Source organism: Serratia sp. CY47280, assembly GCF_052168655.1.
Lineage (GTDB): Bacteria > Pseudomonadota > Gammaproteobacteria > Enterobacterales > Enterobacteriaceae > Serratia > Serratia bockelmannii.
In genome coordinates, this window is sequence record NZ_JBJNMG010000009.1 from 113,601 (window position 1) to 171,271 (window position 57,671).

Consider the following 57,671-nt stretch of genomic DNA (forward strand, 5'->3'; position numbering starts at 1 on the left):
ATCTGATCTCCGAGAACGTCAACTCCTACCTGCTCTGCAAAATCAAAGAGTTGACCAACTCCCGCTACCTGTTTGTGCGCGTGATCACCAGTACCGTAGTGGCGTCGGCCATCGACAGCGTGGTGTTCTGTACGCTGGCGTTCTACAACGTGCTGAGCTGGGACATCATCAAAACCATGATCCTGTCGCAGTTCCTGATCAAGGTGGTTTACGCCCTGCTGGGCGTCGGGCCGATCTACGCCACCCGCAGTCTGTTTAACCGCTACATCAATACCGAACAAGCAAAGGGCAATGAATATGCATATCCAAAAGCAAGATAAGATCACCCATCTTGGCGCGAACTCCGATTATCCGGATCAATATGCTCCCGCATTGCTCGAAGCCCTGCCGCGCGCGCGCGGCCGCGATCTGATCGGCGTGGACGAGCAGCAGCTGCCATTCAGCGGCTTCGATCTGTGGACCGCCTTCGAGTTGTCGTGGCTCAACGGCAAGGGCAAACCGGTGGTGGGCATCGGCGAATTTACCTTCCCGCACTCTTCTTCCAACCTGATCGAATCCAAATCGTTCAAGCTGTATCTCAACAGCTTCAACCAAACGCGCTTCGACAGCGTGGAACAGGTGAGCGCCGCCATGCAGAAGGATCTGTCGCAGGCGGCCAATGGCCAGGTCACCGTCAAGCTCTATCCGGGTTTGGAAGGTTATCCGGCGCAGATCGATCGTCTGCCGGGCATCAACATCGACGCTCTGGATATCGCGGTCGACGACTTCGCCTTCAAACCGGAATACCTGAGCGGCGCGGCCGATCAAGGGGAGCACGTAGCGGAGACGCTGTCTTCCAATCTGCTGAAATCCAACTGCCTGGTCACCAACCAGCCGGACTGGGGCAGCGTGGTGATCCACTATGAAGGCCGCAAAATCGATCGCGAAAGCCTGCTGCGCTACCTGATCTCCTTCCGCCAGCACAACGAATTCCACGAGCAGTGCGTCGAGCGCATTTTCAACGACATCAAGCAGAGCTGCCGCCCGGAAAAACTCAGCGTGTTCGCGCGCTACACCCGCCGTGGCGGCCTGGACATCAACCCCTTCCGCAGCGATTTCGAAACGGCGCCAGCGCTCGGCCGCCTGATCAGGCAGTAAGCGTTACCCCCCAATGCTCCCGCCAGGGAGCATTGTTTCCTCGCTTTCATCTCCCTGTTATTTTTCGCCATTATCGTCGTCAGCGGCTATCTTCAAAGCACACTGACGGAGATTAACGACGCATGCCTGACCTTTCTCGCAGAGACCTACTGCGGGCCGCCGCCATTGGATCGGCTTTCACGCTGTTGCCCGCCTCGATTCGCAAAGCGCTGGCCATTCCCGCCAATAACCGCACCGGCACCCTGCGCGACGTCGAACACGTGGTGATCCTGATGCAGGAGAATCGCTCTTTCGACCACTACTTCGGCACCCTGCCGGGTGTACGCGGCTTCAGCGATCGCTTTACCATCCCATTGCCCGGCGATCGCCTCGTCTGGCAGCAGCAGGGCGCCGAGCGGCTGGTGCTGCCCTACCATCTGGACAGCAAACGCGGCAACGCACAGCGCGTCACTGGCACGCCGCACTCGTGGGTGGATGAGCAAGCCGCCTGGGATCACGGCCGCATGAGCGCCTGGCCCACCTACAAAACGCCGGCCTCGATGGGCTACTACCGCCAGCAGGAGCTGCCGTTCCAGTTCGCACTGGCCAACGCCTTTACCCTGTGCGACGCCTATCACTGCGCTATCCACGCCGGCACCAACACCAACCGGCTGTTCCACTGGACCGGCACCAACGGCCCGTCCGCCGCCGACGTGGCGGTGGTGGTCAACGAGTGGGACAGCCCCGGCCCGGCGGAGATCGGCTACCAGTGGACAACCTATCCGGAACGGCTGGAGGCGAGCGGCGTCAGCTGGAAGGTGTACCAATTCCTGCCGGACAACTTTACCGACAACCCGCTGGCGGGCTTCCGCCAATACCGCGCCGCCAGCATTCAGGTGGGCAACCCGGCGCGGCCGCCGAAAGGCTTCAACGCCTTCGTACCTTATCGCGACGAGCTCAACGCGACCGCGCCGCTGTACAAGGGCAACGGCAACACCCTGCCGGCCGCCGACGGCAACGATCTGGACGCCATGCTGGCCGGATTCCGTGCCGACGTGCAGCAGGGCAAACTGCCGCAGGTCAGTTGGATCATCGCGCCGGCGGCCTATTCGGAACATCCCGATCCCTCCAGCCCGGTGCAGGGCAGTTGGTTCACGCAAGAGATCCTCAACGCGCTGACCGATAACCCGGAGGTGTGGAGCAAAACCGTCCTGCTGGTCAACTACGACGAAAACGACGGCTTTTTCGATCATATGCCCTCACCTTCCGCGCCGTCGCTGCGCGAAGACGGCAGCTTCGCCGGTAAATCGACGGTGCCGTTCGATACCGAGATCTTCCAGCACGTGGCGCCGCCCGGCTCGCAGGATCAGCCGCCGCCGGACGGCCGCATCTACGGCCCCGGCCCGCGGGTGCCGATGCTGGTGCTATCGCCCTGGAGCCGCGGCGGCTGGGTCAATTCGCAGGTCTTCGATCACACCTCGGTGCTGCAATTCCTGGAAAAGCGCTTTCAGGTGCATGAACCCAACATCAGCGCCTGGCGCCGCGCGGTGTGTGGCGATCTCACCTCAGCGTTCAATTTTGTCGACCCTAACGGCGAAGCGCTGCCAAGCCTGCCCGCCACCGGCCGCCACGCCGCCGATGGCCTGCGCCAGCGCCAGGAACAGCTGCCGCAGGTGCCGCTGCCATCGCCCGCCCACCAGCGTTTGCCGCACCAACGCCGCCTGGCGCGCCCTTCCCGCGCACTGCCCTACCAGCTGCACGTCGAGGCCACCGTCGCGACCGAGCAGCGCCGCGTGACGTTGAACCTGTTCAATACCGGCGAGCAGGGAGCGGTATTTCACGTCTACGACCGGCGAGACCTGACGCAAATCCCGCGCCGCTATACCGTCGAGGCCGGCAAGGCGGTCAGCGACGACTGGCAGGCGGACAATGAGTACCATCTATGGCTGCTCGGCCCCAACGGCTTTCATCGCGAGCTGCGCGGCGTCCTGAGTCGGCCGCAGCCGGAAGTGCGTTTGCGCCCAACGGGCCGCAGCCTGCAGCTGCAGTTGAATAATCCGGGCACCGAAGCGATAGCGGTCACCCTCGAACGCTGCCCTTACACTCAGCAAGGCCCGTGGCCTATTACGCTGCCTGCGGGCGGCAGCCACCAGCAAACGTTTGACGCCCGCACCAGCGGCGGCTGGTATGATCTTACGCTGCGAGGCCCCGGCTGGCTGCGACGCCTGGCGGGGCGGCTGGAGGACGGTGAGCACAGCGTCAGCGACCCGCTGATGGGCCAGGGATGATCTATCGGCATCAAGGGAGTTCAAAAAGCGAAAGGATATCGCTTATCATTGCGTTCTCGTTCTTCGCCGATTACCCAAGGATCTTCATGCCCGCTGTTCTTATCGCTAAAGCCGGCCGCTGGTTGGCCGCCTGTGTGTTGCTGTTGGCCGGCACCGCTCAAGCCGCGCCGATCGTCGTCACCGATGTCGCCGGCCGCCAGGTCACCCTGCCGCAACCGGCCAAACGCGTTATCCTGGCCGATGCCCGTGCGCTGCTGGCGCTGAATATTCTGCATCCGCAGGAGCCGCTGAAAAACATCATCGCCTGGGACAACTCGCTGAAGGTCAAAGCGCCGGATCTGGTGGAGGCCTACGCGAAAAAATTCCCGCAGGTCATGCAGATCCCCACCTTCGACAACCCCTACACCAGTGATTTCAGCGTGGAAAGCGCGGTGGTGCGCCAACCGGATCTGATCATTTTCGACATCGGCCTGCTGAGCAAATTGAAAGACAGCGGCGTGCTGACCCAGCTGGAAAAAGTCGGCATCCCGGTGCTGATCATCGATTTTCGCCAGCAGCCGCTGACCAACACCGTCGCCAGCATGGCGCTGTTGGGAAAAGTGTTTGACGAGCAGCCCAACGCCGATGCTTTTATCCGCCTCTATCAGCAACGCCTCGAACTGGTGCGCCAGCGGGTCGCCACGCTGAAACCGGAGCAGCGCCCCAGCGTCTTCATCGAGCGCAGCGCCGGCATCAAAGGCGAACAGTGCTGCAACACCTTCGGCAAAGGCAGCTTCGGCCAGTTCATCGATACCGCCGGCGGCAACAATATCGGCAGCAAGCTGTTTTCAGACATGGGCGGAGAAGTGAACGTCGAGCAGGTGATCAGCAGCAACCCGGATTTCTATCTGCTGACCGGCGCCGACTGGAGCCGTGGCCATCGCGGCACGCTGGCGGTACCGCTGGGTTACACCACCGATATGGCCACCAGCCAAAAGAAACTGGCGCATCTGCTGGATCGTACCGGTATTAACGTGCTGAAAGCGGTGAAAGAAAAACGCGTGATGGCGATTTATCATCAATTTTACGACACACCGCTCAACTTTATCGCGGTTGAAGCGATCGCCAAATTCCTGCACCCGGCGCTGTTTAAAGATATTGATCCGCAAGCGGATATCGAAATGGTGCACCAGAAATTCACCGCGCTGGATTACAGCGGCGTCTTCTGGCTTACGCCACAATAACCTCCCGCAGGGCCCGCCAGTCGGGTCCTGTTTCCCGCATTCATTATTTAGTTACCCACTTAACTATCCCGTAACAATTCTATTTACTTGCCAATAATTATCATTAAGATTGTCTTTTCTAAAAAAACACATCCGGGTCTGAAACTCTTAAGGCATTATTATGTCACCTCTTTTTCGGCTTTCCCTGCTGACGGCTTCCATCGCCGTCGCATTCCCTGTCCTTGCTACTGATAACTCATCTCAGAACGATACCGACACCGTGACCGTCGTCGGCAACTGGCTGGACAACCCTGATACCAGTTCGGTGCTGCTCAACCATCCGGGCGCGCGTTCCATCGTCACCCAGCAGCAGATGCATGAGCAAGGCGACCAAACCATCGCCGACAGCCTGCGCGGTGTGCCCGGCGTGCAGGTGCGCGACAGCAACGGCACCGGCGGCAGCGATATTTCGCTCAACGTCGGCGTGCGCGGCCTGACATCGCGTCTTTCTCCGCGCTCCACCATTCTGATGGATGGCGTCCCGCTGGCGGTTGCGCCTTACGGCCAGCCGCAGCTGTCGATGGCGCCGCTATCGATCGGTAACCTGCAATCGGTGGACGTGGTGCGCGGCGGCGGTGCGGTGCGCTACGGGCCGCAAAACGTCGGCGGCGTGATCAACTTCGTTACCCGCGACATTCCCAAAACGTTTGGCGGCACCGCCAGCGTACAAACCCAGGGCGCCAGCCACGGCGGCCTGAAGACCCTGACCAGCGCCTCCGTGGGCGGCACCGCAGACAACGGCCTCGGCGCCGAGCTGCTCTATTCCGGCCTGCACGGCCAGGGCTACCGCGACAACAACGACAACACCGACATCGACGATTTCATGCTGAAAACGCGTTATGCGTTCACCGATCGCGACGAACTGCTGGCCAATTTCCACTACTACGACGCCAAAGCCGGCATGCCGGGCGGGCTGAGCAGCGCGCAATACGCGCAGAACCCGTTCCAGTCCACGCGGCCGTGGGATCAGTTCGAAGGCCGCCGCAAGGATATGTCGTTCAAATACAAACATCAGGAAGACGACAAGCAGTTCGAAGTGTTGACCTACTTCACCGACAGCTACCGCGGCAGCAACATCGAATCGGAAGGCACCGGCAAAAACGCGGGCCAGCGGCGCATGGTCTCCTATCCGCGCCACTATTCAACCTGGGCGATCGAACCAAGCTATTCGCAGCTGTTTCGCTTCTGGAATATGGCGCACGAGATCACCCTCGGTTACCGCTACCTGAATGAAACCATGGACGAAAAAGCATCGCGTTCCGCCTGGTATAATCCGGCGAATATCGGCTCGACGCCGGATACCCCGGACTATTACCAGCATACCTCCGGCGGTACCGCAGCCAACGCGTTCTATATCGACGACACCATTAACGTCGGCAACTGGACGGTCACGCCGGGCCTGCGTTATGAAAGCATTCGCACCCACGTGGACGATTCGTTCAACAACATCAGCCGCGAGAAAAGCTACAGCGAGCCGCTGCCGTCATTGAACGTGATGTACCACCTGTCCGACGCCTGGAAACTGTTCGCCAACGCCAACACCTCGTTCGGCAGCATGCAGTATTTCCAACTGACCAAAGGCGGCAACGGCAACCAGCCGGCGCCGGGGCTGACGGCGGAAAAAGCGCGCACCTATGAGTTCGGCACCCGCTACGACGACACCGTGGTCAAGGCCGAGGCCACGCTGTTCTACATCGACTTCGATAACCAGCTGCAGTACATCAGCAACGACGTGGGCTGGACCAACATGGGCGCCACCAAGCACAAAGGCATCGAGCTGGCGCTCAGCTACGATCTCAGCGAGCTGAATCGGGCGCTCGACGGCGCCAGCGTCTACACCAGCTATACCTACACCAAAGCCAGCACCGACAAGGGCGACTTCGCCGGTAAAGATCTGCCGTTCTACTCGCGCCAGGTCTATACCGTCGGCACGCGTTACGCCACCGGCAGCTGGGTATGGAATCTGGACGGTTATGCGCAGTCGAAACAGCATTCGCCGGGCACCGGGCCGGAGTACATCACGCAGGAAAGCGCCGATGGCCAGTTCGGCAACATCGCCGGTTACATGGTGTGGAATATGCGCGGGGAATATAACTTCGGGCCGCAGCTGTCGAACCTGACGCTGGGCGCCGGGGTAAAAAACCTGTTCGATCAGCGCTACTTTACCCGCTCCAACGACAATAACTTCGGCAAGTACGTCGGCGAACCACGCACCTTCTTCGTGCAGGGGTCGATCGCCTTCTGATACCCAGGCCCCCGATGGGGCCTCGGTATCACCGACAATAAAGACGAAACAGGCGCGCCAAGTGCGCGCCCATCGGCGTCAGGGTGGTGTCCTTGCGTTGGATAAGATAAAACGTCGCTTTCGGCAGACTCTCTTCCAGCTCAAGCGGCACCAAATGCTTGCCCAGAATCGGATCCGAAATCACGTCCACCGACAGAATGCTGACAAAATCGCTCTGCGCCACCAGGCTGGTACAGGCCATAAAGGTCTCGCAGGTCACGCTGATCGACGGCGCCATGCCCAAGTCCCCGAACAGATCGTGCAATAGCCGGTAATAACTGCCTTTCGGCGTCGGCATGGTCCAGTCGCAGTGCTGCAGCTGTTTCAGCGAGGTTGCCCCTTCCATCGGATGCCCTTTACGTACCACCACCCGATACTCTTTTTCCATCAGCCGTTCGTACTGCAACTCGTTGTCGAGGCTGCTGGGGTAGTAGGTATTGACGGTAAAATCCAGCTCGCCCTGACGCAGTTCAGGGATCATCGACACCAGCTGCCCCTCGACGATGCGCACCTTCACGTTGGGATACTCACGATGAAACTGAGTGACCACCTGCGGCATCACAGTACGCGCAATGCTGCCACCAACGCCGATATTCACCGTGCCGCCCGCCAACCCCAGCCGCTGCTGAATATCTTCCTGCGCCACCCGCAGCTCCTCAAGGATCAGGCTGGCATGCTGGAAAAAGTTATCGCCACAGTCGGTCAATACCACACCCTGGCTACGGCGAATAAACAACTTGGCGCCCAGCACCTCTTCCAGCTCCTGAATGGCTTTGGTCAGTGCAGGCTGGGAAAGGCGTGAGGTACGGCTAGCGGCGCGGATGCTGCCCTGGCGGCTAACGTCCACAAATGCACGTAATTGGTGCAATTTTATCGAGGCTGGCATAGGCGAAAGGCGATAACCGTTATTTATCAATAGCAAGATATTGGCATCTTATTTAGCCAGATTCCATTGTGTACATTCGGAAAAAACATAATAAATAACCAAATTCTTATTTCGCTTAATTAAGCGCATTTTCTGCGCCAATAAGCGCCATTCACGGCAGTTAGTAACCAAATACACCTTTTTATTTGCAAGAGCATCACCGTCTGATTTCAGTTCAGAGCATAACTGCTGCCTGGAGCGATCCAGCGCGCGATAACTTATGAGATATCACTATGACTAATTCGCTTTCGATGTTGGTGGCCGATCTGTACCCGCAATTGCAGGCCTGGCGCCGCGACTTCCACCGCTATGCCGAATCCGGCTGGTTTGAGTTCCGCACCGCCACCCTGGTGGCGGAAGAACTCGATCGGCTGGGTTACCGCCTGCAGCTAGGCCGCGAGGTCATCAAGGCCGAGGCGCGCATGGGACTGCCCTCGTCCGATGAGCTGGAGGCGCAGGAACTGCGCGCCCGCAATCAGGGCGCGTTGGAAAAATGGTTGCCGCATTTTTCCGGCGGCTTCGCCGGCATCGTCGCAACGCTCGATACCGGCCGCCCCGGCCCGACTATCGCCTACCGCGTGGATATGGACGCCCTCGATCTCAACGAATTGCTGGAACCCGAACACCTGCCGTTCCGTGAAGGCTTCGCCTCTTGCAACAGCGGCATGATGCATGCATGCGGTCATGACGGCCATACCACCATCGGCCTGGGGCTGGCGCACGTGTTCAAAAGCCTGGAGTCCCAGCTTAGCGGCACCGTCAAACTGATCTTCCAGCCGGCGGAGGAAGGCACACGCGGCGCAAAATCGATGGTGGAGGCCGGCGTGGTGGACGACGTCGATTTCTTCACCGCGGTGCATATCGGCACCGGCGTGCCGGCCGGTGAGCTGGTATGTGGCAGCGACAGCTTTATGGCCACCAGCAAGCTGGACGTTACCTTCCGCGGCGTCGCCTCCCACGCCGGCGCCAAGCCGGAAGACGGTCGCAACGCACTGCTGGCGGCGGCGCAGGCTGCGCTAGGGCTTTACGCCATCCCGCGCCACAGCGAAGGCAGCTCACGCATCAATGTCGGCGTGCTGCAGGCCGGCACCGGCCGCAACGTGATCGCCGATCGGGCGTTTATGAAGGTGGAGACGCGCGGCGCCACCAATGAGATCAATACGTTCGTCTATCAGCAGGCCCTGAACGCCATCGAAGGCGCCGCCAAAATGCACGGCGTCGCCTGCGACATCGCGCTGATGGGCGCGGCGCAGAGCAGCAAACCGACCCAACCGTGGGTGGATTATATCCGCCGCCAGGCGCAGCAGATAACCGAGCTGACCTCGGTGGTCGATCGCCGCGAACAGGCGGCGGGTTCAGAAGACGCCACCTACATGATGGAACGGGTGAAATCCCGCGGCGGCCAGGCCTCATACGTCATTTTCGGCACCGAGCTGAGCGCCGGGCACCATAACGAGAAATTCGACTTCAACGAACAGGTGATGGCGGTGGCGGTGAAAACGCTGGCGTCGCTGGCGCTGAACCTGCCGACATTCGGGAGCGGAGCATGAGCAACTCAGAACTGCAGGCATTTATCGACGACTACATTGACCAACGTCAACCCCGCTTCAGCACGCTGAGCGACGCGATTTGGGATCACCCGGAAACGCGCTTCAACGAGACCTATTCCGCCACGTTGCTGGCCGATGCGCTGGAACAGGAAGGCTTCTCGGTCGAACGCGGCGTGGGCGACATCGAGACGGCGTTTATCGCCAGCTACGGCAGCGGCCACCCGGTCATTGCGCTGCTGGGCGAGTACGACGCGCTGGCCGGGCTGAGCCAGCGGTCCGGTTGCGCCACGCCGCAGCCGCTGGTGGAAAACGGCAACGGCCATGGCTGCGGCCACAATCTGCTGGGCACCGCGGCGCTGGCGGGCGCCTTCGCCGCCAAGGCGTGGATGCAGCAGAACCGGCTGACCGGCACCCTGCGCTTCTACGGCTGCCCGGGCGAAGAAGGCGGCTCCGGCAAAACCTTTATGGTGCGCGAAGGCCTGTTCGACGACGTCGACGCCGCCCTCACCTGGCACCCGGAAGGCTTCAGCGGCATGTTCAACACCAGCACGCTGGCCAACATTCAGGCGGCGTTTCACTTCAAGGGCGTCGCCGCCCATGCCGCCAACTCGCCACACCTGGGGCGCAGCGCGCTGGACGCGGTGACGCTGATGAATACCGGCGCCAACTTCCTGCGCGAACATATCGTGCAAGAAGCGCGACTGCACTACGCGGTCACCCACACCGGCGGCAGCTCCCCCAACGTGGTGCAGGCCGACGCCGAGGTGTTGTACCTGATCCGCGCGCCGCAGCTCGACCAGGCGCAGGACATTTACCAACGGGTGATTAACATCGCCAAGGGCGCAGCGCTGATGACTGACACTCAGATGGACGTGCGCTTCGACAAGGCCTGCTCCAACTATGTGCCGAACCGCAGTCTTGAACGCGCGATGTATCAAAACCTGTGTGATTTCGGTCTGCCCGAGTACAGCGACGCCGAACGCCGCTTCGCCGAGGAAATCCGCCAGACGCTGAGCCGCGACGATCTGCGCAACGCCAAACTCAACATAGCCCGCACCGGCGGCGCAGCCGGGCGCGAGTGGGTACAACTGCTGGGAGATAAGGTGCTGATGGACGAGGTCGCTCCTTATGTGGAGTCCGACGACCTGCTGTACGGTTCTACCGACGTTGGCGACGTGAGCTGGGTGGCGCCAACCGCCCAATGCTTTAGCCCCTGTTTCGCACTCGGCACTCCTCTGCACACCTGGCAACTGGTGGCGCAGGGCCGCACCGCTATCGCCCATAAGGGCATGTGCCTGGCCGGCAAGGTGATGGCGGCGACCGCCATCGATCTGCTGAGCGACAGCGCCCTGCTGGCGAGCTGCCGCAGCGAGTTTGAGCACCAACGCGCCGAACAGCCGTATCGATGCCCTATCCCACAGGGGGTAAAACCCTCCCCATTGAAATAGCATGAACAGACAGGGCCCGGTTCACCGGGCCACTAAGCATAATTATAAATAAATCAAATAATAACAATCACACAACAGAGCAAACACAGAGGGTAAAATCATGAGTGAGGCCACAACGCCAATCAATAAAAGCCCCGGACGCGTTTTTTACTGGGTGGAACGCATCGGCAATAAGATCCCTAATCCGTTTTTACTGTTCGTCTATTTGATCCTGGTGCTTATGCTGGCCACCGCGCTATTTTCCTGGCTCGACGTGGCGGTGAAAAATCCGGCCACCGGCGAGCTCATCAAGGTGAATAATCTGATGAGCGTGGCGGGCATGCAGTGGATATTTCCCAACATCATCCATAACTTCAGCAGCTTTGCGCCGCTGGGGGCTATTTTGGCGCTGGTGATAGGCGCCGGCCTGGCGGAAAAGGTCGGCCTGCTGCAGGCGCTGATGTACAAAATGGCCTCGCGCGTCAGCGCCCGCTACGCCAGTTATATGGTGCTGTTTATCGCCTTCTTCAGTCATATATCGTCGGACGCCGCGCTGGTGGTGATGCCGCCCCTTGGCGCACTGATGTTCGTGGCGGTGGGCCGCCACCCAATAGCCGGACTGCTGGCGGCGATCGCCGGCGTCGCCTCCGGCTTTACCGCCAACCTGTTGATCGTCACCACCGACGTATTGCTTTCCGGTATCAGTACCGAAGCCACCAAAGCGGTGGATGGCGCGGTTCACGTCAGCGTGATCGACAACTGGTACTTTATGGCCACCTCAGTGGTCGTGCTGACCATCGCAGGCGCGCTGCTCACCGACAAATTTATCGAGCCCCGTCTGCCGAAGTGGCAAGGCAGCGCCGAAGACAAAATCGCAGCGCTGACCCCGCTGCAAAACCGGGGGCTGATGATGAGCGGTATCGCCGCGCTGGTGTTTATCGCCATCATCGCCGCTCTGGTGGTGCCGGAGGCCGCGCCGCTGCGTGACCCAAACACCGGTTCGGTGATCCCTTCCCCGTTCATCAAGGGTATCGTGCCGATCATCATCCTGTTCTTCTTCACCGTCGCCATTACCTATGGCGTAGTCACCAAACAGATCCGTCGGCCGGACGATATTCCCCACCACTTGCTCGATCCGATGAAAAGCATGGCGGGTTTTATCGTGATGGTATTTCCGCTGTCGCAGTTCGTGGCGTTCTTTAACTGGAGCAACATGGGCAAGTTTATGGCCGTCGGCCTGACCGATATGCTGGAAGCCGCCGGCATGAGTGGCGCACCGGCATTTCTCGGCCTGATGTTCCTCTCCGCCTTCCTGTGCATGTTCATCGCCAGCGGCTCGGCGATCTGGTCAATTTTAGCGCCGATCTTCGTGCCGATGTTTATGCTGCTCGGTTTCCACCCGGCGTTCGCCCAGATGATCTTTCGCATCGCCGACTCTGCGGTGCTGCCGCTGGCGCCGATGTCGCCGTTCCTGCCGCTGTTCCTCGGCTTCCTGCAGCGCTACCGCAAAGACGCGCAGCTCGGCACCTATTACGTGCTGATCCTGCCCTATCCTTTGGTGTTCTTCAGCGTGTGGATTTTGCTGCTGCTGGTCTGGTATGCGCTAGGCTTGCCAATCGGTCCCGGCGTCTATCCGAAGCTGGGCTAAATGCCCTGCTATCTCGCCCCGCGCTGGTTCGCGGGGCAGATTCCCTCCCCCCAAGCCCAGCAGAAAGATTGATCTTCCTCACTGCCCAAGCGGCTCTGAGGATTATTTCATTGCCTTGCTAAATCGGTTCTTCTATTTTAGCTAACCATCTGACAACGACAAAAATAGGGATTAAGCATGATGAATCGCGTATGGGTACTGGGCGACGCCGTGATCGACCTGGTGCCGGAAAATGCCAACGGTTATCTCAAATGCCCCGGCGGCGCGCCGGCGAACGTGGCGGTGGGTATCGCCCGGCTCGGTGGCGACAGCGCTTTTATCGGGCGTGTGGGGCAAGACGGCTTCGGCGCCTTTCTGCAGCAGGTACTGAGCGATGAAGGGGTGGATATCGGTCATATGCGACCGGATCCCGACCACCACACTTCCACGGTGGTGGTGGATCTCGATCTGCAGGGTGAGCGCTCATTCACGTTTATGGTGCAGCCCAGCGCCGATCTGTTTTTGCAGCCCGACGATCTGCCGGCTTTCCAACGGGGCGAATGGCTGCACCTCTGCTCCATCGCGCTTTCGCAAGAACCCAGCCGCAGCGCGGCCTTTGCGGCGATGGAACGCATTCGGGCGGCCGGTGGCCGGGTCAGTTTCGATCCCAACATCCGCGAAGAGGTCTGGCGCCAGCCGGAAGCGCTGCGCCCCTGCCTGCAAAAGGCGCTGTTGCTGGCGGACGTGGTGAAACTGTCGCGCGAAGAGCTGGCTTTCATCAGCCACCTTGACGATGTAGAGAACGGCATCCGCTGGATGATGCAAACCTACCCGACACGCCTGCTGCTGGTGACGCTGGGCGGCGACGGCGTCTGCGTACACGATGGGCATCGCCTGCGCCATTTCCGCGCGCCGTCGATCGTGCCGGTCGATACCACCGGCGCCGGCGACGCGTTTGTCGCCGGTCTGTTAGCGGCGCTGGCACGCCTTCACGAATTGCCGCAGGAAACGCAGTGGCCGGCGGTTATCGCCCAGGCTCAGGCCTGCGGCGCGCTGGCCACCACCGCCAAAGGCGCCATGACCGCCCTGCCCCGCGCCGAAGAGCTCACCGCTTTTCTGCGCTGATCCCCTGCATCCACGGCGATCCCCTGGGCGCCGTGGTCTTTTACTCCCCACGATTTGCGCACTCGATCACAATAGCTGAATCGGGTTAGCAAACTTGATTGCCAGCCCGCTTCTTGATCGTTATCTTTCGCCATGAAAAACCGGTTTAGCAATTTAGCAAAAAATAATAACAACCCTTACCCGGATGATAGACGATGATGAAAAAACTCAGCTATTTGGCGATAACAACAGGGCTTTTCCTCTCTGCTTCCAATGCAGCGGCCTCGGGCAGCGGCAGCATCGAGGCGCGCCTCAACGCGCTGGAACAGCGCCTGGCGCAGGCGGAACGGCGCGCCGCACAGGCTGAAACCCGCGCGACGGCGGCGGAACGCCGGGCGCAACAGCTGGAGCAGCGCACCGCCAACACGGAACGGCAAACCGCGCAGATTGCGCAGCATACCGCCGCGCCGCAAACGCCAATTGCCCCGATCAGCGCACTGAAACTGAATGGATTCAATGATCTGAAACTGTACGGCGACGTGGAGTTCAATCTGGACGGCGCCAGCCGCAGCGGCCAGCTGACGTCGCTGAAAGGCAGCGACCACAAAGACTGGAAGCCTGGCAACAAAGAACGCTGGGATATCAACGGCCGCATTCTGGTCGGGCTGGACGGCTACCGCCGCAATCCGGACGGCAACTTCTCCGGCTTCAGCGTGCAACCGCTGGCAGACATGAGCGGCAAAATGAACCTGGATGACGCCGCCTTCTTCTTCGGCAATGAAAAGAACTGGCAAACCAAAATCGGCCGCTTCGAAGCCTACGACATGTTCCCGCTGAATCAGGACACTTTCATTCAATACTCCGGCAATACCGCCAACGATCTGTACGCCGACGGCTTTGGCTATATCTACATGATGAAAGAAGGCCGCGGCCGCAGCAGCAGCGGCGGCAACCTGATGTTGAGCAAATACGCCGGTGATGTCTATTTCGAGCTGAACACGCTGGTGGAGGACGGCACTTCGCTGTTCCAGGACAGCCGCTATCACGGCAACGCCCTGGACAATAAGAAAAACGTCGCCTATTTGCGCCCGGTGATCGCCTGGAAAAAAGACGCCTTCAGCATCGCGGCGGCAATGGAAAGCAACGTGGTAAATAACGCCTACGGGTATCAGGACAGCCAGGGCCGCTTCGTCGATCAGTCCAAGCGCAACGGTTACGGCATGACGATGAGCTGGAACAACAGCGCCGCCAACCCGGATAACGGCGTGGTGGCCAACCTGAGCACCGCCTATCTGGATGCCTCAGGCGAGCAAGACTTCACCGCCGGCGTGAACGTGCTGTGGCGGCGCTTCGAACTGGGTTATATCTATGCCCATAACAATATCAAAGAGTTCAATACCGCCGGGATCGCCGCCGATATCCACAACCCGCTCAGCGAACCGGGCAACTACGACATCCATACCGTTCACGCGTCGTATCAGATACCTAACATTATGAATATGAAGAATTTCAATCTGTATTTAGGCGCCTATGTGTCGCTGCTGGAAGCCAACGCCGACAACAAGATCGCCAACGGCGACAACGATCAACGTTACGGCATGCGCGCCAGATTCAAGTATTTCTTCTGACATCGATTCACGACGCTGCGTCGCAAACTGCGCGGCGGCATTTTTATTTAGCAAGGGGACAACATGGACATTACCGCAACCGCCAACGCGCTGTTGCCGCTGCTCGGCGGTAAAGAGAACATCGCCAGCGCCGCCCACTGCGCCACGCGCCTGCGTCTGGTGCTGGTGGACGACAGCAAGGTGGACAAAGAGGCCATCGGCAAACTGGACGGCGTCAAAGGCTGCTTCAGCAACGCCGGTCAAATCCAGGTAATCTTCGGCACCGGGCTGGTCAACAAGGTGCATGCGGAATTCATCAAGGCGGCGGGCGTCAGCGAATCCAGCAAGGCCGAAGCCGCCGATATCGCGGCGAAAAAGCTCAACCCGCTGCAGCGCATCGCCCGCCTGCTGTCGAACATCTTCGTGCCGATCATCCCGGCGATCGTCGCTTCCGGCCTGTTGATGGGGTTGCTCGGCATGGTGAAAACCTACGGCTGGGCCGATGCCAACAGCGCGCTGTTCATCATGCTGGATATGTTCAGCTCGGCGGCGTTCATTATCCTGCCGATTCTGATCGGCTTCACCGCCGCACGCGAATTCGGCGGCAATCCCTACCTGGGCGCCACGCTCGGCGGCATTTTGACCCATCCGGCGCTGACCAACGCCTGGGGCGTCGCCGGAGGGTTCCACACCATGAACTTCTTCGGGCTGGACATCGCCATGATCGGCTATCAGGGCACCGTATTCCCGGTGCTGCTGACGGTGTGGTTCATGAGCCTGCTGGAGAAACGGCTGCGTAAAGTGATCCCCAACGCGCTCGATCTGATCCTGACGCCGTTCCTGACGGTGGTCATCTCAGGCTTTGTCGCCCTGCTGTTTATCGGCCCCGCCGGCCGCGCGCTGGGTGACGGCATCTCCTTCGTGCTCAGCACGCTGATTGCCCATGCGGGGTGGTTCGCCGGGCTGCTGTTCGGCGGCCTCTATTCCGCTATCGTCATCACCGGTATTCACCACAGTTTCCACGCGGTAGAGGCCGGGCTGCTCGGCAACCCCACTATCGGCGTCAACTTCCTGCTGCCGATCTGGTCGATGGCCAACATCGCTCAGGGCGGCGCCTGCCTGGCGGTGTATTTCAAAACCCGCGACGCCAAAATCAAAGCCATCGCGGTGCCTTCCGCCTTTTCCGCCATGCTCGGCATCACCGAGGCGGCGCTGTTTGGTATCAACCTGCGCTTCGTGAAACCCTTCCTGGCAGCGCTGGCGGGCGGCGCGCTCGGCGGCGCCTGGGTGGTGGCCAACCACGTCGGCATGAACGCGGTCGGGCTGACGGCGATCCCTGGCATGGCGATTGTGCAGGCCAGTTCGCTGGTCAGCTATATCATCGGCCTGGCGATCGCGTTTGGCACCGCCTTCATACTCTCCCTCCTGTTGAAATATAAAACGGACGCGCAATGATGGAAGAACTCAGCTTAATCAAACAGGCGATGCAGGCGGTCATGAACGGCCAGCCACGCGCGCTGCGCGATCCGCACCGCCCGGCCTGGCATCTGGCGCCCAGCGTTGGCCTGCTGAACGATCCCAACGGCTTCATCCAGCACAACGGCGTTTATCACCTGTTCTATCAGTGGAATCCGCTGGGCTGCGATCATCGCAACAAGTGCTGGGGACACTGGCAGTCGACCGACTTGCTGCGTTGGGCGCATCAGCCGCTCGCCCTGGCACCAGGTGCCTGTTACGACAGCCACGGCTGTTATTCCGGCTCGGCGGTGGTGGCAGAAGATAAAATCACGCTGATCTACACCGGCAATGTGAAATTCCCCGACGGCTCACGCACTGCCTATCAATGCCTGGCTCAGGAAAGCGATCGGGGCGAATACCGCAAGCTCGGGCCGGTGCTGCCGCTGCCGGACGGCTACAGCGGGCACGTACGCGATCCCAAAGTGTGGCGTCATCAGAATGCGTGGTACATGGTGCTCGGCGCGCGTGACTTGCAGGATCGCGGCAAGGTGCTGCTGCTTCGTTCCAGCGATCTGCGCGCCTGGCAACCGCTGGGCGAGATCGCCGGTTCCGGCCTGCACGACCTGGGTGAATTCGGCTACATGTGGGAGTGCCCAGACCTGTTCTCGCTGGACGACGCCGACGTGTTGATCTGCTGCCCGCAGGGGCTGGCGCCGCAGCCGGAACGCTATCTCAACCGTTATCAGGCCGGCTATCTGCTCGGCAAGCTGGATTACCTGCAGCCGGCCTTCAGCCACGGCGAATTTCGCGAGCTGGACGCCGGCTTCGAGTTCTATGCACCGCAGACGACGCTGGCGGAAGATGGCCGCCGCCTGCTGTTCGGCTGGATGGGCGTGCCCGAGCAAGATGAAGAAGCCCATCCGACGCGCCGTTACGGCTGGATCCACACCATGACCTGCCCGCGCGAGCTGTCGCTGCGGCATGGCCGCCTCCACCAGCGCCCGGCGCGCGAGCTGCAACAGCTGCGCGGCGAGCGAGCAGGCTGGCAAGGCCGTGCCGATGATGCCCCCGCCTATGCGCTGGGGACTGCGGAGCTGCAGCTAACGCCGCAGGGCGCGTTCAGCGCCGCGTTTGGCGAGGCAATGACGCTGAACTGGGACGGCGAAAGGCTGCAGCTGACGCGCACTTCCCTGGCCGACGGCCAGCCGGAGCACCGTTACTGGCGCGGCCCGGTCACGCATCTGCAGTTGCTGTTCGATCGTTCCAGCGTGGAGATCTTCATCAACCGCGGCGAGGCGGTGATGAGCGCGCGCTACTTCCCGGCCAGCGAGCCGCAACTGCGGCTGTCCGGAAGCGCGCCGCTGGCGTTGGAATACTGGCCGCTGACGCCATGCATGCTAGAATGACGCATCCTCCGATGACTTCAGATGGCGTCAGTGAAAAAAAATAAACGCATTACCATCAGTGACATCGCCACGCTGGCCGGGGTGTCGAAATCGACCGCCAGCCTGGTGCTGAACGGCCGCAGCAAGGAATATCGGGTGTCCGACGACACCCGCGACCGCGTTCTGGCGCTGGCGCACGAACACCATTATCAGCCCAGCATCCACGCCCGCTCTTTGCGCTCCAACCGCAGCCACACGCTGGGGCTGGTGGTGCCGGAGATGACCAACTACGGCTTTGCGGTGATTTCGCGCGAGCTGGAAACGCTGTGCCGCGAAGCCGGTCTGCAGCTGCTGATCGCCTGCACCGATGAAAACCCGGCGCAGGAGATGATGGCGGTGAACAGTCTGGTACAGCGGCAGGTGGATGGCTTGATCGTCGCCTCCAGCCAGTTGAACGATGCAGAATACCAGAAGATCAACGCCGGGCTACCGGTGGTGCAGATGGACCGTCTGATCGCCGGCTCCGAACTGCCGCTGGTGATCACCGACTCGGTTAATGCGACCGCCGACCTGGTGGAAAAGGTCGCGCGCCAACATCCGAATGAGATCTATTTTCTCGGCGGGCAGCCGCGCATTTCGCCGACCCGCGATCGCCTCGCCGGCTTCCAACTTGGCCTGGAGCGCGCCGGCATCACGTGCAAACCGGAATGGATCATCAACGGCAACTATCACCCCAGCTCAGGTTACGAGATGTTCGCTCAGCTGTGCGCACAGCTGGGGCGTCCGCCCAAAGCGCTGTTTACCGCCGCCTGCGGCCTGCTGGAAGGCGTATTGCGTTATCTGACGCAGCATCAGTTGATGGAGAGCGACATTCACCTGTGCAGCTTCGACGATCACTACCTGTTCGATTGCATGACGCTGAAGATAGATACGGTCGCGCAAGACTGCCTGGCACTGGCGCAGCATAGCTTCGACAAAGTCACCGCGCTTATCGACGAACGGCCGCTGGAACAGAGCGCGCTTTATCTGCCGGGCCGTATCCACTGGCGTCATGCCGGTTCCCGGGCGTTGTTGGCCGGGGAGTGATATTTCTGAATCAATAAAAAAGGGCGCCTGAGCGCCCTTTATCGTTTTGCTACCGCTATTTGGCGGCACCTTCCATGCCCACCAGCCCCACTTTCAGGTAGCCGGCTTTACGCAGGGTGTCCATCACGCTCATCAGCGTTTCATAGTCCACGCTCTTGTCTGCCTGGAAGAAGATGGTGGTTTCTTTGTTCGCCTGAGTGCGTTGATCCAGCACCGAAGTCAGCTGATCGGCATTCACCGGCTGATCGCCAACGTAGAGCTGCTTGTCAGCCTTCACCGACAGGAAGACCGGTTTCTCCGGCCGCGGCTGCGGTTTGGCGGAGGAGGCCGGCAGATCGACGCGAATATCTACCGTTGCCAGCGGCGCGGCCACCATAAAGATGATCAACAGCACCAACATGACGTCGATAAACGGCGTCACGTTGATTTCATGCAGTTCGCCGCTGTCGTCCAGATCTTCATTTAAGCGCATCGCCATGACTCACCCCGCCCGCAGTTGGTGTGCGTGCTGTGAGCGCTTGGCTTCCGCCGTTGCGGCCAGATCCAGATCGCGGCCCTGCAGCAGCAAGACCTGCGCCGCCACGTCGCCTACCTGGGCGCGATGGCCGCTGATGACGCGGGCGAAGATGTTGTAGATAACGACCGCAGGGATCGCCGCTACCAGGCCCATCGCAGTCGCCAGCAGCGCCTCTGCGATGCCCGGCGCCACGACCGCCAGGTTGGTGGTCTGCGAATGGGCGATGCCGATAAAGCTGTTCATGATGCCCCAGACGGTACCGAACAGGCCGACGAACGGCGAGATGGCACCAATGGTGGCGAGGAAGCCGTTGCCGCGGCCCATGTTACGGCTGTAGGCCGCCACGCGGCGCTCGAGACGGAAACCGGTGCGTTCTTTGATGCCGTTGTTGTCGTTGGATTCCGCAGACAGCTCCAGCTCATTTTGCGCATCGTTCAGCAGTACCGCACTGACGCTCTCCGGGGAGAAGTTTTGCGCCAGCTCGGAAGCTTCATCCAGCGAGCGCGCTTCGGCCAGTGCCAACTGCTCGCGACGCAGACGGCGCTTGGCGCGCAGCAGTTCACTGCCTTTAGCGAACAAAATGGTCCAGGTCACGATAGACGCCAGCACCAGGCCGATCATCACCGCTTTCACCACCGCGTCGGCGTGCTGGTACATGCCCCAAATGGACAGGTCCATGCCGCGGGTTTCCGGTGGCTGGATCGTCGGTGCCGGGTTCACCGGCGTGATGCTTTCCGGCGCAGCGGCTGCAGGTGCAGGCGCGGTGGTCGGCGCAACGCTTTCGGTAACGGCCGGATTGGCCGCCGGCGCTGCCTGCGCGCTGCCGGCCAGCCCCACAACCAGCACCATAGAAGCCATCAGGCTGCGGCCAAAGGCCTTGCCCCACTGCGCCCGGCCCTGACCGAACGATCCTTGATTTAAATTCTTGCCAGCCGTTTTCACGCTGTGCCTCCACCCATTACCGATCAAAATTAAGGAATAATTCAGCGTGCGATCATATCAAACCAACCGGGGATTGATAGTAGTTCTCATTATTATTTACCAAATAAACGCGAAAATTTTAGCCAGCCCCGCGGCAAAGCGCCAATCCGCGCCCGTTCACCGCCAAACGCTCCTTTTATGGGGTTATTTCGTTACTTTTCTCCCACAACGGTGTAACAAGACCACCCTGCCGAACGACGTCTCGACCGATGAATGGGCTTCTCTCTCGCCGCTCGGCAGAAGGATGAGGCGAGAAATGCGCCGCTGACAGCCAATTATAGCCGTTTCTATATCCAGAAGTTAAAACGTCTGGATGGCTATATCAACTCATGCTAACGTAAGGGCTATCGTAAACGGGCACGTGCAGAGCAACCAGAGGTGAGCCAGGTACCATGACGTCAAAACACATCGAAACCACGCTGATCGGCGCCGGCCGCGGCAAACGCTACACCCAGGGCTCCGTCAATCCCGTCACGCAACGCGCCTCTTCTTTGGTCTTCGACTCCGTCGCCGCCAAAAAGCACGCCACCGCGCAACGCGCCCACGGCGAGCTGTTTTACGGCCGACGCGGCACGCTGACCCACTTCGCCCTGCAAGATGCGATGGTCGAGCTGGAGGGCGGCGCCGGCTGCGTGCTGTACCCCTGCGGCGCGGCGGCGGTGGCCAATGCGATCCTGTCGTTCGTCGGCGCCGGCGATCACCTGCTGGTCACCGGTTCGGCGTACGAACCGACCCAGGATTTCTGCACCCACATCCTCGGTCGCATGAACGTCAGCACCACCTATTTCGATCCGTTGATCGGCGCCGATATCGCCACGTTGATCCAACCCAATACCCGCGTGGTGTTCCTGGAATCCCCCGGCTCCATCACTCTGGAAGTGCAGGATATCCCGGCCATGGTGCAGGCCATTCGTGCCGTGGCGCCGGAGGTGGTGATCATGATCGACAACACCTGGGCGGCAGGCGTGCTGTTCAAGGCGCTGGATTTCGACATCGATATCTCCATTCAGGCCGGCACCAAATACCTGATCGGCCATTCCGATTACATGCTCGGCACCGCCGTCGCCAACGCGCGCTGTTGGGAGCAACTGCGCGAGTACTCCTATCTGATGGGGCAGATGGTGGATGCCGACACCGCCTACATGGCGAGCCGCGGCCTGCGTACCCTGAGCGTGCGCCTGAAGCAGCACGAGCGCAGCAGCATTGAGGTCGCCAACTGGCTGGCCGAACGGCCGGAGGTGGCGACGGTCAATCACCCAGCCCTGCCCAGCTGCAAGGGCCACGAGTTCTACCGCCGCGACTTCAGCGGCTGCAACGGGCTGTTCTCTTTCGTGCTGAAAGAGCGGCTGGATGATGCCCAGCTGGCCGCTTACCTGGACAACTTCAGCCACTTCAGCATGGCCTACTCCTGGGGCGGCTTCGAGTCGCTGATCCTGGCCAACCAGCCGGAAGAGCTGGAAGCCATCCGGCCGGCGGGCGGCGTCGATTTCTCCGGCACGCTGGTGCGCATACACATCGGCCTGGAGAACGTCGAAGACCTGATCGCCGATCTGGCGGCCGGTTTCGATCGCCTCAACGGCGTGCGCTAAGGCGGATTCCGGTAATTTTCTTCGTCTCGTTTAATGTCGGCTTAAGCTATTAGCGGTACACTAACCGGATAACTGTCAGATACGGTAACCGCCGCATCCTGGAGAACGTGACCCCGGGCGCAACCGGCATGCAACAGGACATAAAATGGATGTATTACGAGAGATTATTCATGCGCTTTGGCAGCAGGACTTTATCGCCCTCGCCGATCCTAGCGTGATTTGGGTGGTTTATGCCGTGCTTTTCACCACCCTGTTTTTGGAAAACGGACTGCTGCCCGCCTCCTTCCTCCCCGGCGACAGCCTGCTGCTGCTGTCGGGTGCGCTGATCGCCAAAGGCGTGATGGGCTTTGCCCCCACCCTGTTGATTCTGACCGCCGCCGCCGGCCTCGGCTGTTGGCTGAGCTATATCCAGGGCCGCTGGCTGGGCCACACCGGCCTGGTGAAAGGCTGGCTGCTGCAATTGCCGGCGCAATATCACCAGCGCGCTCATAACCTGTTCAACCGCCACGGGCTGACGGCGCTGCTGATCGGCCGTTTCCTCGGCTTCGTGCGCACGCTGCTGCCGACCATGGCCGGCATTTCCGGGCTCAACAGTTCGCGCTTCCAGGTGTTCAACTGGCTGAGTGCGGCGATCTGGGTCTGCGCGCTGGTCGGCCTCGGCTACGCGTTCAGCCAAATCCCTCTGGTGAAACGCTACGAAAGCCAGGTGATGACCGGCCTGATGCTGCTGCCGCTGTTGCTGCTGTTCGTCGGCCTGCTGGGCGCCATGCTGGTGATCTGGCGTAAAAAGCGCGCCTCCTCCTCCTGATCCAGGCGCACTACAGCGCCTTCTCGACCAACGCCAGACTGGCGGGCAACTTGCTCACCAGCGTATCCACCGCCAGCCGCACCTTCAGCGGCAGGTGGGGCGTGTGTGGCCATACCGCATGCGCATCAAAGGCGGCGCCCGGCCGATCGCGCAGTAAGCGCACCAGCGCCCCGCTCAACAGCTGCTCACGCACCAGCCAGCACGGCAGCCAGGCGATGCCGAAACCCGCCGTCGCTGCATCCGCAATCGCCTGCAAATCGTCCATCTGCAACCGGTTATTCGGCATCACGTCCTGCGGTTTGTCGTTCTCGTCCAGCACCCGCCAGCTGCGCCGCGCGCCGGCGCGCATATAGGTCACCGCCTCATGCTGGGCCAATTGCTCGATGCTGTGCGGTTCGCCGCACCGCTGCAGATACGCCGGCGAGGCGCACAGCGTCATGCGGTGATCGCCGATACGACGCGCCACCAGCCCGCTGCTGTTGGCCAGCGTGCCGTTACGGATCGCCATATCGAAACCGTCCTCAATCAGATCCACCACCCGATCGCTGAACGACAGCTCCAGCTCCAGGCCAGGGTGCTCACGCGTCAGATCGGTCAGCAACGGCGCAATACACATGCGGCCAAACAGCACCGGCATCGACACCCGCAGCCGGCCGCTGACCTGCCGCTTGCCCGACTCCAGCAACGTTTCCGCGCTGCGGATCTCCTCCAATGCCCGCAGGCAGCGCTCATAGAACAACGCACCGTCGTCGGTCAGGCTCTGGCTGCGGGTGGTGCGATGAAACAGCCGCACGCCCAGCCGCTGTTCCAGCCGGGCGATGGTTTTCCCTACCGCCGAACGCGACAGGTGCAACCGACTGGCCGCCAACGCAAAACTGCCCGCCTCCACGGCGGTGACGAATACCGAAATGCCGCTCAATCGATCGCTCATGATTTGTCGCTCTGAAAGAAACAATCTGCGGAAATCTTATCGCCACTGGCGAACCTCTATCAACGATATTATCGACAGGTCGTTAATCGCTGACTTTGGAGAACATCATGACCGACACGATGCAACGCTGGACGATGGACGCCCTGGGGCGTGAACACCTGCAGCTGACCACCGACGCGATCCCGCAGCCGGGGCCACACGAAATCAGAGTGAAAGTGAAGGCGGTAGCGCTCAACTACCGCGACAAAATGATGATTGAAAGCGGCATGGGGCTGACGCTGCCGCAGTCGTTCACCCCCGCCTCTGACATGGCCGGCGAGGTCGACGCTATCGGCCCCGGCGTCAGCCGGTTCCAACCCGGCGCCCGGGTCATCTCCACCTTCAGCCCCGGCTGGCTCGACGGCCGGCAAAAACCGTACGGCGATGCGCGCCAGGTGCCTTACCACACCCTTGGCGGCTTCTATCAGGGCGTACTGGCGGAATACGTGATTTTGCATGAAGACTGGCTGGTGGCGGCGCCGACGTCGCTGGACGACGCGCAGGCCAGCACCCTGCCGTGCGCCGGGCTGACCGCCTGGTTCGCGCTGGTAGAGCAAGGCAAACTGCATGCCGGCGAGACGGTGCTGGTGCAAGGCACCGGTGGCGTGGCGCTGTTCGCGCTGCAGATCGCCAAAGCGCACGGCGCCGAGGTGTACGTGACCTCCGGCAGCGATGAAAAGCTGGCGCGCGCCCGGGCACTGGGCGCCAGTCACGGCATCAACCGGCTGAACGGCGATTGGGTGGAGGCGGTTTATGCGCTGACGCAGGATCGCGGCATCAACCATGTGATCGACACCGTCGGCGGCCCGAATCTCGGCAACTCAGTACGCGCCGTGGCGGTGGGCGGCCGCATCTCGGTGATCGGCGTGCTGGCGGGCGCCGAGATTTCCGCGCCCGCCGGCCTGCTGCTGCTGAAATCGGCGCAGATCCAGGGCATCGGCGTCGGCCATCGCCGCGCGCTGGAAGATCTGGTGCGCGCCGTGGACGCCGTCAACCTGCAGCCGGTGATCGATCAGGTATACCGCTTCGACCAGCTGCCGCAGGCGTTGGATCATCTCGATCGCGGGCCGTTCGGCAAGATCGTTCTGACCCCGTAAACGCGGCTCAGCCCTCCAGCAGCAGCGGATTGGCATCGCGCAGCCGGGCGACTTCATCGCTCGGCGTCATGCCGAACAGCCGTTTGAATTCACGACTGAACTGCGACGCGCTCTCGTAACCGACGCGGATCGCCGCCGTGCTGGCCTTCAGACCGTCATGCACCATCAACAGGCGCGCCTTATGCAGCCGGTACGATTTCACGTACTGCAGCGGAGAGGTGTTGGTCACCGCCTTGAAGTTATGGTGAAACGCCGACACGCTCATGTTGACCTCGCTGGCCAACTGCTCGACGTTGAGATTGTCGGCATACTGATTTTCTATGCGCCGCAGCGCCTTGGCGATCTGGCTGAAGTGGGTATGCCGATTAACCAGCTCCTGCAGCGACGCACCGCAGGTGCCGCGCAGCACATAGTAGAGGATCTCGCGCACGATCTGCGGCCCCAGCACCCGGGCGTCGAGCGGCTTGGCCATCACGTCCAGCAGGCGTTCAGTGGCACACAGCAGCGCTTCCGTCAGCTCGGCCAGATTTACCCCGTTGCTCTCCGCCCGCGGCTGCATCAGGTAGTCGTCGTCGCCGATGTCGATCAGCAAATCCTGCAGCATTTGGGTATCGATATTGACCGCCAACCCCACCAGCGGCAACTCCGGGCTGGCGAAGGTTTCGCACTCGAACGGCAGCGGCACCGTCATCAGCAGGTAGTTGCGCGGATCGTATTGGAACACCTTGTTGCCGCAATAGCCGACCTTGTGCCCCTGAAAGATGATGACGATCCCCGGTTCGTACATCACCGGTTGGCGCGGGCAGTGGCGATCGACATACAGGATCTTCACCCGCGGCACCGGTGAGGACGTGTAGCCATTGCCGGTGGCGATAGCCATCGCCTGGCGCGCCATGCGGCTGCGCAGCGCATCGATTTCAGTCACGGAAACACCCTCTTACAGTCAGAACGATTCGGCATAAATCATAATTTAAAGCTCTCCATTTCTACAGGCAGTTGTAGAAATAGGCAAGAACCAAACAGGAATGTGCATTGTGCGTTGCCGCCAGGTTCCTGACAATACGGGCCAGACACCTTTGCGCCGCGTTGGCGCCCGCCTGACAGAAAGAGAGAAATCAACCATGCAAAACTTCATTCTGCATACCCCAACCAAAATCCTGTTCGGCAAGGACCAAATTGCCGACGTGGCCGGCCAGATCCCAGCGGACGCACGCATCCTGATCACCTACGGTGGCGGCAGCGTGAAGAAAAACGGCGTGCTGGATCAGGTGTATAGCGCGCTGGCCGGCCGCGACGTGCGGGAGTTCTCCGGCATTGAGCCGAACCCGACCTACGAAACGCTGATGAAAGCGGTCGAGGTGGTGAAGGCGGAAAACATCGATTTCCTGCTGGCGGTCGGCGGCGGTTCGGTGGTTGACGGCACCAAATTCATCGCCGCCGCGGCCCGTTATACCGCCAACGGCGACGCCTGGCATATCCTGCAGACCGTCGGCAGCCACATCGCCGACGCGGTGCCGATGGGCTGCGTGCTGACGCTGCCGGCCACCGGTTCCGAGTCCAACAGCGGCGCGGTGATCACCCGTAAAAGCAGCGGCGACAAGCAGCACTTCTTCTCGCCGCTGGTGCAGCCGCGCTTCGCCGTGCTGGATCCGGTCGTGACCTACTCGCTGCCGCCGCGCCAGGTAGCCAACGGCGTGGTCGACGCCTTCGTACACACCCTGGAGCAGTATCTGACCTACCCGGTCGACGCCAAGGTGCAGGATCGCTTCGCCGAAGGCCTGCTGCTGACCCTGCTGGAAGACGGCCCGCGCGCGCTGGCCGAGCCGGAAAACTATGCGGTGCGCGCCAACGTGATGTGGAGCGCTACCATGGCGCTGAACGGCCTGATCGGCGCCGGGGTGCCGCAGGACTGGGCGACCCACATGCTGGGCCATGAACTGACCGCCATGCACGATCTCGACCACGCACAAACGCTGGCCATCGTGCTGCCGGCGCTGCTGCACGAGAAGAAAGCGCAGAAGCGCGAAAAACTGCTGCAGTACGCTGACCGCATCTGGGACCTGCGCGAAGGCAGCGAAGACAGCCGCATCGACGGCGCCATCGCCGCCACCCGCGCCTTCTTCGAACAGATGGGCGTACCGACCCGCATGGCGGATTATCAGCTCGACGGCAGCAGCATTCCGGCGCTGCTCGACAAGCTGCATCAGCACGGCATGACCGCCCTGGGCGAGCATCAAGACATCACCCTGGACGTCAGCCGCCGCATTTATGAAGCGGCGCGTTAATCGCAAAACGGCGATTTTTTGCTAGGCTTTAGTCTCCGTCAGCCATTTTTCGCCGCATCCGGCGCCCGGCCGATCGCCGGGCGTCGTCGGGCGCCTCAGCGCGCCGCCGATCGTTTCGCACCCTTCGTCTTACCGCTCATTCGCAGGGAGAGCGGGGAGAGAATCGCCCTCCCGCCACCGCTGAAATTAGGCTGGCAAACCCGGCAACCGCCCACTTTGCCAACTAGAATTTATCTATAGCCGTTTCGGTGCCGCAGGCGCCGCAATCCGTACACAAGGAGATGCGCATGACAACGCAACAACCCATCATCAAACTCCACGATGGTAATCTGATGCCGCAGTTGGGTCTCGGCGTTTGGCAGGCGAGTATTGAAGAGACCACCCGCGCGGTCAGCAAAGCGCTGGAGATCGGTTACCGCTCCATCGACACCGCCGCGATCTACAAGAACGAGGAAGGCGTCGGCGCCGCGCTGCAGTCCAGCGCGCTGCCGCGCAGCGACCTGTTCATCACCACCAAGCTGTGGAACGACGATCAGGGCGATCCGCTGGCGGCGCTGGAAACCAGTCTGGAAAAGCTCAAGCTGGACTATGTGGATCTGTATCTGATCCACTGGCCGCGCCCACAGCAGGATCAATACGTCTCCGCCTGGCGCGAGCTGATCAAACTGCGCGAACAAGGCCTGGTGAAAAGCATCGGCGTGTGCAACTTCCATACGCCGCACCTGCAGCGTCTGTTGGATGAAACCAACGTGGCGCCGGTCGTCAACCAGATCGAGCTGCACCCGCTGCTGCAACAGCGCCAACTGCGCGCCTGGAACGCTACGCACCATATCGCCACCGAATCCTGGAGCCCGCTGGCGCAGGGCGGTGAAGGGGTATTCGACCAGCCGCTGATCAAGGCCCTGGCCGAGAAATACGAGAAAACCCCGGCGCAAATCGTGGTGCGCTGGCACCTGGACAGCGGTCTTATCGTGATCCCGAAATCCGTCACGCCGTCGCGCATTCGCGAAAACTTCGAGGTATTTGATTTCAAACTCGATAAGGACGAACTGGGCGAGATCGCCAAGCTGGACGTCGGCAACCGCCTGGGGCCGGATCCGGATACCCTGTAAACCCACGCTCAAGCCCTCTCCCGCCGGAGGGGGCTTTTCCTTCCCACACATTGCTCCTTTGCGCCGCCTGACGTTATGATGACGACGCCGGAGGCTCCGGCCACCGGTTAACGCCGTTAAAAAACAGACAAGCACGGAGCACCATGAAATTCTCTTTCTCACACGGGTCACGGCTGGGCATGCTTTGCATCATGCTGGTGCTGGCGGGTTGCGCCGGCAAGAAACAGCGCGTCAGCTACGATCGCCACGCCTTCGATAGCGCCATCAAAGACGCCGCCAGCGAATACGGCGTGGACGCCAAGCTGATCACCGCCATGATCCAGGTGGAGTCCGGCTTCAACCCTTCCGCTGTGAGCAGATCCAATGCGATCGGCCTGATGCAGCTGAAAGCCGATACCGCCGGCTGCGATGCCTACCGCTACAAAGGCAAACGCGGCTGCCCGGACGACGATGACCTGCGGGATCCCGACACCAATATCGATCTCGGCGCCGCCTATCTGGCCACCTTGCAAAAACAACAGCTTAAAGGGATCGCCAATCCCGTCACGCTGCGCTACGCCACCATCATCGCCTACGTCAACGGCACCGGCGCGCTGCTGCGCACCTTCTCCAGTAATCGCCAGCAGGCGATCGCGATGATCAACAACCTGTCGCCAGAAGCCTTTAACTGGCACGTGCGCAAATACCATCCCGCACCGCAGGCGCCGCGCCATTTGATGAAAGTGGAAGCCGCTTACGAACGGTTGTAATTAGCTAAAGTAAAAAGGAGAACCCGGGGGTTCTCCTTTTTGTTTGCGCACGCGGCGTGGTCGTTACGGCTTGGCCTTGCGAATCGGCTTGCGCGGCGGCCGGTTGGACGGCGTGCGCTGCCGATTAATATCGGTATGTTTGGTCAGCGCCGGCCGGGTGTGGCGCTGCAGCCGTTTCGCCTCGCGCTGCTCGTCGATGCTCGGCGCCGGCACCAGACACTCGCGGCGGCTGCCGATCAGGTGCTTCAGCCCCATCTCTTCCAGCGCGGTGCGGATCAGCGCCCAGTTGGCCGGATCGTGGTAACGCAGCAGCGCCTTATGCAGGCGACGCTGGCGCTCGCCGCGCGGCACCACCACGTCTTCGCTCTTGTACCCCACCTTGCTCAGCGGGTTTTTGCCGCTGTAATACATGGTGGTGGAGTTGGCCATCGGCGAAGGATAGAAGTTCTGCACCTGATCGAGGCGGAAACGGTTCTTCTTCAGCCACAGCGCCAGGTTCACCATGTCTTCATCGCGGGTGCCCGGGTGCGACGAGATGAAGTACGGGATCAGGTACTGCTCTTTGCCCGCCTGCTTCGAATAGTGATCAAACAGCTGTTTGAAGCGATCGTAGCTGCCCATGCCCGGTTTCATCATTTTCGACAGCGGGCCTTCTTCGGTGTGCTCCGGCGCGATCTTCAGGTAGCCGCCGACGTGGTGGGTCGCCAGTTCCTTGATATAGCGCGGATCTTCCACCGCCAGATCGTAACGTACCCCGGAGGCGATCAGGATCTTCTTGATGCCCTCCAGCGAACGCGCGCGGCGGTAAAGCTTGATGGTCGGCTCGTGGTTAGTGTCCATATAAGTGCAGATCTCCGGATACACGCACGAGGCGCGGCGGCAGGTCTGCTCGGCGCGCGGGTTAGTGCAGCGCAGCATGTACATGTTGGCGGTCGGGCCGCCCAGATCGGAGATCACGCCGGTAAAGCCCGGCACCTTGTCGCGGATCTCTTCGATTTCGCGAACGATCGAATCTTCCGAACGGCTCTGGATGATGCGCCCTTCATGCTCGGTGATCGAACAGAACGAACAGCCGCCGTAGCAACCGCGCATGATGTTCACCGAGAAACGGATCATGTCATAGGCCGGAATGCGATCCTGGCCATAGGACGGGTGCGGCACACGCTGATAAGGCAGGGCAAAGACGCTGTCCATCTCCGGCGTGGTCAGCGGGATCGCCGGCGGGTTGATCCACACGTAGCGGTCACCGTGTTTCTGCATCAGCGCGCGGGCGCAGCCTGGGTTGGTTTCATGGTGCAAAATGCGCGAGGTGTGCGCATACAGCACCTTGTCGCCCTTCACTTTCTCGAAGGACGGCAGCAGCACGTAGGTCTTCTCCCACGGCTTCGGCTTGGCGGCGCGCACCGTGACAGGCTTGGCTTCCGGCTCTTTCGGCTTGGCGCCGTCGGCGCACGGCAGATCCTCGCCGTACGGGTTCGGGATAGGTTCGATGCGGCCCGGCTTGTCGAGGCGGGTGGAATCCACGCCGCTCCAGCCCGGAAGCGCTTCTTTGCGCATCACCGCGGTATTGCGAATATCGTGGATATCGCCGATTTTCTCGCCGGCGGCCAGACGGTGCGCCACTTCCACCAGCGGGCGTTCGCCGTTGCCGTAGATCAGCATGTCGGCTTTGGAGTCCACCAGCACCGAACGGCGCACGGTATCCGACCAATAATCGTAGTGGGCGATGCGGCGCAGGCTGGCTTCAATGCCGCCCAACACGATCGGCACGTCTTTATAGGCTTCTTTGCAGCGCTGGCTGTAGACCAGGGTAGCGCGATCCGGGCGTTTGCCGCCGACGTTGCCGGCGGTGTAAGCATCGTCGTGGCGCAGTTTGCGATCGGCGGTATAGCGGTTGATCATCGAGTCCATGTTGCCGGCGGTGATGCCGAAGAACAGGTTCGGTTTCCCCAACCGCATGAAATCTTCTTTGTTGCTCCAGTCCGGCTGCGCGATGATGCCGACGCGGAAGCCCTGCGCTTCCAGCATGCGGCCGATGATCGCCATGCCGAAGCTCGGGTGGTCGACATAGGCGTCGCCGCTGATGATGATCACGTCGCAGCTGTCCCAGCCCAGTTGATCCATCTCGGCTCGCGACATCGGTAAAAACGGCGCGGTGCCATAACATTCCGCCCAATAAGGCTTATAGGAAAACAGTTCACGATCGGGTTGGATCAGGCTGGTGGTGCTCATTCTGCCGCTCTTTTTACAGGTTAATTAATCGCCGGGCGGCGATTATACGCACTAGTGACAAAAAGAGCATGGTTATTTCGCTAACCATTCACCTCGAATTCATAAACATCGCTGCGGCACAAGATATCACTGTACTCCAATGCCTCGCCCCGGGCGTTGCGGCTGGTCTGGATGATGTGCAACAACGGCGCGCCGCACGGTACGTTGAGCAGTTCGGCGACCTCGTCGCTGCAGGATACCGCCTTCAACAGAAAGTGTTTATCTTCAGGCACGATGCCGCGCGATTGCCATAGCGCATACAGCGAATGTTCCAGCTGCCCCGGTTCTGGCAGGAAGCGCGGCGGTATATAGGTAGTTTCCAGCGAGACCGGGCTGCCGTTCAGCAAGCGCAACCGCCGCAGTTTAATCACCTCGTCTCCCTCCGCCAGCCCCAGCGCCGCCGCGGCCTTGGCCGGTGCGCCGACCCGGGTGCGCAGCAGCCATCGATTGCTGACGCGGCTGCCGTGACGCAGCGCCTGAGCGGTGAAACCGCTGTCCTTATCGAGGGAATAACCAATGTGCATCGCCACGCGGGTACCAACGCCCTGCTGCCGCGAAATCAGCCCCTTCTCCTCCAGCAGCTTCATCGCCTTGCTGACGGTGACGCGCGACAGCGCCAGGCCTTCCGCCATCTGCCGTTCCGGCGGCAAAAACGCCTCCGCCGCCAACACCTGCTGCCTGATTGCAGTTTCTATCGCCGTCGCCAGCTGAATATAACGCGGCGCTACCGCCCCCTGCGCCAGATGGCCACGCAGCCAGGCCATAAAATCCGTCATTCGCCCGCCCTCCTGCTTATGCCATTTGTCTGAATTTCATTTTTATCCTATCGCCTGTCCGGCGATAAGCCCCTCACCTTAACTAAAATATCGCTAATGTTTTCAGAGTGGCATCACAATTTTTGCCTAATGGACTTTCATTGGATCTAGATCGCGCGTAATCTGTGCTTATTGATGTTGATACATCAATAGCACCAACACCAGGGACCCACTTTAAAAACAATAAAAAACCCGCTGCCAGCCCTAAAGGATACCCTTGATGGCCGGCAGCGGGCATATACTGCCAGCACAAACGGCCGATAATAAGCAACGGAGCTAATGGATAGCTTGCTCACGGCTCATAGCCGCGTCACAGGATCCTATCGCGTGAGCGAACCGGACTGATGTCGGCAAATAGAAACGTACCCGCTTCGCCAACCCCCGCTGCAGACCCACTCTTTGGCTACACTCATTGGCGCCGTGCGGCCGACGTGCCTCACCCGATAAGGCGGATACCGCCCTCATTTTGACAGACCTGGCGGTCTCAGCCGCTACACACTGCGCGGAATCGGCGTCGTCCCCCGACCACGGGATAGCCGGCCTCAACCGCGCCAACGGAATCGATTTTCAGTCAACTGCGGCGGCCCTCGCGGCCCTGCGCAACAGGGATCATTTGCTATGACCGATATCAATCGCAATGAAGCATGGAAGGTAGAAAGCACCGGTATCGACCGGGTGCCGGACGCGGAGCAGACCGGCAAGCCCATCGAGCTGTTTTGGATCTGGTCGGCGGCCAATATCGGCATCCTCGGCGTAGTGTACGGTGCCATCATCGTCGGCTTCGGCTTATCTTTTCTGCAATCGGTGCTCGCCGCGCTGGTCGGCGTCGCCAGCTTCGTGCTGGTCGGCCTCACCAGCTTCGCCGGCAAGCGCGGGCGCACCTCTACGCTGACGCTGTCGCGGGTGATTTTCGGGCTGAAGGGCAACGTGGCGCCCACCCTGTTCAGTTGGATCAACCTGATGGGCTGGGAAGCGGTCAACGTGATCACCGGCACCCTGACGCTGGCGGCGCTGTTCGAGGCCTTCGGGTTGGGGGCCAGCCACCTGCTGACCGCGCTCAGCCTATTGTTGTTCGGCGGGCTCACTGTCGTCGTCAGCCTGCTGGGGCAAAATACCGTGGTCTGGATGCAAAGCTGGTTCAGCCGCATCTTCGGCACCATGACGCTGATCGTGGTGCTCTATATCCTGTTCAACACCGAGTGGAGCCAGGTGTTGGCGCTGCCTTCCGGCAGCTGGTTGACCGGCTTCCTGCCGGCGGTATCGGTGATCGCCGCCGGCACCGGCATCAGCTGGGCAATCGCCGGCGCCGATTACAGCCGCTATCAAAGCCCGAGCTCGTCGAGCAAAGGCATTTTCGCCGCGGTGATGGGCGGTGCCTGTTTGCCGCTAATGCTGCTGATGCTGGCCGGTATTCTGCTTTCCGTGCAGCTGCCCGATCTGGCCAGCGCCGCCAACCCCATCGCGCTGATTGGCTCGGTGCTGCCCGCCTGGATGGCGATCCCTTATCTGCTGGCCGCCACCGCCGGCATCGTCACCATCGCGGTGCTCAGCCTGTATTCCGCCAGCCTTAATCTGCTGACCATCGGCGTACAGGTCAAACAGTGGTTGGCGGTATCGATCGACGCGGTCGTGGTGCTGGGCATCGCCCTGTATGTGCTGTTCATCTCCGGCGACTTTATGGGGCCGTTCATCTCCTTCCTGGTGTTCTGCGGGGTGTTCCTGGCGGCCTGGGAGGCGATTTTCCTGCTCGATTACCTGTGCCTGCGCCGTCGCCACGGGTATGATGGCAACGCTTTGTACGGCCTGCATGGCCAGAACCGCGGCGTGCGCAAAGCCCCGCTGTTTTGCTGGTTCCTCGGCGCCCTGTGCGGCCTGCTGGTCACTAAAACTGGTTTTATCGACGGCCCGCTGGCCAAAGGCTTGTTTGCCGATTCCAGCCTGGGGCTGTTTGTGTCGTTTGCGGTGAGTCTGATCGCTTACGGTCTGTACCTGACCCAACGCAGAGAACATCAATGAGTGAGTGGGAAGCTGTAACACCTGTCCTGGTGATTGGGGGCGCGGTCGGCGATCTGGTGATGACGCTGCCCCGCCTGCCGACCAGCGGCGAAGATATCGAAGCCCAGCCGCAGGCGCGGCAAATCGGCGGTTGCGCGTTCAACGTGGCGCGCGCGCTGACGCGCCTTGAAGTGCCGGTGATCAACGGCATGCCGGTTGGCAACGGCGAATGGGGCGCGGCTGTCGAAGCCGCCATGGGCGAACTGGGGCTGGAGGTGCTGTTGCGCCACGGCCAGATGGACAACGGCTGGTGCCTGGCGCTGGTGGAGCCGAACGGCGAACGCACCTTCATCACGGTTTCCGGTTGCGAAAGCCAATGGAATAAAGCGCAGCTGGCCACGCTGCCGCTGACGGAACACACCCTGATCTACGCCAGCGGCTATGAGCTGGCGGGCGAAAACGGCGAAGCGCTGCGCGAGTGGCTGACGCGCATGCCGTTCGACCAACCGCGTCTGATCGATCCCGGCCCGCGCATCGCCCAACTCAGCGAAGATTTCTTCGCCATGCTCAGCGACAGCCACACCCTGCTGACGCTCAACCGCGACGAAGTGGCCGCGCTGTGCGGCGCGGGTGACGCCGTGGATGCCGCGCAGCGCTATGCCGCCGCCCGTAACCTGACGCTGATCTGCCGCCTAGATCGCGACGGCGCCTGGATCTGCGACGGCCGCACGCCGCCGCTGCACGTTCTCGCCTATCCGGTGGACGTGGTCGATACCATCGGCGCGGGCGATGCCCACTGCGCCGGTTTGCTGGCGGGGCTGTCCGCCGGCTGGCCGCTGCCGCGGGCGGTCGATCTGGCCAACCGGGTCGCCGCCTGCGTGGTGGCCAGCCTCGGCGCCGCCAATCCGCCGGACCGGCACCAACTGCAACAGCGCTTCTCGCAGGCCTGACGTTTCAAGGCGCCGTCACTCGGCGCCCTCAGCCTTGCTGCGCCGCCGCCGCCGCACTCTCCTGCGGCGAGTGGCGGTAGTTGAAGCTCAACGCGAACACAATCCCCAGCACCAGCGTATACAACGCAAACACCAGCCAGATGCTCTGCCAGTCTTTCACGCCGTCATGGCTGAAGAAATCCACCACTTCGCCGCTGGCGAGCGCACCCACATAGGCGCCCAGACCATTGACCATGGTCATGAACAGCCCCTGCGCACTGGCGCGGATGCGGTGGTCGGCCTCCTTCTCGACGAAGATGGCGCCGGAGATATTAAAGAAGTCGAAGGCGCAGCCGTAGACGATCATCGACAACAGCAGCAGCACGAAACCAAAGCCGACCGGCGTGCCGTAAGCCAGAAACAGGAAACGCAGCGTCCAGGCCGCCATGCTGATCAACATCACCTGCTTGATGCCGTAACGGCGCAGGAAGAAGGGAATGGTAAGGATAAAGAACACTTCGGAGATCTGCGACAGCGACAGCAGCACCGCCGGATACCGGACGCTGAGGCTGTCCTGATACAGCGGATTGAGCGACAGATCGTGCAGAAACGGGTTACCGAAAGTATTGGTTATCTGCAGCGCCGCGCCAAGCAACATGGCGAACAGGAAAAACAGCGCCATGCGCCGCTGGCGGAACAACACCAGCGCATCTAGCCCCAGCACGCTCACCCAGCTCTTCGACTCGGCCGCGCGGTTGGTCGGGCAGCGCGGCAGCGTCAGCGAATAGGCGGACAGCAGCAGCGACGCCGCAGAAGCCAGATACAGCTGCAGATTGCTGAGCTCGATTTGGCTGAAACCGACCAGCCACATTGCCAGAATGAATCCCACCGTGCCGTACACCCGCACCGGCGGAAAGTCCTTCACCGTGTCAAAGCCGTGCTTCTCCAGGCAAAAATAGGAAATGGCGTTGGAGAGCGCGATGGTCGGCATATAAACCATGGCGTTGAACAGCATCACCCAGAACATCAGCATCGGTTGCTCGACCTGCGCCGCGCAGTACAGCGCCAGCGCCCCGAACAGGTGGCAAAGCGCATACAGGTAGTTGGCCTTCATCCATCGATCGGCGATGATGCCCGCTAGCCCCGGCATGATCAGCGCGGCGATACCCTTGGCGCTGTAAACCATTCCCACCTGCATACCGCTGAAATGCAGCGTGTTGATCATGTAGGAGCCCAGCGTCACCAGCCAGGCGCCCCAAATAAAGAACTGCAGGAAAATCATGACTTTTAATCGTGTTTTTATCGCCATCGCCATCACCTTGTTATTATGCTTTCAACGATGATTGGTGCAGCAGGCCCCCTGCAGCCCGCCGCCGGTTTGCTTGCGGTCTTACAGCGTTTTGAACAGCTCGCGGATAAGGCGCATGAAATCGTCCGCCGCCAGCGCCGCGCAGCTGAGCGTTTGTTCATGGGAGAGCGGCGTGTCCGACAACCCTTCGGCGTAGTTGGTCATCGCGGACACCACCAACACCTTGAGACCGCAGTGGCGCGCCGTCAGGACTTCCGGCACGATCGACATGCCCACCACGTCGCAGCCCAGGGTCTGCATCATGCGGATCTCCGCCGGCGTTTCGAAATTCGGCCCGGTGTAGGCGGCGAATACCCCTTCCGCCAGCGGGATGCCCGCGCTTTCGGCCACCGCCGCCAGTTGGGCGCGCAGATCGCGATCGTAGGCGTTCGCCAGGCTGAAGAAGCGCGGCCCGAAGCGCTCGTCGTTGGCGCCGACCAGCGGCGATTCCGGCATGAAGTTGATGTGATCGGTAATGGCCACCAGGCTGCCCGGCGCCACCGAGCGGCGCAGCGAACCGGCGGCGTTGGTCGCCAGCAGGAATTCGCAGCCCAGCAGTTTGAAGGTGCGCACTGCGGTGGTCATCACCTGCATGCCGCGTCCTTCATAGAAATGACCACGCCCTTTCATGCACAGGACCGGCACGCCCTCCAGCTTGCCGGCGACCAGTTGCCCAGCGTGGCCGGCGACGCCGCTCACCGGGAAACCCGGCAGCTCCGCGTAGTCGAGGGTGACGGTTTCGGTCATCACCTCCGCCAAAGCGCCGAGCCCGGAGCCGAGAATCAAGGCCGCTTTCGGCTGGAAGCCCGGCAAACGGGTGCGGACGACATCGGCGCAGGTAAAAGCATCTTCTTGATTAAACATCGTATTCTCTCTTTCAGCGGGGGATAATAATCCCCATAGTAGAGAGCGAGGCGCGGCCGAGACCAATACATTCTTGGCGGCCGATTTATTCCATTTACCTATAAGTTGAGCTGCGTCACAGGAGGCCTTACCCCGGATGAACCCGCCCCAAGCCCTGCCCGATCCCGGCCGGATTAACTTCCGCCTGCTGCACTATTTCCGCGTGGTGGCGGAAGAGATGAACTTCACCCAAGCGGCGCGACGGCTGAATATGTCACAGCCGCCGCTCAGCAAGCACATCAAGGATCTGGAAAGCCAGCTCGGGGTGGTGCTGTTCAAACGCACCACCCGCTCCATGACGCTGACGCCGGCCGGCCGCACGCTGCTGCGCAACGTCGAGCGACTGCTGGATCAGGCCGACAGCGCGCTGCATCAGGTGCAACAGATGGGGCGTGGCGAAGGCGGCCATATGGTGGTCGGTATGGTCGGCACCTCGGCCTGGGGCGGCCTGATCGCGGCGCTGCGGCGATTCAGCGAGCGGAGCGCCGGCGTCACCTGGTCGTTGAACGAGCTGACGCCCAGCCAGCAAATCATCGCGCTGCAAAAGCGGCATATCGACATCGGGGTCTGGCGAGAGGCACAGCAACAGACGCTGCCGGGGTTGACCTGCCAACGGTTGGCAAGCGAAAGCATCGCCGTCGTGCTGCCGCTTGATCATCCGCTGGCGCAGCAGGAAAACATTCCGCTGGCGGCGCTGCAGAACGATAGCTTCATCGTGCTGCCGCCGCATGAGGCCAGCCTGGGGCTGTATCTGCACAATCTGTGCCTGCAGCAGGGATTTTTGCCGGACGTCGCTTATCAGGTTAACGAGCCGCAAACCCTGCTGGCGCTGGTGGCGGAAGGCTGCGGCATTACGCTGCTGCCGGACAGCTACGGCCGCATTCCGTGGCCCGGCGTACGCTTTTGCTCGCTGCAACAGGCGCCGCCGGCGGATCTGTACGCGGTTTACCGCGCAGACAGCGTCACGCCGGTGGTGCAGGCCTTCCTGGAGATGCTGCGGGCGCCCTAAGCGGCCCGCAGAGCGGGTTACATTGTCGGCTGTACCATCAGCTGGCCGGCGGTGCCGCGATCGGCCATCTCCAGCGTCTGGCTGTAATACAGGAACGGGAAGTGTTCGGAGGTAGGTTGGTTGAAATACACCAACAGCTCGACGTCGCCATCGACCCAGACGGTGTCCTTCCAGCCGCGATCTTCCGCCATCGGCTGCGCGCCGTTGACGCGTTTGATCAGGAACTGCACGCCCTGAATATGGAACGACTGCGGCGTATCCGCATGAATGTTCCAACGTTCCCAGGTGCCTTGCTGTGCCTGTACGTCGATGCGGTTCATGTCCCAAATCGCGCCGTTGATGCCGGCGCCGCCGTCGCCCAGGCGGAAATCGCGGGTGCGGCTGGCGCTGCCGTCCAACAGCTGATCCGCCAGCAGGCGCATCGGCAGGTTGTCGGTCACCAGCGGCAGCAGGCCGGTCGGGCGCAGCGTCAGCACCTGGGTGGACACCAGAATGCTCGACGGCTCGAACAGGCCGCGCAGGCGATCCATGATGCCCGCCGCTTCACCGGCGGTGATGGTCACCTCCTCGCCCTTCGACATGTCGATCAGCACTTCCCGGCGTTCGCCCGGCGCCAGCGAAAGCTGTTGCACCGCGACCGGCGCAGGCAAGAAGCCCTGATCGCTGGCGATCACGTTGAACGGCCGCCCGTCGCTGAGCTGCAGGGTATAACGCCGCGCGTTGGAGGCATTTAGAAGGCGCAAACGCACCCAGCCGCGCGATACGTCGACATACGGGTTTTGCACGCCGTTAACCAACAGCGTATCGCCGACGAAGCCGCCCTGCGACGGCGCGTCGTATTGTGGCGTGCCGAAGTTATCGAAGCGTTTGTCTTGAATGATCAACGGGAAATCGTCGACGCCATAGTGGTTGGGCAGCGGCAGCGCTTTGCTGACGGCATCCTCCACCAGCCACAGCCCGGCCAACCCGTTGTAAACGTGCGGCGCCATACGGTTTGGGGTGTTGGCGTGGTACCAGCAGGTAGCCGCCGCCTGACGGATGGGCAGCACCGGCGACCAGTCAACGTTGGGTGACATCATGCGCGGCGCGCCGCCCATCAGGGTGCCCGGCACCTGCAGACCGCTGATGGTCATCGCCACCGGCTCCTGCAGACGGTTGCTGTAAATCAGTTTGACGTCGTCACCGCTGTAAACCCGCACCGTCGGCCCCAGGTACATGCCGTTGATGCCCCACACCGCCGCTTTGCGGTTATCCATAAACGCCCAGTGGGCGCGCTGCAAGGTCAGGAACAGCGGCTGACCGCGGCGAGACTCCAGCAGCGGAGGAATGGGTAACGGGGTCTGCGTTCCGCTCGCTTCAGCCCTCAGCGGCACGGCGCCCGCGCACAGCGCCAGGCCCGATGCCTGTAAAAACTGACGTCGACTGAGTGACATATCTTCTCCATGAAAAGCAATAACTAAACCGTGTGCAAAACCCAAACGCCCGCCAATCAAGATTAGCAGGCGTTCAGGCGTTAACGGCGCTGAACGCCAATTAAAACCTTATTCTTTGAAGCCGGTAGACTCTTATTTTTTGGCGGCGTTGCGCTGGGCGACTTCAGCGTCCAATTCGGCGATTTTCGCCTCCATCAGCTCGCGGCAATGGGCCGCCAGCTCGCGCACGTTTTCTTTGCCGTATTTGCTGGTATCCACCGGCGCCAACATCTCGACGATCACATGCCCGTTATTCCAGCGATTAAGATTTATATTACCGCTGGTGGTGGATACACAGATCGGTACAATCGGCACGCCGGCGGCGATGGCCGCGTGGAACGCGCCGGTTTTAAACGGCATCAGCCCACGGCCACGGCTGCGGGTTCCTTCCGGGAACATCCAGATAGAAATGTCTTTCTTTTTGAACTGCTCCGCCACCTGGGCGATGGTGCCGTGCGCCTTGGCGCGATTATCACGATCTATCAGCAGATTACCGGTCAGCCAATACAGCGGGCCGAAAAACGGGATCCATACCAGACTTTTTTTACCGACGGTCACGGTGCGCGGCTGCACAATATTAGAAGCCGTCACCATGTCGTAGTTATTTTGGTGGTTGGCGATATAGATGCACTTGCCGTTGTTGGCCGCATCGGCCGGCACGCGGGTTTCAACCTTGATGCCGAACAGCGTCGACAGGCGGCCGAAAAGATGGCCGAAGGTCGCCACATGGCGGGGGTTGCGCGGGCTGAACAAGCAATAAATAGAACCGAAAATACACACCAGAATACAGAAGAGAGTGGCGAGAACGGCACGCAAAATCAATAACATAACAACCTCATTAGCACACTGCCAACGCAGTTTACTTCGCTGCGCAGATTCCTTTACTCATTATTTGCCGGCCGGGCGATAAGCACGCCCATGTCGCCCGCATTTCTCGCTATTTTCCTGCCAGGCGGCAGTACGCACAATAATTTTATGCGCAGAAATGTTAACTATTTGGAAAATAAACGCCAGCAAAAATAAATAAGGCGGCCACAGCATGCTGCGACCGCCCGTTAACGCTAGCGCCAACGCTTACTCTTCGCTGTCGCCGCCCGACGCCCGCACCGGCGCATCCACTTCGACGCGATCGATGCGCTGCAGGCCACGCGGCAGCTGGGTCCCCTTGCGGCCGCGCTCCGCGCGGAACTTCTGCAGATCTTCCGGGCGCAGCGTCAGCTTGCGTTTGCCAACGTGCAACGTGACGGACGCCTGCGGCGGCAGCACGAACAGCCAGGCCAGCTTGTCTTCACCGGCTGCGGCCTGCGCCGCCGGAATGGAGACGATCTTGTTGCCCTTGCCCTTCGACAGCTGCGGCAGATCGGCGACCGGGAACATCAGCATGCGCCCGGCGGCGGTGATCGACAGCAGCATATCGTCTGCGCCGTGAATTTCCATCGGCGGCAGCGCTCTGGCGTTGTCCGGCAGCGTGATCATCACCTTGCCGGCGCGGTTGCGCGCCACCAGATCGTTGAAGGTACAGACGAAGCCGTAACCGGCGTCGGACGCCATCAGCAGCTTCTGATCGTCGGCCGCCATCAGCACCTGCTCAATGGTGGCGCCCGGCGGCGGTGTCAGCTTGCCGGTCAACGGCTCGCCCTGCCCGCGTGCCGACGGCAGCGTCATCGGATCGAGCGCATAGCTGCGCCCGGTAGAATCGATGAACACCACCGGCTGGTTGCTCTTGCCGCGTGCCGCACCACGGAAACTGTCGCCGGCCTTGTAGCTCAACCCGGCAGGATCGATATCGTGGCCCTTGGCGCTGCGCACCCAGCCCATTTCCGACAGCACAATGGTCACCGGCTCGGACGGCACGAAGTCATGCTCGCTCATCGCCTTGGCTTCCGCACGCTCGGTCAGCGGTGAACGGCGATCGTCGCCATAGGTTTGCGCATCGGCCTGGATCTCTTTCTTGATCAGCGTATTCAGCTTGCGCTCGGACGCCAGCAGCGCCTGCAGCTGATCGCGCTCTTTCGCCAACTCATCCTGCTCACCGCGGATCTTGACCTCTTCCAGTTTGGCCAGGTGACGCAGTTTCAGCTCGAGGATCGCTTCCGCCTGGGTATCGGAGATGCCGAAACGCTGCATCAGCACCGGCTTCGGCTCATCCTCGCTGCGGATGATGTGGATCACCTCGTCGATGTTGAGGAACGCCACCAGCAAACCTTCGAGGATATGCAGACGCTTGAGCACTTTCTCGAGGCGGTAGTTCAGGCGGCGGCGCACCGTATCGCGACGGTAGGCCAGCCATTCGGTGAGGATCTCCACCAGCCCTTTCACCTGCGGGCGGTTGTCCAGACCGATCATGTTCATGTTGATGCGGTAGCTGCGTTCCAGATCGGTGGTAGCGAACAGGTGATTCATCACCTGCTCCAGATCGATGCGGTTGGAACGCGGCACGATCACCAGACGCGTCGGGTTTTCGTGGTCGGATTCATCGCGCAGATCCTCGACCATCGGCAGCTTCTTGGCGCGCATCTGGCTGGCGATCTGCTCCAGCACCTTGGCGCCGGAAACCTGATGCGGCAAGGCGGTGATCACCGCGCTGCCATCCTCTTTCTTCCACACGGCGCGCATGCGCACCGAGCCGCGGCCACTCTGGTAAATTTTGCGAATCTCATCGCGCGGAGTGATGATCTCGGCTTCGGTCGGGAAGTCCGGCCCCTGCACGAACTCGAGCAGATCATCGAGCGAGGCGCCCGGTTTGTCGAGCAGCGCCACCGCCGCCGCGGCGACTTCACGCACGTTGTGCGGCGGAATGTCGGTCGCCATGCCGACCGCGATGCCGGTGGTGCCGTTCAGCAGGATGTTTGGCAGACGCGCCGGCAGCATCTTCGGCTCTTGCAGCGTGCCGTCAAAGTTCGGGATCCAGTCGACCGTGCCCTGGCCCAGTTCGGCCAGCAAGACTTCGGCGTATTTGGACAGGCGCGATTCGGTATAGCGCATCGCCGCGAACGACTTGGGATCGTCCGGCGCGCCCCAGTTCCCCTGGCCGTCCACCAGCGGATAGCGATACGAGAACGGCTGCGCCATCAGCACCATGGCTTCATAACACGCGCTGTCGCCGTGCGGGTGGTATTTACCCAGCACGTCGCCCACGGTACGGGCGGATTTCTTGAATTTGGCGCTGTTGGTCAGCCCCAGCTCAGACATGGCGTAGATGATACGGCGTTGTACCGGCTTCAAACCGTCGCCAATGTACGGCAACGCCCGATCCATGATGACGTACATGGAATAGTTCAGATAGGCGTTTTCAGTGAATGTGTGCAGCGGTAAACGCTCTACACCGTCATGAGTCAGATCACTCATTACTCAATTATCCTCAGACCGTGGCTTGGCAATCCCTTGGACGACAAAAGGCATCGCTTGTCGATTCTGCCCGCGATAGTAACCCATCTGCGGGGTAGCTGTCACAGTTGGCGCAAGGATCGCCGGCGACGGCCAATTCCGCGATGCGGTTTATGCAAAATTTCGCTACCTGGCGGCTTCTTTATTGACTGCCAGTCAACACTGTTGTGCGCCGGATCGCATTTTTACTTGCCTGACTAACGATTACACTCGTCACCAGCGAGATGGTTTCCGCCTTTTCGGCGGGAAGCATGCCATATCTTAACTCTGACGGGAGCCGCGAAAGATGAGCAATATCCTGATTATCAACGCTAAAAAACAATTCGGCCATTCCAACGGCGAACTCAACCAAACCCTGAGCGACGTGGCGGAAAGCTTCCTGCGCGATCTGCAGCACGATGTGCAGGTCACCGTGGTCGACGACGGCTATGACATCGAAGCCGAAGTACAGAAATACCTGTGGGCCGACGCGGTCATCTATCAGATGCCGGGCTGGTGGATGGGCGAACCCTGGATCCTGAAAAAATACATCGATGAAGTGTTCACCGCCGGCCACGGTAGCCTGTATGCCAACGACGGCCGCTCTCGTTCTGACGAAAGCAAAAAATATGGCTCCGGCGGCCTGATCCAGGGCAAAAAATACCTGCTGAGCCTGACCTGGAACGCCCCGCTGGAGGCCTTCACCGATCCCGATCAGTTCTTCCACGGCGTCGGCGTCGACGGCGTTTACCTGCACTTCCACAAGGCCAACCAGTTCCTGGGGATGGAAGCGCTGCCGACCTTCATCTGCAACAATGTGATCAAAGAGCCGAATATCGCGGACGACATCACGCGTTATCGCGAGCATCTGGCGAAAATTTTTGCTTAACTGGCGCAGAACATTCTCATCAACGAGGTAAGCATGATCACCGTAATCGCAGAAATCAAAGTGAAACCCGGCCACCGCGCCACCGTACTGCAAGCCATTGAAAAACTAGTGCCGCTGGTGCTGGCGGAAGACGGCTGCGGCGAATACACGCCGATGGTCGACAGCAATACCCAGGCGCCGTGGCAGAAGCGGTCGCCGGATTCGGTGTTCATGCTGGAGAAATGGGAAAGCATGGCGCATCTGGAAAAACATCTGGCCATTGAACACATGCTCAAACACCGCGACACCCTCAAAGACAGCGTGCTGGACACCGAGATCTACATCCTGGAAAACGCCCTGTAAGCTCCGCCTTATAACGTCTGCGCGTCGATGTGCGCGCTGACGTAGTCAAGAAAACAGGTGATGCGCGCCGCTAATTGCGTATTGCGGTAATACACCGCATTGATTGGCTGGCGCACGTCCAGCGTCTCCTGCTCCAGCAATGTCACCAACCTGCCGGCTTCCCGATCGCGACGGGTCATAAAGTCTGCCAGCTGTACGATCCCCTCGCCCCGTAGCGCCAATTGACGCAGCGTTTCACCGCTGGACGCCGAGATCGTTGGCGTGATGGTGAAATGCGGCGCCTGGCGATAGCGCAACGGCCACTGGTTCAGTGATTCCGGCTGGGTAAAACCGAGCAGACAATGCCGATGCAACGCCTCCACACTCTGCGGCGTGCCGTGCTGCTGCAGATAAGCCGGGCTGGCGAGGATGCGCAGCCGGCTGGCGCCCAGCGCGCGCGCATGAATGGTCGAATCGCGCAACGCACCGATGCGAATAGCGATATCCGTGCGTTTTTCCAGCAGATCGATAACCAGGTTGTCGGTGTTCAGCTCGAGCGAAATTTGCGGATAACGTTCCCTGAACCCCGCTACCAGCGGCACGATGACGTGCTCCATAAAAGGCGCAGCCGCATTTATCCGCAACCGCCCGGCCGGCATCTGCCGACGCACCGCCATTTGTTCTTCGGCATTTTCCACCGAGTTGATGATCGTACGCGCATGGCTCAGGAAGCTTTCCCCCTCTTCGGTCAGCTCCAGGCGACGCGTAGTGCGGCGCATCAGGGTGGTATCGAGTTTGTTCTCCAGGCGGCTGAGCGCGCGGCTGATGCCGGATGTCGTCTGGCCGAGCCGATCGGCAGCGGAGGTGATGGAACCGCTGTCGACCACCGAGGTGAACGCCAGCAATTCTTCGAGCGTGATCTTCATGCATTTCGGCCCAGGTTATCGGGCGCCGCATGAACGCCCTGCGGGAAAGCAGGCCCGGCGTTCACCGGGCCAGGGTCAGGCTCAGACCGCCAATTCGGCCATGTCGCCCTTGTCTTGCAGCCAGTTACGGCGATCTTCCGAACGCTTCTTGGCCAACAGCATGTCCATCACCGCCAGCGTCTGATCGACATCATCTTCCGCTACCGTCAGTTGCACCAGCCGGCGGGTATTCGGATCGAGGGTGGTTTCGCGCAGCTGCAGCGGGTTCATCTCACCCAGCCCTTTAAAGCGCTGGACGTTCGGCTTGCCCTTCTTGCGCTTCAGCTGTTCCAGCACGCCGGCCTTCTCTTCTTCATCCAGCGCGTAGAACACTTCTTTACCGAGATCGATGCGGTACAGCGGCGGCATGGCGACATAAACGTGGCCGCCTTTCACCAGCGAACGGAAGTGGCGCACGAACAGCGCGCACAGCAGCGTGGCGATGTGCAGGCCGTCGGAGTCCGCATCCGCCAGGATGCAGATTTTGCCGTAGCGCAGCTGGCTGAGATCTTCGCTGTCCGGATCGATGCCGATCGCCACGGAAATGTCGTGCACTTCCTGCGAGGCCAGCACTTCGTCCGAGGACACTTCCCAGGTATTCAGGATCTTGCCCTTCAGCGGCATGATCGCCTGATATTCGCGATCGCGCGCCTGCTTGGCCGATCCGCCCGCCGAGTCCCCTTCCACCAGGAACAGTTCGGTCATGGCCAGATCCTGCGAGGTGCAGTCCGCCAGCTTGCCCGGCAGCGCCGGCCCGCTGGTCAGCTTCTTGCGCACCACTTTCTTGGCCGCGCGCAGGCGGCGCTGGGCGCTGGAAATCGCCAGCTCGGCCAGCTGTTCCGCCGCCTGAACGTTCTGGTTCAGCCACAGGCTGAAGGCGTCTTTCACCACGCCGGAAACGAAGGCCGCACACTGACGCGAAGAGAGACGTTCTTTGGTCTGCCCGGCGAACTGCGGATCCTGCATCTTCACCGACAACACGTAGGCGCAGCGATCCCAGATATCCTCCGCCGACAGCTTCACGCCGCGCGGCAGGATGTTGCGGAATTCGCAGAACTCGCGCATCGCGTCCAGCAGCCCCTGACGCAGGCCGTTGACGTGGGTGCCGCCCTGCATGGTCGGGATCAGGTTGACGTAGCTTTCGGTCAGCAGCTCGCCGCCTTCCGGCAGCCACAGCAGCGCCCAGTCCACCGCTTCGGTATCACCGGCGAAATTGCCGACGAACGGCGCTTCCGGCAGGGTGATCAGGCCGTTAACCGCTTCCATCAGGTAGTCGGTCAGGCCGTCCTGGTAGCACCAGCGCTGCTCGGTGTTGTTCACCTTGTCGATGAAATAGATCTCGACGCCGGGGCACAGCACCGCTTTGGCCTTCAGCAGGTGAGTGAGGCGCGATACCGAGAAACGCGGGCTGTCGAAGAACTGTTCGTCCGGCCAGAAGTGCACGCTGGTGCCGGTGTTGCGTTTGCCGCAGGTGCCGGTCACCGTCAGGTCTTGCACTTTGTCGCCGTTTTCGAAGGCGATGCCATAGACGTTGCCGTCGCGGCGCACGTTGACTTCTACCCGCTTCGACAGGGCGTTGACCACCGAGATCCCAACGCCGTGCAGGCCGCCGGAGAACTGGTAGTTTTTATTCGAGAATTTACCGCCGGCGTGCAGCCGGCACAGGATCAACTCAACCGCCGGCACGCCCTCTTCCGGGTGGATGTCCACCGGCATGCCGCGGCCGTCGTCGATCACTTCCAGCGACTGATCGGCGTGCAGGATCACGTCGATACGCTTGGCGTGACCAGCCAACGCTTCGTCGACGCTGTTATCGATCACCTCTTGGCCGAGGTGGTTTGGGCGCGTCGTGTCGGTATACATGCCGGGACGACGGCGCACTGGTTCTAGACCGCTGAGTACTTCAATGGCATCAGCGTTATAGCTGGATTGAGTCATCGTTGATTATTTTTTCGTGGTTAAAGGGAGGTGCCGGAACGGTCCGTCAGACCGCGTTTAGCCCTAAAAAATCCACAATCTGGGGGAAGTAGTGCTCGAAACCGACGAAGGCGTGGTTTCCACCCGACTCCACCGTTTGCCGACACGCGGTGTAATACGCCACTGCCTGGCCGTAATCGAGAATTTCATCGCCCGTTTGCTGCAGCAGCCAGATTAAATCCGGCGACTCCAAGGGATCGATCTGCATCACTTTCAGATCGTAAACGTGCCGAGACTCTAACACATATTGCTGGCCGGTGTAGGGGTTCTCGTTGGCGCCGAGATAGTCCACCAGCAGCTCAAACGGCTTGACCGCCGGGTTGACCACCACCGCCGGCAGGGAAAAACACTGCGACAGCCAGGTGGCATAATAGCCGCCCAGCGATGAGCCGACCAGCCCGAGCGTTTGCCCGGCGCGTTCCAGCACCATATTTTCCAGCATCTCGGCGGCCTCCGCCGGAAAGGCCGGCAGCTGCGGCACCAGCATCTCGATGTCGGGATGGTGCTCGGCCAGCCAGGCCTTGAAGGCCACCGCCTTGGCCGACTGCGGCGAACTATTGAAACCGTGCAGGTAGAGCAGCGTCGAAGGCATCAGTATCCATCCGAGTCCATATCGGGGCGGAAATCGTCGTTTTCCAGGCGGAACACCTGCGTCTCGACGCGGCCGTCCGGCAGCAGATCGAGGTAACGCCAGCCGGGGGAGACGTCGTCGATGGTAAAGTTAGTGCAGTGCGGCTTGAATTGCACGCAGGTGGACGGCGTCGCCAACAGGCGCCGGCCCTGCCATTCCAGATCCAGATCCTGATGAATGTGCCCGCACACTACGGTATTCACTTTCGGATAACGCAGCAGGATCGCGCCCAGCATATGCGGGTTGCGCAGGCTGTGCTGATCGAGCCAGGTGCAACCGGACGGCAGCGGATGATGGTGCAGCAGCAACAGCGTATAGCGCTCGGGGTGAGCCTGCAGGCAGCGCTCCATCCACTCGAGCTGATACTCGCTCAATTCGCCGTGCGGCACGCCGAACACCTGGCTGTCCAGCATCAGCACCTGCCAGTCGTCGCCCAGCAACACCTGTTTGGAAGGGGCAATGCCGGCGGCGGCCAACGCGTCGACCATCGCCGGTTGGAAATCGTGGTTACCCGGCAGCCACACGCAGGGGGCCGGCAATTGCGCGATGCCGGCGGCGAAGTGGCGGTACGCCTCTTGCGAATGATCCTGCGCCAAATCTCCCGTGGCGACGATCAAATCAACGTCGCGGCGCTGCGCCTGGATGGCGTCCAGCACCGCGTGATAGCTGCGATAGGTATTGATGCCGAGCAACGTCTCGTGTTCGCCGGCAAAAAGGTGGGTATCTGTTATTTGTAGAATCCTGACCGCGGCCCCACTCGCCACGGGCAGTTTAAACAGGCTTTCCAAATGGTGTCCTTTGTTATTTCAGTCTGTCTAACAAACCGGAACCGCCATCGCTCCATGCGCCAAACAGTAGCGCAGCCAATCAGCAAGAAACTGGTTAATTTGATGCTTTTCGTCGCGTTGATGCAACTTTTTATTAGGATAATCATAACGCGCTTTAAAGCGGTAGATCTGCTGACTGGAACACACTTCCGCAACCATGGCGTCATGGTACAACCGCACCGTCATCGCGGGCAGGCTCCAGTAGCTGACCGCCGGAAAGATCTGCTCGATCTCCACCAGCGACGTGTAACGCGTGGACTCAACGATGGTCAAACGATAGCCGGCGCCGTTCACCTGATAAGTCACCGTTTCGCCCGCTTCATCGTTGCGCGGCAGCAAGCGGCGCAATTGCGCGAAGTTGGTTTCGCACAATCTCATCATTTCGGGGAAATCAGGGGTATAGCGCTGTTTCATTAGTTGGCCCACTCTTTTCTCAACGATTCATGGTGCAACGCCAGCCATTGCAATGCAATCACTGATGCGGCGTTATCGATCGCGCCCTCCTCTACCCAGCGGTAAGCCTGCTCGCGGCTGACCACGTGGACGCGGATATCTTCATGCTCTTCCGCCAGACCGTGGATGCCCTCGGCGGTGCGGGCGTCCACTTCGCCGACCATGATCGACAAACGTTCGCTGGTACCGCCGGGGCTGGCCAGGTAGCTCAGCACCGGCTTACAGCGCCCGACCACCACGCCGGCCTCTTCCTGCGCTTCGCGGCGGCACACGTCTTCGACGCTTTCGCCGGTTTCGATCATACCCGCCACCATTTCCAGCAGCCAGGGCGAATTACGGGTATCGACCGCGGCGATGCGCAGTTGTTCAATCAGCACCACTTCATCGCGCACCGGATCATAGGGCAGCAGCACCGCCGCATGGCCGCGCTCGAAAATTTCACGCGTGATTTCAGGGCTCATTTCGCCATTGAACAACCGATGGCGAAACCGGTATAAATTGAGTGAAAAAAAACCACGGTACAGCGTCTCGCGTGCAATAATTTCTACATCTTTTTTATCGAAAGTAACGGGCGACGGCTGCGAACGGTTCATGCGCGAATTCTCCTGCTTGAGTATGCCGATAAAATAAACGGTTTTGATGACAGAAACAGCGGGACTCTCCGCCGCGGCTTTATGTTAGGCTGTTTCTCGCCGCCGGATGCGGCACGTTTGTGCGCTCGCAGGTAATAGCGGGAAACAATCCGGATTGTCAGCCATAATATCAGCTGCAGTCGACCGGGGCAGTACGCCAAGGTAAATGGGCGGTCTGAAAGGTAAAAGTTACGTGAGATGGCACATTCAGCCACCTGATGCGTACCGCAGACTCTGCTAGAATCGGCAACTATTTCGTCTATCGTCAGCGCTAACATAGCAATATTGCTGCACAACAAGGAATGCAAATGAAGAAACTGCTCCCCCTTCTTATCGGACTGAGCCTGGGCGGCTTCAGTGCAATGAGCCAGGCAGAGAACCTGCTGCAGGTCTACAAACAGGCCAGGGAAAGTAACCCGGATCTGCGCAAAAGTGCTGCTGACCGCGACGCCGCATTCGAAAAGATCAATGAAGCGCGCAGCCCGCTGTTGCCGCAGCTCGGTTTAACCGCAGGTTACGATTACACCAACGGTTATCGTGACAGCAATGGCGTTAACAGCAACGTGACCAGCGGTTCGCTGGCATTGACGCAAACCCTCTTCGACATGTCGAAATGGCGCCAGCTGACGCTGCAGGAAAAGACCGCCGGCATCTCCGACGTCACCTTCCAGACCGCAGAGCAGTCGCTGATTCTCAACACCGCCACCGCTTACTTCAACGTGCTGAAAGCGATCGACACGCTGTCCTATACCCAGGCGCAGAAAGACGCGGTCTACCGCACGCTGGATCAAACCACCCAACGCTTCAACGTGGGCCTGGTGGCGATCACCGACGTGCAGAACGCCCGTTCGAACTATGACACCGTGCTGGCGGCCGAAGTCTCCGCCCGCAACGATCTGGATAACGCGCTGGAAACGCTGCGCCAGGTGACCGGGGCCTTCTACCCGGAGCTGGCCTCGTTGAATACCGATCGCTTCAGTACCCAGCGCCCGGAAGCGGTGAACAACCTGCTGAAAGAAGCGGAAGCGCGCAACCTGAGCCTGCTGTCCGCCCGTCTGAGCCAGGATCTGGCGCGTGAGCAAATCCGCGCAGCCCAAACTGGCTATATGCCGACGATTGACGTCAGCGCGTCGACCGGCATCAGCAATACCAAATACAACGGCTCCAACACCGGCGGCGCGAATGCCGCACGCTACAGCGACTCCGATGCGGGCCAAAATAAGGTCGGCATCAGCTTCAACCTGCCGCTATACAGCGGCGGCGCGACCAACTCGCAGGTCAAACAAGCGCAGTACGGCTTCGTCGGCGCCAGTGAGCAGTTGGAAAGCTCCCACCGCAGCGTGGTGCAGACCGTGCGTTCGTCGTTCAACAACGTTAACGCCTCGATCAGCAGCATTAACGCCTACAAACAGGCGGTGATCTCCGCGCAGAGCTCCCTGGACGCGATGGAAGCCGGTTATCAGGTCGGTACCCGCACCATCGTCGATGTGCTGGACGCCACCACCACCCTGTATAACGCCAAACGTCAACTGTCCGACGCGCGTTATACCTATCTGATCAACCAGCTGAACATCAAGTCGGCGCTCGGCACGCTGAACCAGAACGATCTGCTGCTGCTGAATGGCGCGTTGGGCAAACCGGTGTCGACCGCGCCTGACGCCGTCGCACCGCAAAACCGCGCGCAGGACGCCTATGCGGACGGTTATCAGGACAATGCGCCGATGCAACAAACCGCGGCGCCGGCACCGGCGGCCACTCGCGTATCCGCGCCGGCCGTTACCACCAGCCAACCGGCTCGCCACAGCGGCAACCCATTCCGTAACTGATGCGCGCACGTTGATAAACACGGGGTCCGGCCTGCGCCGCGCCCCGTTTTTTTTGCCCCGATTTCCCCGCTTCTGCCCACCGCCTCACAGCCGCCGCTACACCAGGTGGTATCATCTTCACTCTCGTTTTCGCAGTCTGGATGAGGTTCGATGGACAACGATTCACGCTGGCAGCGGCTGATTAACGACGGTGAACTGCCGCCGCCGCTGCGCCCGACACAAGCCGTTTACGCCTCCTGGCTGCGCTGCCGCAGCCTGATGCAGCCAGACGTTTGGCAGGCACCGCACCGCGCTCAGGGCGCCACCTTCGAATCGATTTGCCGCCGCAAGAACGATCTGCTGACGCTTGGCCAGGCGGCGCTGGAAGACGCCTGCGAATACATGGAGCCGCGACGTTGTCTGTTGCTGATCCTCGACGAGAGCGGCTGCACGCTGTGGCATTGCGGCGACGCCCAAACCTGGGAGCATTTGCAGCAACTGGGATTCGCCCCCGGCGCTTACTGGGCCGAGGGACAGATCGGCACCAATGCTCCGGCGCTGGCGGCGGCGGAAGGCCACCCGGTACGGGTGAGCGGTGAAGAGCATGTGCGCCAGGCGCTGCACGGCTGGTCGTTCTGCGCCACGCCGGTCTACGACAACAGCGGCCGCCAACGCGGCTCGATCGCCCTGGGTTGCCTGCTGCCCGATTGCGCCGCCGGCGATCTGTCGCTGACGCTGGCCATCGCCCGCGAAATCGGTAACTCGCTGAACGCCGACGGCCTGCTGGCGGAATCCAACCGCCATCTGAATCAGCTTTACGGCCTGCTGGACGGCGTGGACGACGGCGTCATGGCCTGGGATCACCGCGGCTACCTGCAATACATCAACCAGCGCGCCGCCGGCCTGCTGAAGCTGGACGAACAGCAGAGCCAGGGCAAGCCGCTGACGCAGCTGTTGACGCTGCCCGCGCTGCTCAAGCGCGCCATCGCCGATCGCCAACCGCTGCAACACGTCGAAGTCACCTTCGAAAGTCAGCGACAATTTATCGCCGCATTGCTGACGCTCAAGCCGATTTTCGACGGCGATCGCTGCAGTTTCATCGCCCTGCTGCACCCGCTCGAACGGCTGCGCCAGTATGTCAGCAGCCAGCTGGGGCGCGTCAGCCACAGCTTCGAACAGATGCCCTCCACCTCGCTGGAAATGCGGCGACTGATCCGTTACGGGCAGCAGGCGGCCAAAGGCCAGCATCCGATCCTGTTGCGCGGAGAAGAAGGCGTTGGCAAAGAGCTGCTCAGCCAGGCTATCCACAACGCCGGCGAACGCGCCGCCGGGCCGTATATCGCCCTCAACTGCCAGCTGCTGACGCAGGCGCAGGGGCTACGTGAGCTGCTGGGCAACGACGCCAGCGAAGAAGAGGCGGGCCAGCTCAGTAAATTCGAATTGGCCAACGGCGGCACGCTGTACCTCGAACAGATCGAATACCTGCCGGCGGAGATGCAGTCGGCGCTACTGCAGGTGTTGAAAACCGGCGTGGTGATCCGCCTCAATTCCAGCCGGGTGATCCCGGTCGATGTGCGTGTGATCGCCGGCAGCGCCGCCGATCTGCCGCTGCTGGTGCAGCAAAACCGTTTCCGCCGCCAGCTATTTTACAGCCTGCAGGCGTTCGAAATCCTGATCCCGCCGCTGCGCCAGCGGCTGAGCGATATTCCGCTGCTGGTCAAACACCATTTGCGCACGCTGGAGCAGCATTTTCAGTGTCGCTTCCGGGTCGATGACGAGGTGATGGCCCAGTTGGCGCTTTATCTGTGGCCGGGCAACGATTTGGAACTGAAAGGGGTGGTGGAGCGCGCGGCAATGATTTGCCACGGCCACCACATCCAGTTGGCGGATCTGCCGGCGCACCTGCTCGGCCAGCCGTCGCTGCTGGAAAGCGACCCGCAGCCCGGCGCACCGCTGTTGACGCTGACGGACATGGAACGCCAGGCGATCCTGCGCGCGGCGACCGTCAGCCGTGGCCAGGTGACGGAGATGGCGCAGCTGCTGGGCATCGGCCGCACCACGCTGTGGCGGAAGATCAAACAGCACGGGATCGACATCCGCCAGTTCAAGCTGCGTGCCTAGTGGCTGAGCTGCAATACCCCGCGCGCGGCGTCCAGCATCGCCTTCTGCCCGCTGCGGGTTTTGCTCAGGCAATCCTGCATGCCGACCACCATCGGAATGCCCATCGCCTTCGCCAGAATGGCGCTGTGCGACAGGGCATTGCCGCCGCTCAGGCAGATGCCGAGCACCAGCCGCCTGTCGAGCATCACCACCTCCGAGGGCATCAGCTCGTCCATCACCAAGATTGACGGTTCTGCGAGCGCCATGGCCGGCAGCGGCAGCCCCTGCAGATGGCACAGCGTGCGGCGCAGCATGTCGCGCACGTCCAATTCGCGCGCCCGCATGTAGTCGTCATCCAACTCACGGTACTCTTCGGCGATCGCCCCCAGCACCTGCCGCCAGGCCTGCTCGGCGCTGCACAGCTGCTGCGCGATGCGGGTGTAAGCCGCCTGCTGCAGATCCGGATCGTCCAGCAGCATGCTGTGGGCGCCGAAGATCGCCGCCTGCGGCTTGCCGATCAGCGTGCCGGTACGCTCCGCCAGCCGGTTCAGATCGCTCAGCGTGTGCTGTAGCGCCTCCCGCAGGCGTTGCTGTTCGCCCAACACCTCGTCCGCACCAATCCGTCGATCGACGGTTGGCGGCCAGACGCTGTGGGCCTGGAACACGGGTCCGCTGGTGACGCTTTCCGCCACCGGGATACCGTGCAGCGAAGGCTGCTGCCGCTCGGAGACCGTCTCGCCGAAATGTTGTTCCGCCAGCGCTTTGAACGCCGCCAGCGCCTCGTCCGCCTGCGCACCGTCGGCGATCAGGCGAACGGTGTCGCCGTGACGCACCTGCAACAGCGCCAGCTGATTGAGGCTGCGCGGATCGACGCACTGCCCCTGCTTCTCCAGCACCAGCTCGGCCTTGAACGGCGCCAGCGTCTCAACCAGCCGCGCCGCCGGGCGCGCATGCAGCCCGTGCGGGTTCTGCACCGTCCAGGTTACGCTTTTGCCCTGCGCCAGCGGCAAGGCCACGCTTTTCGCCGTCGGTGAAGCCTCACCCAGCTGTGCCTGCTTGGCCTGCAGCGCCCCCTGCGCCTCCGCCACCACCTGTTCCAGCGAAGCACCAGAGTTGGCGGCCACCACCGCCGCCAAGGTGCCTTCAACCAGCGGCGCCGCGCACAGCCGCACTTTGGCGGCCAGGTCCGGGTCCAGCAGATCGAGCGCGGTTTCGGCACTGAGCAGCGCGCTGCCCAGATCCATCAGCACCAGAACGCCGTCGCCGTCGGCGACCGCTTCGATCGCCTCCATCACTTTGACCGCGTCGGTACCGATCGGGTGCTGCTCGTCATCCACGCCCGCCGCCAGCGCCAGTTTGCAGCCGTCACCGCGCATCATCTGCCGCGCCAACTGCTCAACGCCGCGCGCCAGCAACGCGCTGTGCGAAACCACCACGATATTAATCATCTCGCCTCCTGCTAACTGCCGGCGACCTCGGCCAGCGTTTTCATCATCAACATCACCGAAGTGGCGCCGGGATCCTGGTGGCCGATGCTACGCTCGCCCAGGTAACTGGCCCGCCCTTTACGCGCCTGCATGGTAATGGTGCTCTCCACCGCCCGCTCGGCACTGTCGGCGGCGCGCTGCAGCGCCTCCGCCACGCTCAGGTTCTGCTGCGCGGACTGGCCGAGGCTTTCCACCACCGGCCACCAGACGTCGCACATGGTCTTGTCGCCCGGCTCCGCCTTACCGCGCATCACCACGCCTTCCACCCCTTCCTGCATCACCTGATGCAGCTCCACCAGATCCAGGCTTTGCTTGGCGTTCGCCGCTTGCGCCGCGCGGATGAAGAAGGTGCCGAACAGCGGACCGCTGGCGCCGCCCACGCTCGACAGCAGCGTCATACCGGTGTTTTTCAGGATAAAGCCGATATCCTTGTCCGCCACCGACGGCAGCTTTTCCACCACCTTATTGAAACCGCGATTCATGTTCAGACCGTGGTCGGCATCGCCGATCTCGGTGTCCAGTTGGGTGAGAAAATCGCGCTCCCGGCTGAATACTTCGCCGCAACGCATCAGCCAATCGACGACCTGTTGTTTGGTCAACGCCATAATTCCTCCTCAGCAACCCCAACGCAGCGCAGGCGTTTTCACCGGCGCATCCCACAAGGACAACAGCTCGTCGTCCACGTTCAACAACGTGATGGACACACCCTGCATATCAAGCGAGGTGCAATAAGAACCCACCAGGTTGCGTTCGATAATGATGCCCGCCTCGGCGCAACGCTCCGCCAATCGATGGTAGACGCCATACAGCTCGGACAGCGGCGTGGCACCCAGGTTATTGACCAACGCGATCACCCGATCGCCGCGCGTCAGCGGCTGCTTGGTCTGCATCTCGTCGCGCCACTCGCCCTGCTGACGATCCCAGACGCGGATCGTGCGCTGATAGTGGCCGTGGTCGATCAACGTATGGAACATGTCGTCCACCGCCGCGTTGAGCGTGGTGAACGTGCGGCGCGCAATGCCCGGCTCGCCGTGAATGCCGACGCCGAACTCCATCTCGTTCTCCGCCAGGGTGAACGACGGTTTGCCGGCGGCGGGGACGGTACAGGCACCCAGCGCAATGCCAATCGAATGCCCGTGGTTGTTGATGCGATGCCCCAGCGTCACCACGCTGTCCAGATCGTCGCCGCGCGCTGCGGCGGCGCCCAGCAGTTTCTCCATCAGAACGGTGTTGGCCACCCCGCGTCGCCCAGCAGTGAACAGGCTGTCTTTGACCGCCACGTCGTCATCCACCAGCACCGTCGCCACCGCGACGCCGCTGTCGTGCAGCAGTTCGGTGGCGGTTTCGAAGTTGAGCACGTCGCCGGTGTAGTTCTTAATCAGCAGCAACACGCCGGCGCCGCCGTCGATCGCCTGACCGCACTCGTACATTTTATCCGGCGTCGGCGAGGTGAAAATCTCGCCCGGACAGGCGCCGTCGAGCATCCCTTCGCCGACGAAACCGCAGTGCATCGGCTCGTGGCCGCTACCGCCGCCGGACAGGATCGCCACCTTGCTCGCCACCGGCGCGTCGGCGCGGGTCACGAACACCGGATCCGCGTGCACCAGCAACTCGGGATGGGCCTCCGCCAGCCCCTGCAACTGCTCTTCCAACACCGACTCGACCTGATTAATCAGTTTTTTCACGATGATTTCCTCTGTAAGCCCAGGGGCGCGGCGCACCGCGCCCCAACGGTATCAATGACGCTGCAGCCAGGCGGCGCCCAGCCTGTCCGCCGTCAGGATCGCCGCCTGCACGCCCGCAGGGGTGACCTTGAACGGCATGTTGTGAATGGTTTCGCCGGCAGCGCAACTGGCCTCGGCCACCGCCATCATCTTCGCCGTCGCGTCGCCGGTGACGCCCATCTGCGCCAGCGTGATCGGCAGGCCGATGTCATGGCAAAACGCCAACACGGTTTCAATCTGCGCCATCGGGCTGTTCTGCAATACCAGCTGCGCCAAGGTGCCGAACGCCACTTTTTCGCCGTGATACAGGTGGTGGCACTCTTCCAGCACGGTGAAACCGTTGTGAATGGCGTGCGCCGCCGCCAGCCCGCTACTCTCGAAGCCGATGCCGCTCAAATACGTATTGGCCTCAATAATGCGCTCCACCGCTTCCGTTACCACGCCGGCCTCGACCGCCAGCTTGGCCTTCACCCCTTCGGCCAGCAGCGTGTCATAGCACAGCCGCGCCAGACTGAGCGCCGCCAG

Annotated in this window: 48 protein-coding genes (2 of these 48 cut by a window edge); 26 read left to right on the forward strand and 22 right to left on the reverse strand. The window is 61.3% G+C overall.

Annotation, left to right across the window (positions count from 1 at the left end):
- The 5 genes from ACJ8J4_RS23370 to ACJ8J4_RS23390 all read left to right on the forward strand — a co-directional run.
- Positions 1-320: the final stretch of a queuosine precursor transporter gene (locus ACJ8J4_RS23370; RefSeq protein ID WP_004937338.1), read on the forward strand. Its footprint begins 577 nt before the window's first position; the window shows 320 of its 897 coding nt (coding positions 578-897); its start codon lies off the left edge, out of view; the stop codon is at positions 318-320.
- Positions 298-1,137 (forward strand): NADPH-dependent 7-cyano-7-deazaguanine reductase QueF, encoded by an 840-nt coding sequence (gene queF / locus ACJ8J4_RS23375; RefSeq protein WP_197823158.1) that lies wholly within the window; start codon positions 298-300, stop codon positions 1,135-1,137. Before ACJ8J4_RS23370 ends, queF begins: the two co-directional genes overlap by 23 nt.
- Positions 1,138-1,259: 122 nt before the next feature.
- Complete coding sequence (locus tag ACJ8J4_RS23380; protein ID WP_197823149.1) at positions 1,260-3,404, forward strand: phosphocholine-specific phospholipase C; 2,145 nt, start codon at positions 1,260-1,262, stop codon at positions 3,402-3,404.
- 86 nt (positions 3,405-3,490) lie between these two features.
- Positions 3,491-4,627, forward strand: a complete 1,137-nt coding sequence (locus ACJ8J4_RS23385; RefSeq protein WP_025304271.1) for an ABC transporter substrate-binding protein — start codon at positions 3,491-3,493, stop codon at positions 4,625-4,627.
- A gap of 160 nt (positions 4,628-4,787) precedes the next feature.
- Positions 4,788-6,911, forward strand: a complete 2,124-nt coding sequence (locus ACJ8J4_RS23390) for a TonB-dependent receptor family protein (RefSeq protein WP_043142139.1) — start codon at positions 4,788-4,790, stop codon at positions 6,909-6,911.
- 28 nt (positions 6,912-6,939) lie between these two features.
- Here the strand turns inward: ACJ8J4_RS23390 and ACJ8J4_RS23395 are convergent, their stop codons facing one another.
- Positions 6,940-7,836, reverse strand: coding sequence for a LysR family transcriptional regulator (locus tag ACJ8J4_RS23395; protein ID WP_025304273.1), 897 nt, complete (start codon positions 7,834-7,836; stop codon positions 6,940-6,942).
- A gap of 272 nt (positions 7,837-8,108) precedes the next feature.
- Here ACJ8J4_RS23395 and ACJ8J4_RS23400 point away from each other — a divergent pair, with 272 nt between their 5' ends.
- From ACJ8J4_RS23400 to ACJ8J4_RS23435, 8 genes are all read left to right on the forward strand, one after another.
- Positions 8,109-9,425 carry a M20 family metallo-hydrolase gene (locus ACJ8J4_RS23400; RefSeq protein WP_025304274.1) on the forward strand — a complete coding sequence of 439 codons (1,317 nt, stop codon included), beginning with the start codon at positions 8,109-8,111 and terminating at the stop codon, positions 9,423-9,425.
- Positions 9,422-10,873, forward strand: a complete 1,452-nt coding sequence (locus tag ACJ8J4_RS23405; RefSeq protein ID WP_025304275.1) for a M20 family metallopeptidase — start codon at positions 9,422-9,424, stop codon at positions 10,871-10,873. Before ACJ8J4_RS23400 ends, ACJ8J4_RS23405 begins: the two co-directional genes overlap by 4 nt.
- Positions 10,874-10,973: 100 nt before the next feature.
- Positions 10,974-12,500: a p-aminobenzoyl-glutamate transporter gene (abgT, locus tag ACJ8J4_RS23410; RefSeq protein ID WP_025304276.1), complete on the forward strand. Its 1,527-nt coding sequence runs from the start codon at positions 10,974-10,976 to the stop codon at positions 12,498-12,500.
- Between the two features lie 177 nt (positions 12,501-12,677).
- Positions 12,678-13,604: an aminoimidazole riboside kinase gene (locus tag ACJ8J4_RS23415; RefSeq protein WP_025304277.1), complete on the forward strand. Its 927-nt coding sequence runs from the start codon at positions 12,678-12,680 to the stop codon at positions 13,602-13,604.
- 197 nt (positions 13,605-13,801) lie between these two features.
- Positions 13,802-15,211 (forward strand): carbohydrate porin, encoded by a 1,410-nt coding sequence (locus tag ACJ8J4_RS23420; protein ID WP_025304278.1) that lies wholly within the window; start codon positions 13,802-13,804, stop codon positions 15,209-15,211.
- A 63-nt stretch (positions 15,212-15,274) separates the two neighbouring features.
- Complete coding sequence (locus ACJ8J4_RS23425; RefSeq protein WP_043142125.1) at positions 15,275-16,645, forward strand: sucrose-specific PTS transporter subunit IIBC; 1,371 nt, start codon at positions 15,275-15,277, stop codon at positions 16,643-16,645.
- A complete protein-coding gene (locus ACJ8J4_RS23430) occupies positions 16,645-18,054 on the forward strand; it encodes a sucrose-6-phosphate hydrolase (RefSeq protein WP_197836095.1) in 1,410 nt (469 codons plus the stop codon). The genes ACJ8J4_RS23425 and ACJ8J4_RS23430 overlap by 1 nt, the downstream gene beginning before the upstream one ends.
- Positions 18,055-18,075: 21 nt before the next feature.
- Complete coding sequence (locus tag ACJ8J4_RS23435) at positions 18,076-19,119, forward strand: LacI family DNA-binding transcriptional regulator (protein ID WP_197836027.1); 1,044 nt, start codon at positions 18,076-18,078, stop codon at positions 19,117-19,119.
- Positions 19,120-19,174: 55 nt separating this feature from the next.
- Here ACJ8J4_RS23435 and exbD read toward each other — a convergent pair whose 3' ends face one another.
- Together exbD and exbB are read right to left on the reverse strand one after the other, a co-directional pair.
- Complete coding sequence (exbD, locus tag ACJ8J4_RS23440) at positions 19,175-19,597, reverse strand: TonB system transport protein ExbD (RefSeq protein WP_004937307.1); 423 nt, start codon at positions 19,595-19,597, stop codon at positions 19,175-19,177.
- 3 nt (positions 19,598-19,600) lie between these two features.
- The gene (gene exbB, locus ACJ8J4_RS23445; protein ID WP_072269874.1) at positions 19,601-20,578 is read right to left on the reverse strand and encodes a tol-pal system-associated acyl-CoA thioesterase; all 978 of its coding nucleotides are present in this window, start codon (positions 20,576-20,578) and stop codon (positions 19,601-19,603) included.
- Between the two features lie 431 nt (positions 20,579-21,009).
- On the opposite strand from exbB, the gene metC reads away from it, so the two are divergent.
- Entirely contained in the window at positions 21,010-22,206 is a 1,197-nt protein-coding gene (gene metC, locus ACJ8J4_RS23450; protein ID WP_043142120.1) for a cystathionine beta-lyase, read from the forward strand.
- A gap of 145 nt (positions 22,207-22,351) precedes the next feature.
- A complete protein-coding gene (locus ACJ8J4_RS23455; RefSeq protein ID WP_025304285.1) occupies positions 22,352-23,014 on the forward strand; it encodes a DedA family protein in 663 nt (220 codons plus the stop codon).
- Positions 23,015-23,024: 10 nt separating this feature from the next.
- Here ACJ8J4_RS23455 and ACJ8J4_RS23460 read toward each other — a convergent pair whose 3' ends face one another.
- On the reverse strand, positions 23,025-23,945 hold the full coding sequence (locus tag ACJ8J4_RS23460; RefSeq protein WP_049296249.1) for a LysR family transcriptional regulator: 921 nt from the start codon (positions 23,943-23,945) through the stop codon (positions 23,025-23,027).
- Positions 23,946-24,052: 107 nt separating this feature from the next.
- Between ACJ8J4_RS23460 and ACJ8J4_RS23465 the strand changes: the two genes are divergently transcribed.
- Positions 24,053-25,081 carry a zinc-dependent alcohol dehydrogenase family protein gene (locus ACJ8J4_RS23465; protein WP_264383748.1) on the forward strand — a complete coding sequence of 343 codons (1,029 nt, stop codon included), beginning with the start codon at positions 24,053-24,055 and terminating at the stop codon, positions 25,079-25,081.
- Between the two features lie 7 nt (positions 25,082-25,088).
- Here the strand turns inward: ACJ8J4_RS23465 and ACJ8J4_RS23470 are convergent, their stop codons facing one another.
- Positions 25,089-25,976, reverse strand: a complete 888-nt coding sequence (locus ACJ8J4_RS23470; protein WP_212637121.1) for an AraC family transcriptional regulator — start codon at positions 25,974-25,976, stop codon at positions 25,089-25,091.
- Between the two features lie 226 nt (positions 25,977-26,202).
- Between ACJ8J4_RS23470 and yqhD the strand changes: the two genes are divergently transcribed.
- From yqhD to ACJ8J4_RS23485, 3 genes are all read left to right on the forward strand, one after another.
- Positions 26,203-27,366: an alcohol dehydrogenase gene (gene yqhD, locus ACJ8J4_RS23475; protein ID WP_049208377.1), complete on the forward strand. Its 1,164-nt coding sequence runs from the start codon at positions 26,203-26,205 to the stop codon at positions 27,364-27,366.
- 287 nt (positions 27,367-27,653) lie between these two features.
- The gene (dkgA, locus tag ACJ8J4_RS23480; protein ID WP_016930128.1) at positions 27,654-28,478 is read left to right on the forward strand and encodes a 2,5-didehydrogluconate reductase DkgA; all 825 of its coding nucleotides are present in this window, start codon (positions 27,654-27,656) and stop codon (positions 28,476-28,478) included.
- A gap of 143 nt (positions 28,479-28,621) precedes the next feature.
- Positions 28,622-29,227, forward strand: coding sequence for a transglycosylase SLT domain-containing protein (locus tag ACJ8J4_RS23485; RefSeq protein WP_025304291.1), 606 nt, complete (start codon positions 28,622-28,624; stop codon positions 29,225-29,227).
- A 63-nt stretch (positions 29,228-29,290) separates the two neighbouring features.
- Here ACJ8J4_RS23485 and ACJ8J4_RS23490 read toward each other — a convergent pair whose 3' ends face one another.
- Both ACJ8J4_RS23490 and ACJ8J4_RS23495 read right to left on the reverse strand, forming a co-directional pair.
- Positions 29,291-31,459 carry a YgiQ family radical SAM protein gene (locus tag ACJ8J4_RS23490; RefSeq protein WP_025304292.1) on the reverse strand — a complete coding sequence of 723 codons (2,169 nt, stop codon included), beginning with the start codon at positions 31,457-31,459 and terminating at the stop codon, positions 29,291-29,293.
- An 80-nt stretch (positions 31,460-31,539) separates the two neighbouring features.
- Entirely contained in the window at positions 31,540-32,274 is a 735-nt protein-coding gene (locus tag ACJ8J4_RS23495; protein WP_043142111.1) for a GntR family transcriptional regulator, read from the reverse strand.
- Between the two features lie 657 nt (positions 32,275-32,931).
- Here ACJ8J4_RS23495 and ACJ8J4_RS23500 point away from each other — a divergent pair.
- Together ACJ8J4_RS23500 and ACJ8J4_RS23505 are read left to right on the forward strand one after the other, a co-directional pair.
- Positions 32,932-34,329 carry a purine-cytosine permease family protein gene (locus tag ACJ8J4_RS23500; RefSeq protein WP_049204426.1) on the forward strand — a complete coding sequence of 466 codons (1,398 nt, stop codon included), beginning with the start codon at positions 32,932-32,934 and terminating at the stop codon, positions 34,327-34,329.
- The gene (locus ACJ8J4_RS23505; protein ID WP_197836029.1) at positions 34,326-35,258 is read left to right on the forward strand and encodes a PfkB family carbohydrate kinase; all 933 of its coding nucleotides are present in this window, start codon (positions 34,326-34,328) and stop codon (positions 35,256-35,258) included. Before ACJ8J4_RS23500 ends, ACJ8J4_RS23505 begins: the two co-directional genes overlap by 4 nt.
- Before the next feature lie 28 nt (positions 35,259-35,286).
- Here the strand turns inward: ACJ8J4_RS23505 and ACJ8J4_RS23510 are convergent, their stop codons facing one another.
- Both ACJ8J4_RS23510 and xapA read right to left on the reverse strand, forming a co-directional pair.
- Positions 35,287-36,546, reverse strand: a complete 1,260-nt coding sequence (locus tag ACJ8J4_RS23510) for a nucleoside permease (protein ID WP_127146331.1) — start codon at positions 36,544-36,546, stop codon at positions 35,287-35,289.
- A gap of 81 nt (positions 36,547-36,627) precedes the next feature.
- Entirely contained in the window at positions 36,628-37,449 is an 822-nt protein-coding gene (gene xapA / locus ACJ8J4_RS23515; protein ID WP_142591165.1) for a xanthosine phosphorylase, read from the reverse strand.
- Positions 37,450-37,585: 136 nt separating this feature from the next.
- Here xapA and ACJ8J4_RS23520 point away from each other — a divergent pair, with 136 nt between their 5' ends.
- On the forward strand, positions 37,586-38,497 hold the full coding sequence (locus ACJ8J4_RS23520; RefSeq protein WP_043142098.1) for a LysR family transcriptional regulator: 912 nt from the start codon (positions 37,586-37,588) through the stop codon (positions 38,495-38,497).
- 17 nt (positions 38,498-38,514) lie between these two features.
- Here the strand turns inward: ACJ8J4_RS23520 and ftsP are convergent, their stop codons facing one another.
- The 3 genes from ftsP to parC all read right to left on the reverse strand — a co-directional run bounded on the left by ftsP (position 38,515) and on the right by parC (position 43,317).
- Positions 38,515-39,930: a cell division protein FtsP gene (ftsP, locus tag ACJ8J4_RS23525; protein WP_025304299.1), complete on the reverse strand. Its 1,416-nt coding sequence runs from the start codon at positions 39,928-39,930 to the stop codon at positions 38,515-38,517.
- Between the two features lie 132 nt (positions 39,931-40,062).
- Entirely contained in the window at positions 40,063-40,797 is a 735-nt protein-coding gene (locus ACJ8J4_RS23530; protein ID WP_025304300.1) for a 1-acylglycerol-3-phosphate O-acyltransferase, read from the reverse strand.
- Positions 40,798-41,043: 246 nt separating this feature from the next.
- Complete coding sequence (parC, locus tag ACJ8J4_RS23535; RefSeq protein ID WP_015379079.1) at positions 41,044-43,317, reverse strand: DNA topoisomerase IV subunit A; 2,274 nt, start codon at positions 43,315-43,317, stop codon at positions 41,044-41,046.
- Positions 43,318-43,642: 325 nt separating this feature from the next.
- Between parC and ACJ8J4_RS23540 the strand changes: the two genes are divergently transcribed.
- Positions 43,643-44,224 carry an NAD(P)H-dependent oxidoreductase gene (locus ACJ8J4_RS23540; protein WP_049204421.1) on the forward strand — a complete coding sequence of 194 codons (582 nt, stop codon included), beginning with the start codon at positions 43,643-43,645 and terminating at the stop codon, positions 44,222-44,224.
- Positions 44,225-44,257: 33 nt separating this feature from the next.
- A complete protein-coding gene (locus tag ACJ8J4_RS23545; RefSeq protein WP_025304303.1) occupies positions 44,258-44,566 on the forward strand; it encodes a putative quinol monooxygenase in 309 nt (102 codons plus the stop codon).
- 8 nt (positions 44,567-44,574) lie between these two features.
- Here the strand turns inward: ACJ8J4_RS23545 and ACJ8J4_RS23550 are convergent, their stop codons facing one another.
- The 6 genes from ACJ8J4_RS23550 to nudF all read right to left on the reverse strand — a co-directional run bounded on the left by ACJ8J4_RS23550 (position 44,575) and on the right by nudF (position 49,991).
- On the reverse strand, positions 44,575-45,471 hold the full coding sequence (locus ACJ8J4_RS23550; protein ID WP_060448052.1) for a LysR substrate-binding domain-containing protein: 897 nt from the start codon (positions 45,469-45,471) through the stop codon (positions 44,575-44,577).
- Positions 45,472-45,552: 81 nt separating this feature from the next.
- On the reverse strand, positions 45,553-47,448 hold the full coding sequence (parE, locus tag ACJ8J4_RS23555) for a DNA topoisomerase IV subunit B (protein ID WP_025304305.1): 1,896 nt from the start codon (positions 47,446-47,448) through the stop codon (positions 45,553-45,555).
- 46 nt (positions 47,449-47,494) lie between these two features.
- The gene (gene yqiA / locus ACJ8J4_RS23560) at positions 47,495-48,079 is read right to left on the reverse strand and encodes an esterase YqiA (protein ID WP_025304306.1); all 585 of its coding nucleotides are present in this window, start codon (positions 48,077-48,079) and stop codon (positions 47,495-47,497) included.
- On the reverse strand, positions 48,079-48,906 hold the full coding sequence (cpdA, locus tag ACJ8J4_RS23565) for a 3',5'-cyclic-AMP phosphodiesterase (RefSeq protein WP_060434581.1): 828 nt from the start codon (positions 48,904-48,906) through the stop codon (positions 48,079-48,081). Before cpdA ends, yqiA begins: the two co-directional genes overlap by 1 nt.
- Positions 48,907-48,933: 27 nt before the next feature.
- Positions 48,934-49,359, reverse strand: a complete 426-nt coding sequence (locus ACJ8J4_RS23570) for a DUF1249 family protein (RefSeq protein ID WP_004937244.1) — start codon at positions 49,357-49,359, stop codon at positions 48,934-48,936.
- Positions 49,359-49,991, reverse strand: a complete 633-nt coding sequence (gene nudF, locus ACJ8J4_RS23575; protein ID WP_043142088.1) for an ADP-ribose diphosphatase — start codon at positions 49,989-49,991, stop codon at positions 49,359-49,361. The genes ACJ8J4_RS23570 and nudF overlap by 1 nt, the downstream gene beginning before the upstream one ends.
- 347 nt (positions 49,992-50,338) lie before the next feature.
- On the opposite strand from nudF, the gene hasF reads away from it, so the two are divergent.
- Positions 50,339-51,856, forward strand: coding sequence for a multidrug efflux transporter outer membrane subunit HasF (gene hasF, locus ACJ8J4_RS23580; protein WP_164063356.1), 1,518 nt, complete (start codon positions 50,339-50,341; stop codon positions 51,854-51,856).
- A gap of 150 nt (positions 51,857-52,006) precedes the next feature.
- Positions 52,007-53,956 carry a dihydroxyacetone kinase operon transcriptional regulator DhaR gene (dhaR, locus tag ACJ8J4_RS23585; protein ID WP_043142085.1) on the forward strand — a complete coding sequence of 650 codons (1,950 nt, stop codon included), beginning with the start codon at positions 52,007-52,009 and terminating at the stop codon, positions 53,954-53,956.
- Here dhaR and dhaM read toward each other — a convergent pair.
- The 4 genes in view from dhaM to ACJ8J4_RS23605 are tightly spaced (at most 51 nt apart) and all read right to left on the reverse strand, a layout consistent with a single transcriptional unit that may run on beyond the window.
- Complete coding sequence (gene dhaM / locus ACJ8J4_RS23590) at positions 53,953-55,383, reverse strand: dihydroxyacetone kinase phosphoryl donor subunit DhaM (protein ID WP_043142081.1); 1,431 nt, start codon at positions 55,381-55,383, stop codon at positions 53,953-53,955. The two genes, dhaR and dhaM, sit on opposite strands and share 4 nt — an antisense overlap.
- Before the next feature lie 11 nt (positions 55,384-55,394).
- Positions 55,395-56,027 (reverse strand): dihydroxyacetone kinase subunit DhaL, encoded by a 633-nt coding sequence (dhaL, locus tag ACJ8J4_RS23595; RefSeq protein ID WP_025304312.1) that lies wholly within the window; start codon positions 56,025-56,027, stop codon positions 55,395-55,397.
- 9 nt (positions 56,028-56,036) lie between these two features.
- Positions 56,037-57,107 carry a dihydroxyacetone kinase subunit DhaK gene (gene dhaK / locus ACJ8J4_RS23600; RefSeq protein WP_442516112.1) on the reverse strand — a complete coding sequence of 357 codons (1,071 nt, stop codon included), beginning with the start codon at positions 57,105-57,107 and terminating at the stop codon, positions 56,037-56,039.
- A gap of 51 nt (positions 57,108-57,158) precedes the next feature.
- Positions 57,159-57,671, reverse strand: the end of a protein-coding gene (locus ACJ8J4_RS23605; RefSeq protein WP_049296259.1) for a glycerol dehydrogenase. Its footprint extends 588 nt past the window's final position; the window shows 513 of its 1,101 coding nt (coding positions 589-1,101); its start codon lies off the right edge, out of view; the stop codon is at positions 57,159-57,161.

Excerpts from the sequence above, each read along its gene's own strand:
- ftsP (WP_025304299.1), bottom strand. The coding sequence starts at position 39,930 with ATGTCACTCAGTCGACGTCAGTTTTTACAGGCATCGGGCCTGGCGCTG.
- ACJ8J4_RS23530 (WP_025304300.1), bottom strand. The coding sequence starts at position 40,797 with ATGTTATTGATTTTGCGTGCCGTTCTCGCCACTCTCTTCTGTATTCTG.
- ACJ8J4_RS23495 (WP_043142111.1), bottom strand. The coding sequence starts at position 32,274 with ATGACGGATTTTATGGCCTGGCTGCGTGGCCATCTGGCGCAGGGGGCG.
- parE (WP_025304305.1), bottom strand. The coding sequence starts at position 47,448 with ATGACTCAATCCAGCTATAACGCTGATGCCATTGAAGTACTCAGCGGT.
- exbD (WP_004937307.1), bottom strand. The coding sequence starts at position 19,597 with ATGGCGATGCGCTTAAATGAAGATCTGGACGACAGCGGCGAACTGCAT.
- dkgA (WP_016930128.1), top strand. The coding sequence starts at position 27,654 with ATGACAACGCAACAACCCATCATCAAACTCCACGATGGTAATCTGATG.
- parC (WP_015379079.1), bottom strand. The coding sequence starts at position 43,317 with ATGAGTGATCTGACTCATGACGGTGTAGAGCGTTTACCGCTGCACACA.
- ACJ8J4_RS23465 (WP_264383748.1), top strand. The coding sequence starts at position 24,053 with ATGACCGACACGATGCAACGCTGGACGATGGACGCCCTGGGGCGTGAA.
- ACJ8J4_RS23540 (WP_049204421.1), top strand. The coding sequence starts at position 43,643 with ATGAGCAATATCCTGATTATCAACGCTAAAAAACAATTCGGCCATTCC.
- metC (WP_043142120.1), top strand. The coding sequence starts at position 21,010 with ATGACGTCAAAACACATCGAAACCACGCTGATCGGCGCCGGCCGCGGC.
- ACJ8J4_RS23520 (WP_043142098.1), top strand. The coding sequence starts at position 37,586 with ATGAACCCGCCCCAAGCCCTGCCCGATCCCGGCCGGATTAACTTCCGC.
- ACJ8J4_RS23570 (WP_004937244.1), bottom strand. The coding sequence starts at position 49,359 with ATGAAACAGCGCTATACCCCTGATTTCCCCGAAATGATGAGATTGTGC.
- ACJ8J4_RS23405 (WP_025304275.1), top strand. The coding sequence starts at position 9,422 with ATGAGCAACTCAGAACTGCAGGCATTTATCGACGACTACATTGACCAA.
- ACJ8J4_RS23425 (WP_043142125.1), top strand. The coding sequence starts at position 15,275 with ATGGACATTACCGCAACCGCCAACGCGCTGTTGCCGCTGCTCGGCGGT.
- ACJ8J4_RS23435 (WP_197836027.1), top strand. The coding sequence starts at position 18,076 with ATGGCGTCAGTGAAAAAAAATAAACGCATTACCATCAGTGACATCGCC.
- ACJ8J4_RS23505 (WP_197836029.1), top strand. The coding sequence starts at position 34,326 with ATGAGTGAGTGGGAAGCTGTAACACCTGTCCTGGTGATTGGGGGCGCG.
- nudF (WP_043142088.1), bottom strand. The coding sequence starts at position 49,991 with ATGAACCGTTCGCAGCCGTCGCCCGTTACTTTCGATAAAAAAGATGTA.
- ACJ8J4_RS23455 (WP_025304285.1), top strand. The coding sequence starts at position 22,352 with ATGGATGTATTACGAGAGATTATTCATGCGCTTTGGCAGCAGGACTTT.
- ACJ8J4_RS23470 (WP_212637121.1), bottom strand. The coding sequence starts at position 25,976 with ATGGCGCGCCAGGCGATGGCTATCGCCACCGGCAATGGCTACACGTCC.
- ACJ8J4_RS23490 (WP_025304292.1), bottom strand. The coding sequence starts at position 31,459 with ATGAGCACCACCAGCCTGATCCAACCCGATCGTGAACTGTTTTCCTAT.
- ACJ8J4_RS23415 (WP_025304277.1), top strand. The coding sequence starts at position 12,678 with ATGATGAATCGCGTATGGGTACTGGGCGACGCCGTGATCGACCTGGTG.
- yqiA (WP_025304306.1), bottom strand. The coding sequence starts at position 48,079 with ATGCCTTCGACGCTGCTCTACCTGCACGGTTTCAATAGTTCGCCGCAG.
- ACJ8J4_RS23390 (WP_043142139.1), top strand. The coding sequence starts at position 4,788 with ATGTCACCTCTTTTTCGGCTTTCCCTGCTGACGGCTTCCATCGCCGTC.
- ACJ8J4_RS23485 (WP_025304291.1), top strand. The coding sequence starts at position 28,622 with ATGAAATTCTCTTTCTCACACGGGTCACGGCTGGGCATGCTTTGCATC.
- ACJ8J4_RS23385 (WP_025304271.1), top strand. The coding sequence starts at position 3,491 with ATGCCCGCTGTTCTTATCGCTAAAGCCGGCCGCTGGTTGGCCGCCTGT.
- ACJ8J4_RS23500 (WP_049204426.1), top strand. The coding sequence starts at position 32,932 with ATGACCGATATCAATCGCAATGAAGCATGGAAGGTAGAAAGCACCGGT.
- dhaR (WP_043142085.1), top strand. The coding sequence starts at position 52,007 with ATGGACAACGATTCACGCTGGCAGCGGCTGATTAACGACGGTGAACTG.
- yqhD (WP_049208377.1), top strand. The coding sequence starts at position 26,203 with ATGCAAAACTTCATTCTGCATACCCCAACCAAAATCCTGTTCGGCAAG.
- ACJ8J4_RS23420 (WP_025304278.1), top strand. The coding sequence starts at position 13,802 with ATGAAAAAACTCAGCTATTTGGCGATAACAACAGGGCTTTTCCTCTCT.
- ACJ8J4_RS23510 (WP_127146331.1), bottom strand. The coding sequence starts at position 36,546 with ATGGCGATAAAAACACGATTAAAAGTCATGATTTTCCTGCAGTTCTTT.
- ACJ8J4_RS23460 (WP_049296249.1), bottom strand. The coding sequence starts at position 23,945 with ATGAGCGATCGATTGAGCGGCATTTCGGTATTCGTCACCGCCGTGGAG.
- dhaL (WP_025304312.1), bottom strand. The coding sequence starts at position 56,027 with ATGGCGTTGACCAAACAACAGGTCGTCGATTGGCTGATGCGTTGCGGC.
- hasF (WP_164063356.1), top strand. The coding sequence starts at position 50,339 with ATGAAGAAACTGCTCCCCCTTCTTATCGGACTGAGCCTGGGCGGCTTC.
- ACJ8J4_RS23550 (WP_060448052.1), bottom strand. The coding sequence starts at position 45,471 with ATGAAGATCACGCTCGAAGAATTGCTGGCGTTCACCTCGGTGGTCGAC.
- abgT (WP_025304276.1), top strand. The coding sequence starts at position 10,974 with ATGAGTGAGGCCACAACGCCAATCAATAAAAGCCCCGGACGCGTTTTT.
- xapA (WP_142591165.1), bottom strand. The coding sequence starts at position 37,449 with ATGTTTAATCAAGAAGATGCTTTTACCTGCGCCGATGTCGTCCGCACC.
- ACJ8J4_RS23400 (WP_025304274.1), top strand. The coding sequence starts at position 8,109 with ATGACTAATTCGCTTTCGATGTTGGTGGCCGATCTGTACCCGCAATTG.
- dhaM (WP_043142081.1), bottom strand. The coding sequence starts at position 55,383 with ATGATTAATATCGTGGTGGTTTCGCACAGCGCGTTGCTGGCGCGCGGC.
- ACJ8J4_RS23545 (WP_025304303.1), top strand. The coding sequence starts at position 44,258 with ATGATCACCGTAATCGCAGAAATCAAAGTGAAACCCGGCCACCGCGCC.
- queF (WP_197823158.1), top strand. The coding sequence starts at position 298 with ATGCATATCCAAAAGCAAGATAAGATCACCCATCTTGGCGCGAACTCC.
- ACJ8J4_RS23380 (WP_197823149.1), top strand. The coding sequence starts at position 1,260 with ATGCCTGACCTTTCTCGCAGAGACCTACTGCGGGCCGCCGCCATTGGA.
- ACJ8J4_RS23395 (WP_025304273.1), bottom strand. The coding sequence starts at position 7,836 with ATGCCAGCCTCGATAAAATTGCACCAATTACGTGCATTTGTGGACGTT.
- ACJ8J4_RS23430 (WP_197836095.1), top strand. The coding sequence starts at position 16,645 with ATGGAAGAACTCAGCTTAATCAAACAGGCGATGCAGGCGGTCATGAAC.